Here is a 48,883-nt window from a genome sequence, read left to right on the forward strand (position 1 = left end):
CCGGGAGGGCTTCGCGGCCGGGCCGCCGCTGCGGCCGCCGGGCTCCGGCCGCGGACCCCGCCCCGGGGGGGGCCAACCCCCCCGGGGCGCGCGGCGTGGAACGACTGGTGCGGGATTTACGGGTGGTACTTCTCCGCGACGACATCCGCGGCGCCGAGCTTGCTGTCCATGGTGACGCGGACGGTCACGCTGTTGGTCTTGGCGGCCGTCTCCAGCTGCTCCACATCGCACTTGTAGGTGCCGAAGCCCTCCTTGTCGATGGAGACATTGCCCTCGGGGTCGCCGCAGATCGCGGCCGCACCGAGCACCCTCGTGGCGTTGGCGACCAGGAACGCCTGGTCCATGCCGCCGCTGTCGGGCTTGACGATCAGCTTGCCGGGCGCGAGGTAGGACAGCTTGCCGACGATCGTCCGCTCGCCCCCCTGAGCGGCGCCGCCGCCGGTGGACCCGCCGCTGTCGCCGCCGGTCGTGGTGTGCTCACCGGACCCGGCGCTCCGCGCCTGCCCGCCGGAGCCGTCCGCGGACTGCGACCGCGACGAGTCCTCCGACGCGGCCGAAGAGTTGACCTTGCCCGCCCCGGTGTCGCCCTGCCCGCAGGCGGTGACCCCCATCCCCAGCGCCGCGGCGGCGGCGACGGCAAGGGCGATACGGCGGCCGGCGCGGCCGCGGAAGCGGTGGGCGGTGGCGGTGATCATCATGTGCTCCCGATGCTGTGTTTCTGTCGTCTCGCTTCCGGACGATCACCACTCTGGGCCACCGGCCTGCCGTCCCGCTAACGGGTCACTAATACGAGGCGGTTGGCCGACGGGACAGGCCCTGGCGGGCGGCCGTGCTGCTCCTTCGGACGGCCGAGCCGCGGGCCGTCAGGCGACGGTTGACGCAGGCGATGATGGCGGGCGCGACCGCCTGGGCTCCTCACCCCTTGCCCCCTGGAGCGCGACGGTCGAGTCGAGCCACTTTCCCAGTTTCGCCCTCACAGGTGTGCCACGCGATGCCGCGGGAGAACGAACGAAAGCCCCGCCGCGCCCCCGGGGGATGGGTGGCGCGACGGGGCTTCCGTCGTGGTCTGCGGTCCGGCTCAGGCGCGGAACTCTCCGGCCTTGACGCCCGCGACGAAGGACGCGAACGCGGCGGCGGGGACGCTCAGGGCCGGGCCCTGCGGGTCCTTGGAGTCGCGGACGGGGACGATGCCGGTGGCCACCGCGCGCGCCGGTGCCCACTCGACGCAGGAGCCACCGCTGCCGCTGTAGGAGGACTTGAACCAGGTCAGGGGGAGGAGGTCGGTCGTCACGGGGTGCCCTTTCGCTGCTTGTCGGCGTGCTCGTGGTCCCGTCCGAGGGTAGGAGCCCGGTGGTGGCGCCGCGAGAGGGCGAACGAAAGCCCCGCCTGGCCTCCAACTCGGAGGGCCTGACGGGGCTTTTGCCGTATACGGCGTGACTCAGGCGCGGAACTCTCCGGTCTTGACGCCCGCCACGAAAGACGCGAAAGCAGCGGTGGGAACGGTCAGCGCAGGGCCGTGCGGGTCCTTGGAGTCGCGGACGGGGACGATGCCGCGCGAGGTGACGAGGTTGGCGGCAACCTCAATGCACTCACCGCCGTTGCCACTGTAGGAGGACTTGAACCAGGTCAGGGGGAGGGAGTCGGTCGTCACGGGGAGCCCTTTCGCAACTGCTCGATCATGGCCACGGATTCCGCTTGGGACAGCGATTCGGCCTGCAATTGATGGTAGGCCGACAGCGCCGACAGCACGAACGTTGCTTCGCGGTCCAAGTGCCCCTGTGCTTGGGACTCTGCGTACGCGATCACGGACCGGTCCGGCATCGTCAGCAGGTTGATCGGCAGGTTGAAGGGGCGCCGCTCACCTATGTCGTACGGGGCGACTTGGAGCATCGAGTTCGGCAACCTGGCGAACTCCACGAGATGCCGAAGCTGCTCGTCCATGACCTTGGCACCACCGACCGGACGACGTATGCAGCTCTCGTCCATCACCACAAGCATCGTGGGGGGCCTGGGGCGTGCCAGCGTCGCCTGCCGCTCCGCCAGAACCGAGACGCGCTCATCAGCCTGTTCGGGCGTGAGCGTGCCTCGCTTCACGTTGCCCTCTTCCATGGCTCTTGCGTACGCGGGCGTCTGAAGCAGACCGGGAATGACCCCGATGTGGAACATCCGGAGTTCGACCGCCCGCGCCTCGTGCGTGACGTATTCCGGAAATCCCTCCAACAGGCTGCCGTTTCGGATCTCCCCCCATCCGCGCTCGAACGACTCCGGGGTCCCCGTGAAGCCGAAGGTCGTATCAAGACTGCGCGAAAACCGCAGGGTTGGCGGCTTGCGGCCAGTTTCCACCGCCGAGATGTGCCTGCCGGAGTAGCCGACGAGTTCGGCGAGGTCGTCCTGCTTCCACCCGCGCGCTTCGCGGGCGCTGCGTACGCGCGCACCGTAAGCGGCCTGCGGGCTCGCCTCGGGGTTCAGTTCCTTGATGTTTACCAACGTGCCCTCCGTACATGGAACGTTGAAGACGGGTCCGACGCTAAGCCACGCTAACCCTCCCCGGTAGTGGAATGACTACGGAGAGGGACGGCCATGGCTGTCAGGATTGTCAGGATTCGCAGAGGTGGGCCCACGGAGTACGAGGCCCCCGCCAGGCCCCGCGCCACCCCACGCACCCGAGGTGACCTGCGATGACGGCCTACTTCGCCGAAGTCCGGTGCGAGGGGCGGCCGTTCGGTTCCGACCGCACCGCGTCACACGTCCTGGGCACCTTTCGAACGATCTCGCCCGTCCTCGCCGTCCGCTGGCTCCGGGGTCAGGCCCGGCACCTCGCGGAACGGCTCGACCCCGACCCGGAGCGCGCGCCCTGGGTCCGGCCCGTCGGCCCCGGGCGCACACGGGGATACCGGACTGCCCGACCGGCCTGCGGGCATGGGCGGCGGACCCCGCCGAGGAGCATGCGGCGCGAGATCACCTCAAGCGCGGCTGCCCGCTCTTCGTCACCGTCCAGGACACGGACGGCAGATACACCCTGTCCGTCTGGCCCGTCCGCTCACCCGCCGACGTACGCCCACCGCTCCGCCATCGCATCGGTGGACTCGCGCACCCGCTCTACGTACTCGCCGAAGACCCTTGGAGGTAGCCGTGCAGGAACCCCCCGCGGACCGGTCCGCCGCCCGCAGCTTCGCCCCCGATTCGGCTGCCGGGCAGCACCTCACCGACACCGCCCCGGCCCACCACGTCCGCCTCCTGCCATGGACCGCCGACGGCAAACTCTGCGTCCTCAGCGCCAGCGGCCCCGGCAGCTTCCTCTCCCGCCTCGCCGACGGCGTCGAGGACGCCCAACTCGACGTGGGATACGACGTGTTGCGGCGGGGCTGCGCGGTCCTGGCCGACCCCCTGTCCCCCTACGGGGAGGTGCGGTACGCGGGGGTGCGGCTCGCCGAGTGCCTGCGGGACGCACTGGGGATCGCGGAGTCGCGGGTGCAGCGGGTGCAGCGGGTGCCCGAGCCGGAGGGAAGCGAGGCGGAGAACCCTGGTACCCCGCTTGCGTGACCTGCGCGGAACAGCCGTCAGCCCACCCCGCGGCCACGTCTCAAGCGGCCAACTCGCTCCGTATCCGATCCAGGGACCGTGAGGCGGCGGCATGCTGGGCGGGCAGCCCGGTTCCGGCGATGCGCATGACGCGCTGGAGTTGGTGCGGCAGGCGCTGCGCGGCCGCTTCCAGGATCGCGCGGTCCAGCGATTGGGCGGCGCCGCCGCGGTCGTCGGCCAACAACTGGACGTGCGCGACGGTGACGAGCTCGATGACACGCCACTGCGGGGCTACGCCTATCCCGGCCGTCGGACCGTGCTCCACCAGCCGCATCGCCAGGTCCGTCCGTCCGGTGGAGACGAGGCCGCGCAGGTGGATCTCGCACAGGGAGAAGGGGTTGAACAGGCTGGTGTGGTCGACGCGGGTCAGCAGGGTTTTCGCCTCCCGCGTCACCCGGTCGAAGAGGGGGCCGTCGCCCAGGGCGCCGGCCGCCCGGGCGAGGAGCGGCAGGGCGGCGGCCCGGGCCGTTTCGTCGGGTGCGGTGGCGGCGGCGCGGCACAGCCGTGGGACGGCGGCGCCTCGCAGGTTGGCCTTGCGGAGCTCGTTGCCGTGCATGCGCAGCGCGTACGAGGTCAGGCCCGGGTCCCGGAAGTATTCGGCGATCTCCAGGCTCCGGGCCGTCCAGTGGGCGGCCGTGGCGAGACGCTCCTCGGGCAGCACATTGCCCAGGGCCACACCGAGGCCCGCCTGGGCACGGGCGAGCAGGTGCAGCACGTCCCGCTCGGCGCGTCCGTCGGCGAGGCGGGCTTCGAGCCGGGCAACGAGCGGCCACAGTTCGGCGACAGCCTCGGAGGCGTGGCCGGACTGCCGGGCGATCTCTGCGAGCCGGACGGTGGACTCGCCGAACTGCAGCATCGTCCGGTGATCCGTGTCGGTGGGATCGGTGACCCCGAGGACGTGCGGCGGAAGGTGCAGGGCGTCACAGACCCGGCGGCGGGAGCCGATGTCGTCGAGGACGCGCTTTCCCCGTTCGAGAGCGGAGATGTAGGTCTTGTCGTAGCCGAGAAGTGCGCCGAGCGCGGTTTGGTTGAGGCCGTGCACACGGCGGTGGAACCGCATGATGGCGGCCAGATCGCCAGTGGCGAGGAGGAGTTGGGCCTGCGGAGTCGCCCAGTGCCATTGGGCGTGTCGGGGAGCGGGCCGGAGCGCCGCAGGGGGTGGGCGCGTCCCCGTCTGCTGCGTGCTCTCACCCCCGGACACGCTCGGCTACCTCCGGTCGTGCGCGTCGGGCTCCGTGCGGCCGGTGTGCCTGCGGCCGTACCAGGCGGCGATGGCTTGCTTGTAGCCGCCGGGCATGCGCAGGGTGGGTACGTCGTCGGCGGTGAACACTCCGAGTTGTTTGTGCTCGTGGCTGATGACCGGCGGACGATCGGGGGTCAGCACGGTGCATCCATAGGTGACGATCAGCACCCTCCGCCCGGGGAGGGGTTGGTAGATCCACGTCCCGCCGTCGATGAGCGGACCGGCCGTGACCTCCCAGCCGGTCTCCTCCCGGATCTCCCGTTCCAGCGCGGCCTCGGGGCTCGTGTCCGCGGGCAGGGCGCCATCCGCGCTGCCGATCTCCAGACGTCCGCCGGGCAGTTCCCATTCGTCGCGTTCGTTCTTGAGCAGCAGTACGCGGTCCCGCGCGTCGAGTGCGACGCCCTTCACGGAGACGGGCCAGAGCGGCGGCGTGTACGTCATGTCGGTCCTCGCGTCCTGCGGTGTGCGGCCCGGGCTCCCGGAACGTAGCACGCAGCATCCGAACCACCGCCGTCGCGAACGGTGTGCCCGAGTCGACAATCCGTCGCTTTACCCCGGCAGCCCGGATCCCCACCCTGATCACATCCGCCGCGACCGAAGGAGAACGGCAATGCACGATGCCGCAACCCGCTCCGTGACGTTCTTCGCCGACCGCTACGTCAACGTCCGTGCGGAGCGGGCGGACAATGTGATTGCTGATCAGCTCCGTGAGTCCGGGATCGTCACCGTCGACGGACTGCGGAACCGTCACCAGGTCCTGGCATTCGCCACCCGGGCGATGGCTCTCACACCGCACCCGCACAGCGCACCGGACGGCCTCACGCTGATCCGCGATACGGGCAGCCATGCCCGCCGCGCGGGCTTCGCGGGGCTCGGCAGTGGCGAACTGCAAGCGCACACCGAACGATCCGGCACGCCCAGGCCGCCCCGCCTGATGCTCCTGGTGTGTCTGCGTCCCGCGGCCACCGGCGGTGACGTCCTCCTGTTCGACGGACGCGACATCCACGAGCGGCTCGTCGGCAGATGTCCCGAGGCAGGGGTGATGCTTGCGCAGCCCCGCACCGTGCGCTTCGGAGCCGGGGCCGGATTCGGCCCCGCACATGCCACCCAGGTCATCACCGCCCATGCCGGCGGACGGATCTCCGTACGGCTGCGCCAGGACGACCTGGCCCGGTGGAGTCCGGCTGTCCAGATGTACCTCCCTCACCTGCGCGGCGCCATTGCCGACAGCCGGTACCGCATCGTCCTTCAGGCCGGACAGGGGTATTTGCTTGACAACCATCGCTGGCTGCATGCCCGCACGCCCTTCTCCGGCGACCGGCAGTTTCTCCGCGCACTCGGCGAGCCGCATGCCCCGCTCCCAGAGGGATTCGCACCGTGCTTCCCGGCAACCGGAAACCCTGCCCGCCGAGATCACGCCCGCCGAGCGCGGCATCGCCGACCGTCAGCACCACCCGCCCCACACGAGAGGAGCGCGACATGAGCACCACGCAGTCCCCGGAAAGCGTCGAGCTGGCCAAATTCTTCGAGGTGAGTGCCCGGCAGTTCGAGGCCGGCCGCCCGACGCCCCAGATGTTCTGCCCCGTCATCGACGCCGCATGGCACCGCATGATGCACACCGCCGAGTACGCCGAATTCAGCATCCGGCACGCCGGGCAGCTGCTCGGACACGCGAGCAGCCACGGGAAGGGCCGGATCTCCTGGATCTCCGCGTACGAAGCGAGGTACGGCCCGCTGCCGGAGATCTGGTTCACCGGCAGTGACGGTCGGATCGACGAGACGCGACTCACCCACTACCGGCAAACCGGTGAAGTGGTCGCCGAATGGGACTGTTCCCCCGTCCCCGTCCCCGGCGAAGGCGACGACGTCACCCCGAGGCGGCGCAAGGTCACCGCATCGTGACGCCCCTGCGCGCCGACGGAGCGTTCCGGCCCACGGCTGGGGCGCTCCGCCTTGTCGAGGGACGTACGGCTGGACCGAAGAGCGTGAACGTCGCCGACTACGTGCCTGCGGTGTCGGAGCACTGTCCGTATCTGGCGCCGTCGATGGCGCGGGGGCTGACGGGATGGACGGTGTACGAGATCGTCGGCGATCCGGAGCCGACCGAGGCCGAGATATTTCACGTCGGCGTACAAGCAGCGGAATGGGCACGGCCGTTGACGACCCGGCCGCACGGGACGCTCGTATGCGAGAACATCGTTCTCCTCGTCGGCGACGGGGCTGACCACCGCTCCCTGATGACCTGGCCGCACTGGGCGTTGAAGAACCTGTACGGGCCCGTGGGGCTCATGTTCGGGAAATTCCGCACGGCGAACAGCGCACCCAGCGCGACGGCCGCAGTATCCCGGCGCCCCCGTGTTCGTTTCTCTCCGTGCGGGCGGCGGTCCGCCCGCGCGATCCCCGTTTTCTGCACCGGACACCGCAACTCGCCGCCGCCGTGGCCGGTGCGGCGGACGACGGACGCGATGTGTTCGGGCACCTCCCACAGGACTGGAAGACGGTACGGGCATGGGCGAAACAGCTGATGACGTGACGACGCCGCCGCGCGAGGCAATCGATCTGCTCACCGAGAGGTTCGGCACTCCTCTCACCGCCGAACTGCTCAGCGACCGGCGTGGCTCCCGGACGTGGAAGGTGACCGCCCCGGACGTACGTCTGGCGCTGAAGGCGAACGCGCCCGGTGGCCCCGACGCCTGGGGCAAGGCCACGGAAATGGACCAGGAGGACCGACATCTCCGCCTCCTGGCGAAGGCGGGCGCCATCGATGCCACCTACCGCGTCGATGCCGGACCGTGGGAGCGCGGGAGATGGCTCGCCGTGCGCTGGATCGACGGCGTTCCACTGTGGCGCGCCCTGGCCCCGGGCCGCGGCCCGGAAGGGAACCGCCCCTCCGTGCGCGCGTGGCTGCTGGAGATCGCCCGCACCTGGGCGCGGCGCCTGGACGCGTTGCACACCGCCGGATGGGCACACGCCGACGTACAGCCCACCAACACTCTTGTCGAGGGGGGAGGAGCGCACGTGATCGACTACGCGTTGGCCTGCGGTCCCGAAGAAGCCGAACGACTGCCGTACCGGGGCGCGCTCACCCACACCACTGCCCCCGAAGTCGCCGGCGCCCTCTTGTCCACCGGAGATGACGCACACATCCATGTCCGGCCACCGGCTGATGTCTGGAGCCTGGGTGCCTCGCTGTTCTGGTGCTGGACCGGGCGGCGGCCGGTGACGTACGCGGACGACGAAGACCGCACGGCCAAGCTCGGGGCCATCGCGGAAGGCAAGGTGTCCCCACTCGCGGATGCCCGTCCATGGCCCTTCCCCGCGTTCGAGAAGCTGATCACCGCATGCCTGGCGGCTGACCCCGACCGGCGCCCTGCTGCCGCCGAGGTGGCCACCCTGTGCACCGAGGCCGGACAGTGACCGAACTGCGAAGCCTCGCCCCGGGCGACGCACCGGCCGTGCAGCGGATCTACAGTGGCGCCTCGGTGGCCTTCACCCGTCACCGGGACATGTCCGCCGAGGAGGCGGCGGCCTACGTCGAGACCGCCATGGCCCAGGCCCGCGCAACTCCCCGTGAACGCTGGTGCTTCGCCATCATCCTCGGCGACGACGTCGTCGGCCTGGTGAAATTCCGCGAGCGGGAGCGGGGGCACGCGACCGTCAGCTACCTCCTGCGCGAGGACACCTGGGGCAACGGCTACGCAACGGAAGCCCTCCGGCAGACCGTGACCTACGCCTTCACCCGTACGAGGATCACCCGCCTCACCGCCTGCCATCACCCCGACAACCCCGCGTCCGGCCGCGTCCTGATCAAGGCGGGATTCCTCCGGACCGGAACCACACCCACCGGCCCCGCGTTCGGCCGACGCGGAGCCGCCTTCCCGGTATACGAGATCCGCCGCCGGCCGTCGGCCGCGCGGTGAGGGGCGCGGCCGCCTGCGCGGCTCCGTCCCCTCGCGCAGCTCAGGCAATCGCTGCGATGTCCCCGTCGTCGAAAGAGATGGCCTGGTGCAGGCGCCCACCCAGAGCCACCGCGAAGCGGGCGAGGATCTTCTGGCCGGAGAGGTGTCCCTGCTCGATCTGCGACACACGCCCCTTGGTGACGCCCATGCGGTCCGCCACCTCCTGCTGGGTCAGACCTCGGGTCCGCCGCAGCTCCGCCAAACGGCGGCCGGTCATCTCGGCAAGAAGCTCCTCCTTACCCGCCCGTACGGCCTCCTCGCCTCCGGCCCGGGCAACATGCTCGGCGCGGATGTCCTGCCATCGCGTGTAACCGCTCATGATCGGCCTCCTTCTTGCTGGGCTCGTTCCTTCACGTAGCTTTCGTAGCGCCCTTCGGCCAGCGGGATCGCTTCCCGGTACCACTCGTTCCCACGCCCCGCTCCACGCAGAATTCGTTGCCCTCGGGGTCGAGCAGGGTGGCTCATCCCGAACCGCCCGGTCGCCGGTGGCCCTCGTGCGCCCCGCGCCCCGAGGCGCCAGGCTCCCCCGCCCCCTTCGCGACGAATCGATAACGGCAGAGTCGTGGAGGTTTTGCGCCATGTCTACGCGCGTTAATCTCCCGCTAAGCCGGAGCCACAGGGGGCGCCGGGAGCGAAGGGAAGGCCCCGTGCGTCGGGTCACCAGGATTGCCGCCGCGGCCAGTGCCACCGTGGTTCTCGCGCTCACCGCCACCGCGTGCGGGCAGAGCTTCGCCGAGGCGAACCGTGCCAAGCACGCGGGCGTCGGGCTCGCCTTCGACATCGGTGGCCGCGACGATCACTCGTTCAACGAGGCGGCCGCGCGGGGCACGGAGAACGCCCGGAAGGATCTCGGCGTCAACGTCAAGATGCTCACGGCGAAGAACGGCGAGACCGAGGCCGACCGCGAGCAGCGGCTGACGTCGTTCGCGGAGGCCGGGTACAACCCCGTCATCGGCGTCGGCTTCGCGTACAGCCAGTCGGTGCAGAACGTCGCGGAGGACTTCCCGGAGACGACGTTCGGCGTGGTCGATGCCGTGCCGACCGGTAAGAACGTCGATGCGATGGTCTTCGCCGAGCACGAGGGTTCGTATCTGGCGGGTGTCGCCGCGGCGCTGAAGAGCAAGAGCCACAAGGTCGGTTTCATCGGCGGCGTCAACAACGCGCTGATCCAGAAGTTCCAGGCCGGGTTCGAGCAGGGGGTGCGCGCCACCGACCCGAAGGCCGAGGTCGTCTCGCAGTACCTCTACCCGAACAACGACAAGGGCTTCAACGACCCGGCGGCGGCGAAGGCCAAGGCCGCGGGCATGCTCGACAGCGGTATCGACGTGATCTACTCCGCGGCCGGGCAGTCCGGCGCCGGGTCCATCGAGGCGATCAGCAGGCGCAAGGGCGCCTGGGCGATCGGCGTCGACTCCGACCAGTACCAGCAGGCGGGCCTCGCGAAGTACCGGGACTGCATCCTCACGTCGGTGGTGAAGAACGTCGACGTGGCCGTGTACGACCTGATCAAGAGCGTCGAGGACGGCAAGCCGCTGACCGGGGTGCACGCCTACGACCTCAAGAAGAACGGCGTCAGGCTCGCCACGTCCGGCGGCTTCATCAAGGACATCCAGCCGCAGATCGACGCGGCCCGGAAGAAGATCGTCGAGGGCAAGGTGAAGGTCAAGGAGACGCCGTAGCCCGGGACGGCACCGCCCCGGCGGCCCGGTCAAGGCCCCGGGGGCTCAGCCGTGCCCCTTCGTGACCCACGCGTGTCACACCCGCCCCTTCCGCTCCTTCATCCCCGAGGGGAGTGCGCCATCAACGCAGCACCCACAAGCAGCGCCCCGGCCCGGCCGGACGCCCCTGCCGTAGAACTCCGCGGAATCACCAAACGGTTCCCGGGCGTCGTCGCCAACCACGACATCCACCTCACCGTCCGCCGCGGCACCGTCCACGCCCTCTGCGGCGAGAACGGCGCCGGGAAGTCCACCCTGATGAAGATCCTCTACGGCATGCAGAAGCCGGACGAGGGCACCATCGCGCTGGACGGCACCGAGACCGCGCTGAACACCCCGGGCGACGCCATCGCCCACGGCATCGGCATGGTCCACCAGCACTTCATGCTTGCCGACAACCTCACCGTCCTGGAGAACACCGTCCTGGGCGCCGAGAAACTGCACGGCATCGGCGGGCGCGCCCGCACGAAGATCATGGAGATTTCCGACGCGTACGGCCTCGGCATCCGGCCCGACGTCCTCGTCGAGGACCTCGGCGTCGCCGACCGGCAACGGGTGGAGATCCTGAAAGTTCTCTACCGCGGCGCCCGCACCCTCATCCTCGACGAGCCGACCGCCGTCCTCGTCCCGCAGGAGGTCGACGCGCTCTTCGCCAACCTGCGGGAGCTGAAGTCCGAGGGACTGACCGTCCTCTTCATCTCGCACAAGCTGGGCGAGGTGCTGTCGGTCGCCGACGACATCACCGTCATCCGCCGCGGGACGACCGTCGCCTCCGTCGTGCCGGAGGACACCACGCCCAAGCAGCTCGCCGAGCTGATGGTCGGTAGCGAACTGCCGTCGCCGGAGACCCGCGAGTCGACCGTCACCGACGCGCCGATGCTCCAGGTCGACGGGTTGCACCTGTCGGCCACCGACTCCGACGGCGTGGTCCGCACCGTCCTCGACGGCATCGGCCTCACCATCCACAAGGGCGAAGTCCTCGGCGTCGCCGGCGTCGAGGGCAACGGCCAGGCCGAACTGGTCGAGGCGATCATGGGGACCCGCACCCCCGACCGCGGCACCGTCACCCTCGACGGCGCCGACCTGTCGGGCACCTCCACCCGCCGCCGCCGCGAGGGCGGCATCGGCTACGTCCCCGAGGACCGCCACCGCCACGGCCTGCTGCTCGAAGCGCCGCTGTGGGAGAACCGTATCCTCGGCCATGTCACCGAACGCCCCAACAGCAGGGGCAAGCTCCTCGACCCGGCCGGTGCCCGTAAGGACACCGCGCGGATCGTCGAGGAGTACGACGTGCGTACCCCCGGCATCGAGGTCACCGCCGCCTCGCTCTCCGGCGGCAACCAGCAGAAGCTGATCGTCGGCCGCGAGATGAGCCACCACCCCAAGCTCCTGATCGCCGCGCACCCCACCCGAGGGGTCGACGTCGGCGCGCAGGCGCAGATCTGGGAGCAGATCCGCACGGCCCGCCGCGAGGGCCTGGCCGTGCTGCTGATCTCCGCCGACCTGGACGAGCTGATCGGCCTGTCCGACACCCTGCGGGTGATGTACCGGGGCCGGCTGGTCGCGGACGCGGATCCCGCCGTGATCACCCCGGAGGAGTTGGGCTCCGCCATGACCGGTGCCGCCAGCGGCCACCTCACCGCGGACGGGGACGCCGGCACCGGCCGTCCCGCGTCCGGCGACACCGAGCCGACGGGCGGTGACCAGGCATGACCGCCGCCAAACTGCCCGCGCAGGGCGGTGCGCGAAGCGCCGCCCGCGACAAGGTGGTCCTCGCCCTCGCCGCGCCGCTGCTCGCCGTCGTCGCCGCGATAGTCATCAGCTCGCTGGTCTTCCTGGCGTCCGGCGAGAACCCGTTCCGCGCGTACGGGATCATGGCCGATTACGGCCACTACAGCGACAGCCAGGTCTGGATCGTCAACAAGGCGGTCCCGTACTACCTGTCGGCGCTCGCGGTCGCCATCGGCTTCCGGATGAACCTCTTCAACATCGGCGTCGACGGCCAGTACCGCCTCGCGGCGTTCGCCGCCGCGGCGGTCGGCGGTTCGCTGGTGCTGCCCGGCGCCCTCCAGATCGTGCTGCTCATCGTCGTCGCGATGCTGGTCGGCGCGGTCTGGTCCGGTATCGCCGGACTGCTGAAGACCACCCGCGGGGTCAGCGAGGTGATCACCACGATCATGCTGAACTCCATCGCGGCGTCGGTCATCGGCTACTTCCTCCAGGACGGCCGCCTCGCGATCAAGGACGGCAACCTCCTGCACACGAAGTTCCTGCCGGAGTCCAGCCACTTCTTCTCCTTCCCGACGCACCCCAAGCCGGTCTACGGCTTCGTGGTGATCGCGGTGATCGCCGGTGCCCTGTACTGGTTCCTGCTCTCCCGCACCCGCTTCGGCTTCGACCTGCGGGCCGTCGGCGCCTCCGAACCGGCCGCCGAGGCCAGCGGCGTCAGCGTCAAGCGGATGGTCGTCATCTCGATGCTGCTGTCCGGCGCCGCCGCCGGTCTGGTCGGCATGCCCACCCTGCTCGGCGAGTCCTTCCAGTACGGCACCGACTTCCCGGCGGGCATCGGCTTCACCGGCATCGCCATCGCCCTGCTCGGCCGTAACCACCCGGTCGGCATGGCCTTCGGTGCGCTGCTCTGGGCGTTCCTCGACCGCACCGGCTCCCGCCTGGAGTTCGAGGGCTACGCCCAGGAGATCGTCGGCGTCATCCAGGGCGTCATCGTGCTCTGCGTCGTCATCGCGTACGAGCTGGTGCGCCGCTACGGCCTGCGGCTCCAGCAGCGCAAGGTCGGCGAGGAACTGGCGGCCGCGGCCCGCGCAGCGGGCAGCCGCGCCGACGACGCCGGTAACAACGACAAGTCGGAGGTGTCGGCGTGAGCGCGGACCTCAAGCCCGCGGCGCAGCCCGTCGCGGCCGCCGCGAAGGGCGGGCGGCGCAAGCTGACCTACCCCTGGATCCTGCTGATCCTCGCGGTCGCCCTGCTCGCCGTCTCCGGTCTGCGGGCCCTGACCGGCACCGCGGACCTCACCTCCACCGGCCAGTTCGGCGCCGCGCTCTCCGCCGCCGTACCGATCGGCCTGGCCGGTCTGGGCGGCCTCTGGTCGGAGCGGGCCGGGGTGGTCAACATCGGCCTCGAAGGCATGATGATGCTCGGTTCGTTCGCCGCCGGCTGGATCGGCTGGCAGCACGGGCCGTGGGCCGCGGCCGCCGCGGGCATCGTCGGCGGCGCGCTCGGCGGCCTCGTCCACGCGGTGGCGACGGTCACCTTCGGCGTCGACCACATCGTCTCCGGTGTCGCCATCAACATCCTCGCCCTGGGTGCCACGCAGTACCTCGCCACGCTCTGGTTCGGCGGCGAGGGCAGCGCGGCGCAGGCGGCGGGCGGCAACGACAAGCAGTCCCCGCCGATGCCGGACATGCCGACGTTCACCGTCCCCGGCCTGTCGGACTGGCTCAACTCCGTCGAGGCGCACCACTGGTTCTTCGTCTCCGACCTCGCCGGGATCCTCGGCGCGGCCGTCACCAACGTCTCCTGGCTCACCCTCGGCACCGTCGCCCTCTTCGTCGCCACCTTTTACCTGCTGTGGCGCTCGTCGTTCGGGCTGCGGCTGCGGTCGTGCGGTGAGGCGCCGCTGTCGGCGGAGTCGCTGGGCGTCAACGTCTACGCGTACAAGTACGCGGCGGTGCTGGTCTCCGGTGCGCTCGCCGGTCTGGGCGGCGCGTTCCTCTCCATCGGCGTGCACTTCTACCAGGACGGCCAGACCGGCGGCCGCGGCTACATCGGCCTCGCCACCATGATCTTCGGCAACTGGCGGCCGGGCGGCGTCGCGATGGGCGCCGGACTGTTCGGCTTCATGGACGCGATGCAGCTGCGCAGCGGCGGCCCCACCGTCCACGCCCTGCTGCTCGGCCTCGCCGCGCTGCTCGCCGTCCTCGCCCTGCTGCGGCTGCGCGCCGCCAAGCGCGTCCAGGCGGCGGTGGCCGCCGTCGTCGCCGTGGCGCTGGTGGTCTGGTACGCGGTCGCCGATACGGTGCCGCTGGAGCTGGTCGAGGCCAGCCCGTACATCGCCACCCTGCTGGTGCTCGCGCTCTTCTCACAGCGGCTGCGGCCGCCGAAGGCGGGGGGCCGGCCCTACCGTCGAGGACAAGGCGCATGACCTCACAGGAGCCGGTCGACTGGACCGCTCTGCGCGCGCGGGCCCGGGACGCGATGTCCCGGGCCTACGCCCCGTACTCCGGGTATCCCGTAGGGGCCGCGGCGCTCGTCGACGACGGGCGGACGGTCACCGGCTGCAACGTCGAGAACGCCTCGTACGGCCTCGCGCTGTGCGCCGAATGCGGTCTGGTCTCGGCGCTGTTCGCCACCGGCGGCGGCCGCCTCACGGCGTTCACCTGCGCCGATGCGGCGGGCGAGGTGCTGGTGCCGTGCGGGCGCTGCCGTCAGCTGCTGCACGAGCACGGCGGTCCCGAGATGCTGGTCGACACCGGCTCCGGAATCCGGCCGCTCGTCGAACTGCTCCCGGACCCGTTCGGGCCCGGACACCTGCGCGGCTGAGGGCGGTTGACGCGGCGGGCCGCCTCGGGGGTACGTGTCCGGGACGGCTCCGGGGTTTCTCCGGGTGAGATCGGGGGCGCCCCGGAGCGTGCGCGCCGGGCGCCTTCGCACCGGGCCCCGCGACGCCCCGGAGCGTGCGCGCCGGGCGTTTCCGGGCTGGGCCCCGCGGCGCCGCGCCTGTCCGCCGTGCCGCCGCGCTCGTCCGCCGTGCCGCTGTGTGCGGCCCGGGGTGGCGTTCCGCGCCATCCGGCCTCGCCCCTCCCGTTCTATGCGTGTAGAACAGGGGGCAACCGTTCGAAAGGGAGCCTCCATGGACGTCATCTCCGTCATCCGCACCAAGCGCGACCGCGGCGAGCTGACCGCCGATCAGATCGACTGGGTCATCGGCGCCTACACCCGTGGCGAGGTCGCCCATGAGCAGATGTCGGCCCTGGCCATGGCGATCTTCCTCAACGGCATGAACCGCACGGAGATCGCCCGCTGGACCGCCGCAATGATCAACTCCGGTGAGCGGATGGACTTCTCCTCGCTGCCCCGCCCCACCGCCGACAAGCACTCCACCGGTGGCGTCGGCGACAAGATCACCCTGCCGCTCGCCCCGCTGGTCGCCGCCTGCGGCGCCGCCGTCCCGCAGCTCTCCGGGCGCGGCCTCGGTCACACCGGCGGCACCCTCGACAAGCTGGAGGCCATCCCCGGCTGGCGCGCGCAGCTCACCAACCCCGAGATGCTGGACGTGCTGCGCGACGTCGGCTCCGTCATCTGCGCCGCCGGTGACGGGCTGGCCCCCGCCGACAAGAAGCTCTACGCGCTGCGCGATGTCACCGGCACCGTCGAGTCGATCCCGCTCATCGCCTCCTCGATCATGTCCAAGAAGATCGCCGAGGGCACCGGCTCCCTCGTCCTGGACGTCAAGGTCGGCTCCGGCGCGTTCATGAAGAACCTCGACGACGCCCGCGAACTCGCCGCCACCATGGTCGAGCTGGGCACCGACCACGGCGTACGCACCACGGCCCTGCTCACCGACATGGCCACCCCGCTCGGTCTCACCGCGGGCAACGCCCTGGAGGTCCGCGAATCCGTCGAGGTGCTGGCCGGGGGCGGCCCCCGCGACGTCGTCGACCTCACCCTCGCGCTCGCCCGCGAGATGCTGGACGCGGCCGGACTGCCCGACGCCGACCCGGCCAAGGCGCTCGCCGACGGCTCCGCCATGGACCACTGGCGCCGCATGATCCTCGCCCAGGGCGGCGACCCCGACGCGCCGCTGCCCGTCGCCCACGAGCAGCACACCGTCACCGCCTCCGCCACCGGCATCCTCACCGGCCTCGACGCGTACGCCGTCGGGCTCGCCGCCTGGCGGCTGGGCGCGGGCCGGGCCCGCAAGGAGGACCCGGTGCAGGCCGGTGCCGGGGTCGAATTCCACGCCAAGCCGGGCGACTTCGTCGCCGCCGGACAGCCGCTGCTCACCCTCCACACCGACACCCCCGAGAAGCTGCCCTACGCCCTCGAAGCCCTCGACGGCCAGGTCGTCGTCGGCCCGGCCGACACGACGTTCGCCGGTACGCCAGTGGTGCTGGAACGTATCGGCTGACCTGGGGTTTCCCGTATGGGTGACGGTGATTCGTGGACGGGGCGCCCGCCTGCCGGGCATGCTGGGACGGGTGACGTACCGATAGAGGAGACCGCCATGAGCGCACTCACCGTCGACCACACTCCGGACCCTGGCCGCGAGTGGGACGACCTCGTCCGCATCTGGGAGCAGACGGACGCACCGGAGGGCTGCAAGGTGGAGATCATCGAGGGGATCGTCACCGTGTCACCGCCGCCGGACAACATCCACAACTTCATCGCGGACAAGGTTCAACGCCGTCTTTACGCCGTGCTCCCCGAGGACTGGGGGATCTACCAGACTCTTGGGGCGGCGGTTCCGTCCCGCAAAGGGCTCTACATCCCCGATCTGGCAGTGGTTCCGGACGCAGTCGTCTGCGGTGAGCCGGGTCATTACGTCCCGGCGGCCGCCGCCGAGATGGTTGTCGAGATCACCTCGAAGTCCAACGCGAGCCACGACCGGATCGCGAAGGCCGCCGGTTATGCCCGTGCCGGTGTTCCGCTCTACCTCCTCGTCGACCGGTGGGCCCCCGGCGGGCCCACCATCACGCTCTACGGGGAGCCGGCGGGCGACGTCTACCGCGTACTCCAGGCGGTGAAGTTCGGCGATGGGCTGGTCATCCCGGCGCCCTTCGACCTTCCGCTGGATACGGGAATCTTCCCCGTCGGCTGACCGCCCCATGACGAAGGGCCCGCCCCACCAGGACAGGTGGTGGGGCGGGCCCTCCGGGTTCGGGGGCGGTTACGCGGCCTTCTGGAGCCGCAGCAGCCGCTGTTCGGTGAGCGCCTTGCGGGTGGCGTAGAGGGTGATCGAGGCGGCGGCGACCATCGCCAGCAGGCCGAGGACGACGGTGCCGTCCCAGCCCGCCGCGTGGAAGGCCACCGCGCCGAGCGCGCCGCCGACGCTGCTGCCCGCGTAGTACGCGCACTGGTACAGCGCCGACGCCTGTGCGCGGGCCGACGTGGCGGCGCGGCTGACCGAGGACGAGGCGACCGCGTGCCCGGCGAAGAACCCGGCGGTGATCAGGATCAGCCCGGCCAGCACCCCGGCGACCGCGTCGGAGAGGGTCAGCAGCAGCCCGGTCGTCGTCGTACCGACCGCGAGGTAGAGCGCGCCGCGGCGCCCCACCCGGCCGACCAGGTTGCCCGCCGCCGCGGACGACACCGTGCCGACGAGGTACACCAGGAAGATCGAACCGACGATGCCCTGCGGGAGGTTGAAGGGTTCGGACACCAGGCGGTAGCCGATCACCGTGTAGACCGCGCCGAAGACCGTCATGAACAGCGCGCCGATGCCGTACAGCCGCCGCAGCAGCGGGTCGGCGAGGTGGCCGCCGAGGGTACGGGCGAGGGCGCGCGGGCCGACCGCGCGGGGCGCGAAGTGCCGGGCGCGGGGCACCAGCACCCGGAAGACCACCGCGCACACCACGGCCATCAGCCCGACCGCGGCGAGCCCCGCCCGCCAGCCCCACGCCTGCGCGACCCAGCCGGTCACGATCCGGCCGGACATCCCGCCGATGCTGTTGCCCGCCACGAACAGGCCGATCGCGCCGACCAGCGCCCGGGGGCGGACCTCCTCCGCGAGGAACGCCATCGCCGACGCGGGCAGCCCCGCCAGCGCCACGCCCTGCGCGACGCGGAGCGCGATCAGCCAGCCCAGCGACGGCGCGAACGGCACGAGCAGGGCGAGCAGCGCGGCGACGGTGAGCGAGGCGGTCATCATCGTGCGGCGGCCGAAGCGCTCGGAGACCGCGCTGAGCGGGATCACCGCGAGCGCAAGACCGAAGGTGGCGCCGGAGACCGTCCAGCTCGCCTGGTCCGGCGAGACGTGCAGGGACGCGGAGATCGCGGGCAGCAGCGCCTGCGTCGAGTAGAGCAGCGCGAAGGTCGCGAGACCCGCGGCGAAGAGGGCGAAGCTCATCCGGCGGTAGCCGGGGCCACCCGGGTGCAGCTTGGGCGCGTCGGGGCCGACGGCGGCAGCCACGGAGGAGGAGTCGGGGGACGACAGGGGAGAGGCGACCGCACGGGTGGTGACGGACGCCCCGGTATCAGCGGGAGGCATGGCCCGAAGGTAGGCCGACCGTGTTTTATGCGTCCAATGCATGGAAACGCCATAATCGATGTGGTGACGTATGACAGCAGCTCACAGCGTGCTGTGTCACCGCTTCGCAACAGAAAAGACATACAGGACAGGCGAGAGGAAGGACGCCGGACGATGGCGAGGGAACGGACACGGGCGCCCGACGGCGTCGACGTCGGCGACGGGTCGTGGGCGCTCGCCCTCGCGCCCCGCCTCGCGCAGTTCACCGCGGTCGCCCGGTACGAGCACGTCACCCGCGCCGCGCAGGAACTCGGTATGCCGCAACCGACGCTCAGCCGGGCGCTGGTGCGGCTGGAGGACGATCTCGGCGTCGCCCTCTTCGCCCGGCACGGCCGGACCCTCTCGCTCACCCCGGCGGGCCGCGCCTTCCGTGCCCAGGCGGAGAAGGCGCTCGCCGACCTGGACCGCGCCACCGATGCCGTCCGCGCCGACGCCGACCCCGCTGCCGGGAAGGTCGCCTTCGGCTTCCTCCACACCCTCGGCTCCGAGACCGTCCCCGGACTGCTGCGCACCTTCCGCGCCGACCACCCCCGGGTCCGCTTCCAGCTCGTCCAGAACCACGGCGAGGCGATGATCGAGCGGCTGCGCGTCGGCGATCTCGACCTCTGTCTGACCTCGCCGGTGCCCGACTACCCGGACCTCGTCGCCCGCCGCCTCGACGAGCAGAAGCTGCGGCTCGTCGTCCCGGACGACCACCCGCTCGCCGCCCGCAAGCGCATCCGGCTGGCCGAGGCGGCGAACGAACTCTTCGTCACCCTCGAACCGGGCTACGGGCTGCGCCGGATCACCGACGCGCTCTGCGCCGAGGCGGGGTTCGCGCCCCGGATCGCGTTCGAGGGCGAGGAGGCGGAGACGCTGCGCGGACTGGTCGCCGCCGGACTCGGCGTGGCGCTGCTGCCGCCGCCCGCGGTGCCCCGGCCCGGCGTCGCCGAGCTGACCGTCACCGCGCCCCGGGCGGTCCGCGAGATCGGCGTCGCCTGGCTCGACGGCCACCAGGACACCCCGCCGGTCGCCGCCTTCAAGAAGTTCCTGCTGAGCCGCCGGGGGCTGCTGCTGCGGTGAGATCCACTCAACTCCCTTATGAACAAAGGGTGTTGTTATCGCCGCAGCGACTTCCCGAACCCGGCGGCCAGCGGCATCCGCAGGCCCAGCGGCGGCGGCGCGGCCATCGCGTCCTGCACCGGGCGGGCGAAGTCGTGGGCGAAGAGCGCGCCGAGCAGGAAGTCGACGGCCAGCGCATGGACCTCGGAGCGGTGCTGGAGCAGCGCGTGACCGTCGGAGTGCACCTCGAACCGGCAGGTGTCCCGGTTGATCTTCTTGGCGCGCTCGGCGTAGCGGTACGACAGCTCCGGGCCGGTGCGCCCGTCGTTCGTCCCGTGGACCAACAGCACATGGCGGCCGATGAGTTGCTTGACCGGATCGGCCGCCCGCCGGGCCGGGCCGTCACCGGGCGCCTCCGCGCCGTCCGGCCCGGCGTCGTCCACCGCCTCCGGGGAGCCGCCGTCCGTGCCCGGTTCCGGGAACCACGGTGCGAGCCCCAGTACCGCGCCGACGGCCGGATGGCCCGCCGCATGCAGCGCCGCCCGCGCGCCCATGCCCGCGCCGACCAGGCAGACCGGTACGTCGCCGTAGCGCCGTACGACCTCGGCCACCGCCCAGGCGGCGTCCCGCGCCGGATCGGCCGCGTCGCCGTTCCAGCCCCGGCGCCGGTAGCGCACCACATGGGCGGTGAGCCCCTCGGCGCGCCCCGCGCGGGCCAGCCGGCCGGCGAGCGGCCGGACCGCGAGCGCCGACAGCGGCGACGGGCGTCCCGTACCGTCCGGAGCGCCGTCCGGCAGTAACAGCGCCACCCCGCTCACCGAACGCCCGGACCGGCCCGCGCCGCTTCGCTGCAGCGTGGCGCGTACCCCCTCGTCGCCGGACGCTCCCAGCGGTTTTCCCAGCCGGGCGTCACGCACCGGCAGTGCTTGCTGAGCCATGCCCAGAACGATGGCAGATCGCGGGGGACGGGCCACCCCGTGGACGGGTCACCGTTACGTATCGTTCGGTGAGTTCTACGCGCGTAGGCGCTAGAGTGCCGCAATGACGAGCGAGACCAGCACCCTCCCGACCAGTGACCAGATCCGGCGCGCACCGAAGGTGCTGCTCCACGATCACCTCGACGGCGGACTGCGCCCCGGCACCATCGTCGACCTCGCCCGCGACCGCGGCTACGCCGGACTGCCCGAGACCGACCCGGAGAAGCTCGGGATCTGGTTCCGCGAGGCGGCCGACTCCGGTTCGCTGGAGCGCTATCTGGAGACCTTCGCGCACACCTGCGCCGTCATGCAGACCCGCGAGGCGCTGACCCGGGTCGCCGCCGAATGCGCCGAGGACCTCGCCGCCGACGGCGTCGTCTACGCCGAGGTCCGCTACGCCCCCGAGCAGCACCTGGAGGGCGGGCTGACCCTCGAAGAGGTCGTCGAGGCGGTCAACGACGGCTTCCGCGAGGGCGAGCGGCGGGCCCGCGCGGCCGGTCACCGCATCCGCATCGGCGCGCTGCTCACCGCGATGCGGCACGCCGCGCGCGCCCTGGAGATCGCCGAACTCGCCAACCGCTACCGCGACCTGGGCGTCGTCGGCTTCGACATCGCGGGCGCCGAGGCGGGCTACCCGCCCACCCGCCACCTCGACGCGTTCGAGTACCTCAAGCGCGAGAACAACCACTTCACCATCCACGCGGGCGAGGCGTTCGGGCTGCCGTCGATCTGGCAGGCGCTCCAGTGGTGCGGCGCCGACCGGCTCGGCCACGGCGTGCGGATCATCGACGACATCCAGGTCGGCGACGACGGCACCATCACCCTCGGCCGCCTCGCCTCGTACGTCCGCGACAAGCGCATCCCCCTGGAGATGTGCCCCAGCTCCAACCTCCAGACCGGCGCCGCCCCCTCGTACGCGGAGCACCCGATCGGGCTGCTGCGGCGGCTGCAGTTCCGGCTCACCGTCAACACCGACAACCGGTTGATGAGCGGCACGACGATGTCCCGGGAGTTCGCGCACCTGGTGCGGACGTTCCGGTACACCCTCGACGACATGCAGTGGTTCACGGTCAATGCGATGAAATCAGCATTCATTCCTTTCGATGAACGTCTCGCCATGATCAACGACGTCATCAAGCCGGGCTACGCGGAGCTGCGCGCGGAATGGCTCTTCCCGAAGGCGGCCCCAACTTCCGTGTGACAAACGGGTTCTGAGGCGGCGTGAGCCGCTCACCGGGGAGCGGACGGGACGGCCGGGGCGATGCGCACCGGCCGTTTTCCCGTGTCCGGGGACGTTTGCGGCGCTACCGGCGGCTCACTACGTTGCGTTGCCGGTCGACTCCCCATCATGAGGACGTAATTGCGATGAAGCAGGGAACCATCAAGACGCTCGGCACCGCCCTCCTCGGCGTGGCCTTCGCCGCCACCGCCGCGGGCTCCGCGTCCGCCGCCCCGGCGGTCGACGCCGGACAGCTCGGCGGCGTGCTCAAGAAGCTGCCCGTGAAGCAGACGGCCACCACCGTCTCCGGCGTCTCCAAGACCGCCCACTCGGCCACCGGCGACATCCAGGCCGTCCCCCACGCCAAGGGCAACCACCTCCTGGGCGGCCTGCCCACCCAGGCCCTCGGCAAGGCCCTCCCCCTCGGCGGCTGATCCCGGCACAGCCCGCCCGTGCCCCGGTCCGACACCCCCGTACGGACCGGGGCACGGGCGTGCCCGGGCCCGTACGCCGCCGGTCACCAGGCGCCGGCGGGGCTCTCCGACTCGGCGGGCAGCAGCAGCCACAGCGCCAGGTAGACGAGGAACTGCGGGCCGGGCAGCAGACAGGAGAGGACGAAGATCACGCGCATCGTCGTCGGCGTCGTACCGAAGCGACGGGCCAGGCCCGCGCAGACTCCGGCGATCATGCGGTTGTTGCGGGGGCGGACCAGTGCGGCGGCCATGAGGGCTACTCCTTCTCGACGGTGCGGAGCGGATTGCCCCGACACCTCAAAGGTAGGTACGCGACGCGGAGAGGACATCAGCCTTCGGAAGGGGGCCGACCCTGGTGATTTTCGGGGTCGGACCCCTGAGATCCTCAGCCCGCCGGCGGAGCCGCGCCCGGGCCCCGGGGACGACGGCGAGATGCGCCAGGGCCACCCCCAGGACGTTCAGCAGCAGCGTGTCGATGTCCGGCACCCGGCCCGGCACCGACCCCTGCAACGCCTCCAGAACCAGCGCCAGCAGCCCGCCCGCGCCCACCGTATGCAGCAGGGACAGCACCGGGGAAACGTTCAGGCGCCCGGCGGCCAGCGGCAGCAGCACGCCCAGCGGGGCCAGCATCAGCAGCGGGACGCCGAGGTCGCACACCGCCGCCCACGGGCCGCGGGCCAGCGCGGCGCCGATCGTCGCCAGCGGTTCGACATTCGCCTCCGGGACCCAGGGCACCGCCCGGGGCCACAGCATCAGAAGGCCGACGGTCAGCAGATGCACCACGAGGAGGATCCGTCCGGTGGCGCGCATACGGAAGGTGGCGAAAACGCCGGGGCCATGCTGCACACAGCCCAGGACGCCGGGAGCGGCGGCCGCGGTTCCGCCCGCATCCACCCGAGTGCGGGCAAGGCGGGTGGAATCCCGCCCCCGGTCCGGGGCTGCCCCCTACGGCACGATCGGCGTCTCCTCGACCGTGTCCCGCCCCGTGTCCGGGTGGGCGCGGACGTCGGCCGTGCAGGCGTAGCGGTGCGGCTCCGCATCGTCCGGGCCGCCGAGGATCGCCCGCCGGGGGTGACCGAGCGGCGCGGAGTCGCCGAAGGTGCAGGCGAGCTGGGCCAGCGCGAAGGACGGCAGGGCGTCCGGCGGGACGCTCAGCCGCAGGGTCCCCGACGGATCGCCCGGCCGCGCCCCGGCGATCGTCAGGTCCTCCGGCACCGCGGACGCGAAACCGGCCTCCTCCTCGCGCGGCGACGGCGGACGGCGCAGCTCGTCGAGGAGGGCCCGGGCCGCCCGCAGCCGCACGGTGTCCGCAGGCCGGTCCGCGGTGCGCGGCACGGTACGGGCGACGGGCACCAGCGCCCCGCCGCACACCAGATACACCCTGGCCGGTATCCGGTCGGGACCCTGCTCGTCCGCGCCTCGCTCCCGTACCTCGCAGCTGACCCGGGACGGCGCGCCCCCGGCGTCCACCGGGACGGTCGTGCCGCGCACCCCGCAGCCGGCCAGCGTCAGGGCCGCGACAGCGGTCAGCGCACCGGCCGCCGGACGCCGCAGCCGCCCGTCCCGGCTCACCGCCCGTCCTCCGTACCGCACCGGGCACCGCCGCCGTCGGCGCCCGGTGCCCGGGGCGCACCGCCGCCGTCGGCACGGTCGTCCCCGGCCAGCCGGGAGGCGTCCATCGGCAGCCGCAGCGTGAAGACCGCGCCGCCCTCGGGAAGGTTGTCCGCGGTGATCTCGCCGCCGTGGATGTGCGCGTTCTCCAGGGCGATCGACAGGCCCAGACCGCTGCCGTCGGAGCGGGGCCGGGACGCGCTCGCCTTGTAGAAGCGGTCGAAGACGTGCGGCAGGACCTCCTCGGGGATGCCCGGACCGTGGTCGCGCACCCGGATCAGCAGGACGCCGCCGGGCGCCGGGCCGTCGTCCGGCTCCCCGCCGGACGCCGCCGCGCCGCTGTCCGCGCCGACCGCGCCGACCGCCCACCGGTGCTCCGCCCCCGCCGCGTCCTCCGTACGGACCGACACCCGCACCGGCGAGCCGCCGTGCTTGAGGGCGTTGCCGATGAGGTTGGCGAGGATCACGTCGAGGCGGCGCGGGTCGAGGCGGGCGACGATGCCGCGGTCGGCGTCCAGCTCGACGGCGTCCAGCCACGCCCGCGCGTCGATGCACGCCGTCACCTGGTCCGCGACGTCGACGTCGTCCAGCACCAGCCGGGCGGTGCCCGCGTCGAAGCGGGTCACCTCCATCAGGTTCTCCACCAGGTCGTTCAGCCGCCGGGTCTCGCTCACCACCAGCCGCACCGCGGGCTCGATCATCGGGTCGAGGGAGTCGGCCTCCTCCTCCAGGACCTCCGAGACCGCGGTGATCGCCGTCAGCGGCGTCCGCAGCTCGTGCGACATGTCCGCGACGAACCGCCGCGACGCCGCCTCCCGCGCGCTCAGCTCCTCCACCCGCTGCTCGACCTGCTCCGCCGTACGGTTGAACGTCCGCGACAGATCGGCCAGTTCATCGGTGCCGGTCACCCGCAGCCGGGTCTCCAGGCGCCCCTCGCCCAGCTGGCGCGCCGCGTACCCGAGCCGCTGCACCGGGCGCAGCACCATCGTCGCGGCCGCCTGCGCCAGCAGCGCCGAGCCGACCAGCGCCAGCGCCGTCGCGATCCCCAGCGACCAGGCCAGTGAATTGAGGTCCTGCCGCTCCGTCGCCAGCGACTTCATCAGATAACCGGTCGGCCCGCCGCCGGTCACCTTCGCCCCGGCGATCAGATACGGCACGCCCCCGACTTCCTTGCGCTGCCAGTACAGGTGGTGCGAGAAGCGGTTGGCGTCGTCCACCGGACGCGCGGTGCCGACCGCCGTGCGCAGCGACTCCGGGACGCTCCCCGGCGTCAGCAGCTTCCGGTCCGTCGCGGCCACGCACTCCTTGCCCTCGGAGTCCGTACCGGTCAGCAGCACCGCGTAGTTCTGCGGCCCGGCTGCCATCTGCCGCGCCGCGTCCTGGAGCTCCCCGCACCGCGGCTGCACCGGCAGCGCACCGGCCCGCTCGCCCAGCGCCGTGCGGAAGTCCTTGAGCACCGCGTTCTGGGTACGGTCGAGCACGGTGTTGCGGTTGAGCCAGTACGCGATCCCGGACGCGGAGACCGCCGCCGTCAGCGCGACCAGCGCGAAGACGAACACCAGCCGCATCCGCAGGCTCGTCCAGCGCAGCAGCCCCGCCGCCCGGCGCCGGAACCGCGGCAGCCGCCGGGCGCGGTCCGCCGCCCCGGGGGAGCCGTCCGTCACTGCGGGGTGTCCAGCCGGTAGCCGACCCCGCGGACCGTACGGATCAGCGTCGGCGACGACGGGACGTCCTCGACCTTGGCCCGCAGCCGCTGCACACAGGCGTCCACCAGCCGCGAATCGCCCAGGTAGTCGTGTTCCCACACCAGCCGCAGCAGCTGCTGGCGGGAGAGCGCCTGACCGGGGCGGCGGCTCAGCTCCAGCAGCAGCCGCAGCTCCGTCGGGGTCAGCTGGAGGTCCTCGCCGTTCTTGGTGACCGTCATCGCCGAGCGGTCGATCATCAGCGAACCGAACGTCGCCGAATCGCTGGACTCCCGCTCCCCGCGGCGCAGCACGGCCCGGATCCGGGCGTCCAGCACCCGGCCCTGGACGGGCTTGACCACATAGTCGTCCGCTCCGGACTCCAGGCCCACCACGACGTCGATGTCGTCGTTGCGCGCGGTCAGGAGAATGATGGGCAGTTGGTCCGTACGCCTGATCCGCCGGCACACCTCGAAACCGTCGATGCCCGGCAGCATCACATCCAGCACGATCAGATCCGGCCGCTGCTCACGCAGCAGCTGGAGGCCGTCCTCGCCCGACGCCGCGGTCACCACATGGTGACCTTGGCGCGACAGCGAGAGTTCGAGAGCCGTGCGGATGGCGTCGTCGTCCTCGATCAGCAACAGGAAAGGCACGTCCGCCATTCTGGCCCATGGCCCCCCGCCGCATCGACCGGCCGGTGCCGCGGAACGCCGACCTGTCTCCCGGACGCCGCCGGCCGCTCCACGAAGAGCGCAAAAGACCCCCCGAGGCACATCTCCCACCGCTGTGACGTGCACATCGAGCATGTCGCGGCCCCCTGTGACACGGCTGTGACAGTCGACGGACACCGCGATGAAACTGCCTTGGCAGGGTTCTTGGCACCGGGAGGGACACCGACCGGAACAGACAGACGAACCAGGCTCTACCGACGGGGGGCGCGAGATGAACACCAAGCACGCCACGAGCACCGGCGCGGTGGTCACGCGTCTCCACGACGTTGCACGGGCCGCCGAGAAGTCCGGTGCTGCGGGAGGGCGGGGGTGCTTCCGCGGCACCGGACGTCAGCGGCAGCCGTACCGGATCGCCGTCGACGCCACGGTGAACGGCCCGGCGCCCGCCGGACCGCCGGAGGCCCCGGCGCCCACCGCGTCCGCCGCCGCGTCCGACGCCGCCTTCACCGCGTACGTACAGGAGCGCCGCGCCGCGCTCTACGCCACCGCCTACCACCTGACCGGCGACCGCTACGAGGCCGAGGACCTGCTGCAGAGCGCGCTGTTCTCGACCTACCGGGCCTGGGACCGGATCAGCGACAAGGCGGCGCTCGGCGGCTACCTGCGGCGCACCATGACGAACCTGCACATCAGCGCGTGGCGCCGCCGCAAGCTGAACGAATACCCCACCGAGGAACTGCCGGAGACGGCAGGCGACGCGGACGCGATGCGCGGCACCGAACTGCGCGCGGTGCTCTGGCAGGCGCTGGCCCGCCTTCCCGAGCCGCAGCGCACGATGCTGGTCCTGCGCTACTACGAGGGCCGCACCGATCCGGAGATCGCGGACATCCTCAACATCAGTGTCGGCACGGTCAAGTCCAGCATCTGGCGCTCGCTGCGCCGGCTGCGCGAGGACGAGGTCCTCAGCTTCGGCCGTGACGAGGAGGAGTCCTTCGGCGAGCTGGTGGCCTGAAGGATGGGGAGAAGCCCGAGGGGTTGAAGGGCTGCGGACACGTCCCGGACACGGGGGATACGGGGGAACCGGCCCGAGCGGAGCACTCCGCGACGGCCGGACGTACCCGGGACGCGTCCGCGAACAAGGGGAAAACGGGGGAGCACAAGGGGGAGCACGGGGGAAGACGAAGCGGGTTCGGACTGCCGGGGGGGCTGTCCGAACCCGCTTCGTCGTGTGTACGGAGGGGGCGGCCGACCGAGGGGCCCACCGAGGGGCCGGGCCGCTCCGCAGCGACGCCCCCTGGGCGAAGTCCCCTGTCACAGGGCCTCCTACCGCAAGACCTCCTACCGCAGGGCCTCTTCCTGCACCTCGACCGTCGGCTCGAACCGGACCGGGAACGCCACGGAGTTGGCGATGAAGCACGTGCGGTGCGCCTCGTCGTGGAGTGCGAGCGCCCGCTCGCGCATGGTCTCCGACACCACCCGCACCCTCGGGTGCAGTACCGCTTCCGTGAACGCGCCGCCCCCGGAGCCGTCCTCCGCCATCGTGGCCCCGGAGATGTCCTCGTAGCCGTTGACCGTCACGCCGTTCACGGAGCACAGCGCGAGGTAGGTCAGCATGTGGCACTGGGACAGCGAGGCGAGCAGCAGCTGTTCCGGGTTCCAGGCGTTGGTGGAGCCCAGGAACGCCGGGTCGGCGGTGCCGAAGAGTGGCGGCGGGCCCACGGAACTCACCTCGTGCCCGCGGTCGTAGTCGCGGTAGCCGCTGGTGCCCGTGCCCTGGTCGCCGGTCCAGACGACGCGGGTGCGGTAGGTGTGTTCCCTGGCCTTCGGCATGAACGTCCTCCTGAGACGCCGTTCGCGTTGCGGCACCGGATCCGGCCGCCGGGCTCAGGAGCCTACGTGTGTCACTTCCGGCCCGCCGACGTACGGGAGATCCCCGCCCCTTCGGGGGGTTCCGTCTCCCCGGGGCGCCCGTCCGGGCCCGCCGCCTGCGCCGCCGCTATCCGGGCCAGCGCCTCGGGCCGGGCGCACGGATGGGCGCCGAGCGCCGACTGCCGCGCCACCACGGAGCGTTCGGTCCGCAGCAGCCGCAGCCCGCGGCGTATCAGGTACGGCACCGGCTTACGGCTCTCGCGGACGTCCCGCAGCAGCCGTCGGCGGAACGTCGTGGTGGGCCGTCCGCGCAGGCAGAGCGCGTCGGCGAGCAGCCCGGCGGCCCGGCAGCGGTCGATCACCTCGGCGGCGAAGATGCCCTCCGCGACGAAGAGCGCGGCGCCGTCCAGCGTGACGTCCGCGACGCCGGTGCGGGCGCTCGCCCCGATGTCGTACACCGGGACCGCCGCGCGGCCCTCGTGGCAGAGCGCGGTGACGGCGGCGAGCGCGGCGTCCGCGTCCCAGGACAGCGGCGAATCCCAGTCCGCGCCGCCGCCGTCGGGCAACTGCGGCAGCGTCGGGTCGGTGCCCTCCTTGTAGAAGTCGTCGAGCCGGAGCACCGGCAGGCCCGTACGGGCGGCGAGGGAGGACTTGCCCGATCCGGAGGGACCGGTCAGCAGCAGAACGCGGGCGGGGCGCCGGGCGGCGGACGGAAAGCTCACGGGACCCCATTGTCCGGCATGAGGCCCGCCGGGCCACCCCCCGTCGCGGAGTGGATCGACCGGTACCCCATCAACTACGCTGTGCGGTCACGCGATTACCCAACGTTCCCTACGTTCCCTCTCTCGTGGAAGGTTCCCCACCGGGCCCCTTCCGCCCCACAGGCAGGTGGCAGCGCATGGCCTCACACGCACGTCCCAAGCCCAACCGGCTCCCCCGTACGCTCCTGCGGGCCTCGCTCGCGGTCTCCGCGGCCGGAGCCGCGCTCGTGGCGGGCGGCGGCGCGGCGAGCGCGGCACCGGTGAAATCCACCGACACCGGCGCCACCGCGTCCGCGCTCTCCGGCGCGCTGCTCAACTCCGTGGCCGGGGCCACCGGCCCGGTCAAGAACCTCCAGCTCGACCCGCTGGCCAACACCTCCGTCGACCCGCTCGCCAACGCCGTCGGCACCCAGATCGCCGACTTCAAGCCCGTCGGCACCCAACTGGCGACCGACCCGGTCACCAAGGGGGGCGCGCTCAAGGACCTGCCGCTGATCGGCGCGGTCACCCGCCTCCTGCCGTAGCCCGGCCCGGACAGCGGAACGGGCCCCGACCCATGGAGGGTCGGGGCCCGTATCGCCGCGCCGGGGTGTCAGACGCCCATCGGGTGCCACACCGTCTTCGTCTCCAGGAAGGAGAGGAGACGGCCGGTGCCGGGATCGGCGGACCAGTCCACCGGGGCCGGGCGGCGCACCCGCTTGAGGTTGTCCGCCGCAGCGGCCTCCAGCTGCGCCGCCAGCTCCGCGTCCGCGCCCGCCAGGTCGAGGGCGTTCACGTCCTGATGGGCGGCGAGCGGCGCGCCCAGCTCCGCCGTACGGCCGGAGAGCAGGTTGACCACACCGCCCGGCAGGTCGGACGTGGCCAGCACCTCGGCCAGCGACAGCGCGGGCAGCGGGGCGCGCTCCGACGCCACCGCGACCACGGTGTTGCCGGTGACGATCGCGGGCGCCAGCACCGACACCAGCCCCAGGAACGACGACTCCTGCGGCGCCAGCACCGCGACCACGCCGGTCGGCTCGGGCGACGAAAGGTTGAAGTACGGGCCCGCGACCGGGTTCGCGGAACCGGCGATCTGGGCGACCTTGTCGGACCAGCCCGCGTACCAGACCCACCGGTCCACGGCCGCGTCCACCTGCGCGGCGGCCTGCGCCTCCGGCAGCCCCTCGGCCGCCGCGACCTCCGCCGTGAACTGCTCCCGGCGGCCCTCCAGCATCTCCGCGACGCGGTAGAGGATCTGCCCGCGGTTGTACGCGGTCGCGCCCGACCAGCCGCCGAACGCCTTGCGGGCCGCGACGACCGCGTCCCGCGCGTCCTTGCGGGATGCCAGCGGCGCGTTCGCCAGCCAGTTGCCCTCGGAGTCGGCCACCTCGTACACCCGCCCGCTCTCGGAACGGGGGAACTTCCCCCCGACGTACAGCTTGTAGGTCTTGAAGACGGAGAGTCGGTCAGCCATGGTGCTCGCCCTTCGGGGTCGACGGGGTCAGGTACGCCGCCAGACCATGGCGGCCGCCCTCGCGGCCGTGGCCCGACTCCTTGTAGCCGCCGAACGGCGACGTCGGGTCGAACTTGTTGAAGGTGTTGGACCAGACGACCCCGGCGCGCAGCTTGTTCGCCATCCACAACATCCGCGAACCCTTCTCCGTCCAGATCCCGGCGGAGAGTCCGTAGGGCGTGTTGTTGGCCTTGGCGACGGCCTCCTCCGGCGTACGGAACGTCAGTACCGACAGGACCGGGCCGAAGATCTCCTCGCGGGCGATGCGGTGCGCCTGGGTGACGCCGGTGAAGAGCGTCGGCGCGAACCAGTAGCCGGACGTGGGGAGCGCGCACTCCGGGGACCAGCGCTCGGCGCCCTCGGCCTCGCCCGCGTCGGCGAGCGCGGTGATCCGGGCCAGCTGCTCGGCGGAGTTGATCGCGCCGACGTCGGTGTTCTTGTCGAGCGGGTCGCCCACGCGCAGCGTCCGCATCCGGCGCTTGAGCGCGGCCAGCAGCTCGTCCGCGACGGACTCCTGGACCAGCAGCCGCGAACCGGCGCAGCAGACATGGCCCTGGTTGAAGAAGATGCCGTTGACGACGCCCTCGACGGCCTGGTCGAGCGGGGCGTCGTCGAAGACGATGTTCGCCGCCTTGCCGCCCAGCTCCAGCGTCACCTTCTTGTCGGTCCCGGCGACCGTCCGCGCGATGGCCTTGCCGACCTCGGTGGAGCCGGTGAAGGCGACCTTGTTCACGTCCGGGTGCGCGACCAGCGCGGCGCCCGTGGAGCCGTCGCCCGTCAGGATGTTGACGACGCCCTTCGGCAACCCCGCCTGACGGCAGATGTCCGCGAAGAACAGCGCCGACAGCGGCGTCGTCTCGGCGGGCTTCAGCACGACGGTGTTGCCGGTGGCCAGCGCCGGGGCGACCTTCCACGCCAGCATCAGCAGCGGGAAGTTCCAGGGGATGACCTGACCGGCGACGCCCAGCGGGCGCGGGTCCGGGCCGTAGCCCGCGTGCTCCAGCTTGTCGGCCCATCCGGCGTAGTAGAAGAAATGGGCGGCGACCTGCGGCAGGTCCGCGTCGCGGGACTCGCGGATCGGCTTGCCGTTGTCCAGCGTCTCCAGGACGGCCAGCTCCCGCGAGCGCTCCTGGATGATCCGGGCGATCCGGAAGAGGTACTTGGCCCGCTCGGCGCCGGGCAGCGCGGACCACGTCACGAACGCCATACCGGCGGCGGCGACGGCGCGGTCGACGTCGGCGGCCTCGGCCTGGGCGACCTCGGAGAGCACCTCCTCGGTCGCGGGGGAGACGGTCTTGAAGACCTTGCCGCCCGCCGCCGGGGCGAACTCGCCGTCGATGAAGAGTCCGTACGACGGCGCGATGTCGACCACCGAACGGGACTCGGGCGCCGGGGCGTAGGTGAAGGGCGTGGATGCGTCGAAAGTCATGGGTGCCTCAGTCCACCGTGACGTAGTCGGGGCCGGAGTAGCGGCCGGTGCTGAGCTTCTGGCGCTGCATCAGCAGGTCGTTGAGCAGGCTGGAGGCGCCGAACCGGAACCAGTCGGGGGTCAGCCAGGGGCCGCCCAGCGTTTCGTTGACCATGACGAGGTACTTCAGCGCGTCCTTGGTCGTCCGGATGCCACCGGCCGGCTTCACGCCGACCTGGACGCCGGTGGCCGCGTGGAAGTCGCGGACCGCCTCCAGCATCAGGAGGGTGACCGGCGGCGTAGCGTTGACGGCGACCTTGCCGGTTGACGTCTTGATGAAGTCGGCGCCCGCGAGCATCGCGAGCCAGGAGACCCGGCGGACGTTGTCGTACGTCTGGAGCTCACCGGTCTCGAAGATCACCTTGAGGTGGGCGGCGTCCCCGTCGGGCCGGGCGCACGCCTCCTTGACGGCCTTGATCTCCTCGAAGACCGAACGGTACCGGCCGGCGAGGAACGCACCCCGGTCGATGACCATGTCGATCTCGTCGGCACCAGCGGCGACCGCGTCCCGGACGTCGGCGAGCTTGACCGGCAGCGCGGCGCGGCCCGCCGGGAAGGCGGTCGCGACGGACGCGACATGGATGCCGGAGCCGGTCAGCGCCTCCTTGGCGGTGGCGACCATGTCCGGGTAGACGCAGATCGCGGCGACCTTGGGGGCGGTGCGGTCGGTGGGGTCCGGGTGGATGCCCTTGGCGCACAGCGCCCGCACCTTGCCGGGGGTGTCGGCTCCTTCGAGCGTCGTCAGGTCGATCATCGAGACGGCGAGGTCGATGGCGTACGCCTTCGCCGTCGTCTTGACCGAACGGGTACCGAGGGTGGCGGCACGGGCTTCGAGGCCGACCTTGTCGACGCCGGGGAGGCCGTGCAGGAAGCGGCGCAGCGCGCCGTCGTCGGCGGTCACGTCCGCCATCGACGCCAGCCGCCCCGCGGCTTCCTTGCCGTATGCGGGAACTGTGGTGGGCATGGTCACGAGGGGAGCATATCTACGCGCGTAGCGGCCTGTCATCCCCTGGGGAGGGGTTGGCGTGGGTGAGGGAGTGCGGGGGCGGGGCGCGCGCCGGGGGCGGGCGGTCCGGGCGTACGGGCCGGACGCGCACACCCGGCCGGACCGGGTACGGCATTCCGCCCGACTGATGCCGTAACGCAATGTCCGACATCCGGACGGTCAGGCAGAATCGGCAGCATGACGCGCCAGGAATCCGCCAGCACGGCCCCGCAGAAGTACGCCGAGCGCAGCTACCGCTCGCCCATGGGCCTGGTCGGCGGCGTGCTGCTGATCGCGCTCGGCCTCTGGCTCGGCGGCGACGCGGTGCTGCGCGGCACCGGGGAGACCAAGCTGACGGCGCTCTTCGCGCTGCTGCTCGGCGTGCCGCTGGTGGCCGCTTTCACGCTGCGCCCGGTGGTGAAGGCGGGCGAGGACCGGCTGCTGGTGCACAACCCGTTCCGGACCCTGACGCTCCCCTGGGGCGCGGTGGAGGACCTGCGGGCGTCCTTCTCCTGCGAGGTGTTCACCACCGGGGGCCGCAAGTACCAGCTGTGGGCGGTCCCCGTCTCACTCCGCCAACGCAAGAAGGCCGGCCGCCAGGCCGCCCGCGGCCCGGCCCCCCGCCGCTTCGGCCTCGGCGGCGACACCGGCCCGGCACCGCGCGCCATGGCCGACCAGACCGTGGACGAACTGCGCGAGATGAAGGCGCAGGCCGCCCACCGGGAAGGCGCGATCGGCGAGCCGGTGGTGCGCTGGGCGTACGGGGTCATTGCCCCGTGCGTGGTGGGGGCCGTGGGGTTGCTGGTGCTGTTGGCGGTGTAGGGGGCCTGGGGCGCGCTTCGTTCCCCGGGCCTTCGGGCGGGCCCACGCCGAGACGCGCGCCCGCCCGAAGGTGCCGTCCCGGACCACCCCCGCCCCCTCAGATCCCCGCAGCCCCCGCCAGATCCCCCTTCAACGCCGCAAGAACGACCGCCGCCCGCTCGCGAGCCTCCGGCAGGCCCTCGGCCGACGCGACCGGCAGGACGACTTCCAGGTAGCACTTGATCTTCGGTTCGGTGCCGCTCGGGCGGACCACGACGCGGCCGGCCGTCACGCCGTGCCCGGGGGCGCCGGAGAGGGTGTAGCGCAGGCCGTCCGTCGGCGGGAGGGACGCGGTGCCGCGGGCCAGGTCCTCGGCCGCGGACACCGGGAGCCCGGCGAGCGTGGCCGGGGGCGCCTCGCGCAGTCGGCGCATGGCGTCGGTGATCAGTGACAGGTCCTCGACCCGGACCGACAGCTGGTCGGTGGCGTGCAGCCCGTACTCGACGGCGAGGTCGTCCAGCAGATCGGCGAGCGTCCGCCCGGACTGCTTCAGCTCCGCGGCCAGCTCGGTGATCAGCAGAGCGGCGGTGATGCCGTCCTTGTCGCGTACGCCCTCGGGGTCGACGCAGTAGCCCAGCGCCTCCTCGAACGCGTACCGCAGGCCGTCCACCCGGGCCAGCCACTTGAAGCCGGTCAGGGTCTCCTCGTACGGCAGCGCGGAGGCGGCCGCGATCCGGGAGAGCAGGGACGACGAGACGATGGTGGTGGCGAACGTGCCGGATGCCTGCTTGCTGACCAGGTGCGCGGCGAGCAGCGCGCCGACCTCGTCGCCGCGCAGCATCCGCCAGCCCGCGTCGGTGCCGGGCGCGGGCACGGCCACCGCGCAGCGGTCCGCGTCCGGGTCGTTGGCGATGACGAGGCCGACGCCGGGGCCCGCGGCGCGGGCGGTGGCGAACGCCAGGTCCATCGCGCCGGGTTCCTCCGGGTTGGGGAACGCCACGGTCGGGAAGTCCGGGTCCGGCTCGGCCTGTTCCGCGACGACCAGCGGCGCCGGGAATCCGGCGCGGGCGAACGCGGCGAGCAGCGTGTCCCGGCCGACGCCGTGCATCGGGGTGTAGACCACGCGGGCGTCGCGCGGCGAGCCCGGGGTGAGGACCGCGTCGGTGCGCTCCAGGTAGGCGGCGAGGACGTCGTCACCGAGGGTCTGCCAGCCCGACTCCGGGCGCGCCACGTCGTGCAGCGAGCCGACCGCGGCGATCTCCGCGGCGATCTCGCCGTCGGCGGGCGGCACGATCTGGGAGCCGTCGCCGAGGTAGACCTTGTAGCCGTTGTCGCGCGGCGGGTTGTGGCTGGCGGTGACCTCGACGCCCGCGACCGCGCCCAGATGCCGGATGGCGAACGCCAGGACCGGTGTGGGCAGCGGGCGCGGCAGCACCGCGGCGCGCAGGCCCGCGCCCACCATCACGGCCGCCGTGTCGCGCGCGAAGTCGGCGCTCTTGTGGCGGGCGTCATAGCCGATGACGACGAGGCCGTCGCCGTCGCCGCGGCCCTTCAGGTACGCGGCGAGCCCGGCGGCCGCACGGATGACCACCGCGCGGTTCATCCGCATCGGGCCCGCGCCCAGCTCCCCGCGCAGCCCCGCGGTGCCGAACTGGAGGGTCCCGGCGAACCGGTCGGCCAGCTCGGCCGTGTCTCCCAGGCTCCCGGCGTCGATCAGCCGGGACAGCTCGTCGCGGGTCTGCGGGTCGGGGTCCTCGGCCAGCCAGGTCTGGGCGAGACGGATCAGCTCCGCGGGGTCGGTGGCCACGTGATGCTCCTGACGATGGTGGGTGGGGCGGGGGATGGGCGAGGCGGGACCGGGACGTCGTCCGGACGGCCGGGCGCCGGGCGGCTGCCGGACAGCTGGGCGCCCGGCGGCGTACGGGGCCGGGCCGACCGGACGGCGTGCGGGGCCGGGCCGACCGGACGGCGTACGGGGCCGGGGCGTACGGGCCGGGTACGGCGCCCCGCCCGCCCCGGCCGCCGGGCTCAGAGCTTGCCGAGCACCTGCGCCAGCAGGCTGCCCATCCGCGTCGCGGAGTCGCGGCCGGCCTGGAGGACCTCTTCGTGGTTGAGCGGCTCGCCGGTCATGCCCGCGGCGAGGTTGGTCACCAGGGACAGGCCCAGTACCTCGGCGCCCGCCTCACGGGCGGCGATGGCCTCCAGCACCGTCGACATGCCGACCAGGTCGGCGCCGAGCGTACGGATCATCCGGATCTCGGCGGGCGTCTCGTAGTGCGGCCCGGGGAACTGCGCGTAGACGCCCTCCTCCAGGGTCGGGTCGACCTCCTTGCACAGCGCACGCAGCCGCGGCGAGTACAGGTCCGTCAGGTCGACGAAGTGCGCGCCGGCGATCGGGGAGGTGGCGGTGAGGTTCAGGTGGTCGCTGATGAGCACCGGCTGCCCCGGACGCATCCCGTCGCGCAGGCCGCCGCACCCGTTGGTGAGCACGATCGTCCTGCACCCGGCGGCGACGGCGGTCCGCACGCCGTGTGCGACGGCGGCCACGCCGCGGCCCTCGTAGTAGTGCGTCCGGCCGAGGAAGACGAGCGCGCGCTTGTCACCGATGTGGTACGAGCGGATCGTGCCGCCGTGGCCCTCGACGGCGGGCGGCGGGAAACCGGGCAGCTCGGTGACGGGGAACTCGTGCTCGGGCGCGCCCAGCGCCTCCGCGGCCGGGGCCCAGCCGGAGCCCATGACCAGGGCGACGTCATGGCTTTCGGCGCCGGTGAGTTCGCGCAGGCGGGCGGCGGCGTCCCCGGCGGCGGCCTGCGGGGCGCGGGCGGGGTCCGTGGTAACAGATGCGTTCACGCGGACGAGGGTAGCGGGAAATCTCCTACGCGCGTAGATGCTGCTGCGTACAGGACCGGAAGGCGAGGGGTAAGGGGAGATGCAGGGCCCGGGTGGACGGGAGCTGAGGAGCTGGGTGGACGGGAGCTGAGGCGCCGGGTGGGCGGAAGCTGAGGCGCCGGACGGGCGGAAGCCAAGGGGCCGGGCGGGCGGCGCCGAAGGGGCCCGGAACGGCTGGCCGGGGACGCCCCTCCCGGGAGCGCCCCCGAAGGGCGGGCCGGACGCGCCGCCCGGCCGTCCCTCAGCAGGGCCGCTTGCGCAGCTCCATGACGTAGTCGTGCGGGGCGCCCGCCGATTCGGCGGCGTCGGCGATCTCGCCGAGGTAGCGGGCGGAGGGCAGACCGCCCTCGTAGCCGTTGAGGACGTAGATCCAGGCGGGCTCCTCGCCTTCGAGGGTGTGCACCCGCACCCGCATCCGGCGGTAGATGTCGAGGCCGACGCCCTCCCAGCGGTCCATGGAGTCCTCGTCCATGGGCGCGATGTCGTAGAGCGCGACGAAGACCTGCGAGCGCGGCGCCTCCACGATCGTGGCGAGGGCACCCTCCCAGCCCAGCTGCTCGCCGCCGAAGGTGAGCCGCCAGCCGTTGAGCCAGCCGGTGCCGCGCAGCGGGGAGTGCGGTGCGCGGCGGGACATCAGCCGCGCGTCGAGGTTGCCGGCGTACGCGGCGTAGAGCGACATGGTTCGAGGGTACGGGAGGCGGGCCCGCGCGCTCCTGGGGAACGGAGGATCCGGAGCCGGGAAATCCGCCGCCCGCCGCACCCCGCCGGGAAGCACCGCGCGGCGTGCGGGACAATGGAGGACGTGACTCGGATCGTGATCATCGGTGGCGGACCCGGCGGATACGAAGCGGCCCTGGTGGGCGCCTCGCTCGGCGCGGAGGTGACCGTCGTCGACTGCGACGGTCTGGGCGGGGCGTCGGTGCTGACCGACTGCGTCCCGTCGAAGACTCTCATCGCGACGGCCGAGGTGATGACGACCTTCGACTCCTCGTACCAGGAGCTGGGCATCATCGTCGAGGACGGCACGCCCGACCCGGAGCGGCCCGCCCGCGTCGTCGGCGTCGACCTCGGCAAGGTCAACCGCCGCGTCAAGCGCCTCGCGCTGGCGCAGTCGCACGACATCACCGCCTCCGTGACCCGCGCCGGGGCCCGCGTGCTGCGCGGCCGCGGGCGGCTGGAGCCGGGGCAGGCCACGGACGGCTCCCGCAAGGTCATGGTCACCGCCGCCGACGGCACCGAACAGACCCTCGTCGCCGACGCGGTGCTGATCGCCACCGGCGCGCACCCCCGAGAGATCCCCGACGCGCTCCCCGACGGCGAGCGCATCCTGAACTGGACGCAGCTCTACGACCTCGACGAGCTGCCCGAGGAGCTGATCGTGGTCGGCTCCGGCGTCACCGGCGCCGAGTTCGCCGGTGCGTACCAGGCGCTCGGCTCCCGCGTCACGCTCGTCTCCTCCCGTGACCGGGTGCTCCCCGGCGAGGACCCGGACGCCGCCGCCGTCCTGGAGGACGTCTTCCGGCGCCGCGGCATGAACGTCATGGCCCGCTCCCGCGCCGCCGCCGTCAAGCGCGCCGGTGACTGCGTCGAGGTGACGCTCGCCGACGGCCGGACGATCTCCGGCAGCCACTGCCTGGTCGCGGTCGGCTCCATCCCGAACACCGCCGGGATCGGCCTGGAGGAGGCCGGGGTCCAGCTGAAGGACTCCGGGCACATCCGCACCGACCGGGTCTCGCGCACCTCCGCGCCCGGCGTCTACGCGGCGGGTGACTGCTCCGGCGTCTTCGCGCTGGCGTCGGTCGCCGCGATGCAGGGCCGGATCGCGATGTACCACTTCCTCGGCGACGCGGTCACGCCGCTGAACCTCCGTACGGTCTCCGCGAACGTCTTCACCGACCCGGAGATCGCCACCGTCGGCTACTCCCAGGCGGACATCGACGCGGGCAAGATCGACGCCCGGGCCGTCAAGCTCCCGCTGCTGCGCAACCCGCGCGCCAAGATGCAGGGCATCCGCGACGGCTTCGTGAAGCTGTTCTGCCGCCCGGGCACCGGCATCGTCGTCGGCGGCGTCGTCGTCTCGCCGCGCGCCAGCGAGCTGATCCACCCGATCTCGCTCGCGGTCGACAACAACCTCACCGTCGAGCAGATCGCCAGCGCCTTCACGGTCTACCCGTCGCTGTCCGGCTCGCTCGCCGAGGTCGCCCGGCAGCTGCACACCCGTAAGGCGGCGAACGAGTAACCGTCCGTGGGGCGCGGCGGGTGGCACGTTTGTGCCCCGGGTGCGTACGGCGGGTGAGGGGCGCAGGGTACCGTTCCCGGGTGTCCGGCGCTGACCTGCGGTCATGTCGCCGTTACTGGGCGGGAGTTCGGGGTGGGAGCCCTCTATACCACTCGGTCACCCATGGTGTGAACAATTTCTGTTAATTGGTGCAACCTGCTGAAAACAGACGGTCGTTGGCGTTACTGTCAGTTTCGTGTTCGCTGCAGAACGTCGCCAACTGATCCTTGAAATGGTGCGGGCCAACGGAGCGGTGTCGCTCCGGGAGCTCGCCCGTGTCGTCCAGACCTCCGAAGTGACCGTACGCCGGGACGTACGCGCGCTGGAAGCGGAAGGGCTCCTCGACCGCCGGCACGGCGGAGCGGTCCTCCCGGGCGGACTCGCCCGGGAATCCGGTCTGCCCCAGAAATCCCACCTCTCGACCGCGGAGAAGACGGCCATCGCCGACCTCGCCGCCGGTTTCGTGGAGGAGGGGGAGGCCATCGTCGTCGGAGCCGGAACCACCACCCAGGAGCTGGCCCGCCGGCTCGCCCGGGTGCCCGGTCTGACCGTCGTCACCAACTCCCTCCTGGTCGCCCAGGCGTTGGCCCACGCCAACCGCGTCGAGGTCGTCATGACCGGCGGGACGCTACGGGGCTCCAACTACGCGCTGGTCGGCAGCGGTGCCGAGCAGTCGCTCCAGGGGCTCCGGGTGTCGCGCGCCTTCCTGTCGGGCAGCGGGCTGACCGCCGAGCGCGGTCTGTCCACGTCCAACATGCTCTCCGCCAGCGTCGACCGGGCCCTCGTGCAGGCCGCGGGCGAGGTGGTGGTCCTCGCCGACCACACCAAGCTCGGCGCCGACACGATGTTTCAGACCGTGCCGACGGACCTCGTCACCCGCCTGGTCACCGACGAGCCCCCGGCCCACGACGACCGCGCCGCGACGGAGTTGCAGGCCCTCGCCGACCAGGGCGTGCAGATCGCCGTCACCGGCACCGCCAACGGCGCGGCCCCCGCCACGGCAAACGGCACCGCCGACCGGCGCGGCCCCCGCCGGGAGGTGCCGCTGCCGGGCCAGCGCCGCAACCACCCGCCGGGGGGCGCGGCCTCGTCCCTGCGCTCCGCCTCCCTGGGCGACCCGCCCCGCGTCGCCGATCTCGCGCCGCGGCGCCGCTAGGGGGTGTCTTCCCGACGGAGCGCCCGCGGGGTCCCCGAGGACCCCGGCGGGCGCCCGCGGCGCGGTCGGCAGGCGCGCCCGGCCGGCGCCGCGGCGGCCGGTTTTCAGGGGCGCGTGAGGATCACCAGCTGCCGGGTCGCCCGGGTCATCGCGACGTAGCGGTCGACGGCGCCCGCGATGCCCGTACCGAACGACTCCGGTTCGACGAGTACGACCAGGTCGAATTCGAGCCCCTTCGACAGCTCCGGCGTCAGCGACCGGACGCGGGGCCTCGCCCGGACCGCCTCCGCCCCGGCGTCCCCGACCCCGATGACACAGGCCGTCCCGCCGTCGTGCGCGGCGAGCCAGGCGTCGAGGACCGCCTCCCGTTCCGCGACGGACCCGTGGGTGACGGGGATGCCGCTGCGGCGGATGGACGTCGGCACGTTCGCGTCCGGCAGCGCCGCCCGGATGGCCGGCTCCGCCTCGTCCATGACCTCCTCCGGCGTGCGGTAGTTGATGCTCAGGGACGCCACCGTGACCCGGTCGAGCCCGACCCGCGCCAGCCGCTCCTGCCACGGTTCGGTGAACCCGTGCCGGGCCTGGGCGCGGTCGCCGACGACGGTGAAGCTGCGGGACGGGCAGCGCTGGATCAGCATCTGCCACTCGGCGTCCGTCAGTTCCTGCGCCTCGTCCACGATGACGTGGGCGAACGGGCCGGCGAGCAGGTCCGGTTCGGCGGCCGGCAGCCCGTCCCCGTCGATCAGGGTGTCCTGGAGGTCCTGTCCGTGCAGCATCGTCACGGCGCCCTCGCCGTCGTCGTCGGCCCGGAGGATGCCTTCGATGACGTGGGCCCGGCGGGCGCGTTCGGCGGCGACGGCGGCCGTGTGGCGGCGTTTGCGTCGGGACGCCTCCGGGTCGCCGAGCCGCTGCCGCGCCGCGTCGAGGAGCGGCAGGTCGGACACCGTCCAGGCGTGGGCGTCCGCGCGCTGGAGGCGGCGCACCTCGTCGCGGTCGAGCCAGGGGGCGCATCTGCGCAGATAGGCGGGGACCGACCAGAGGTCCCCGATGAGGTCGGTCGGCTCCAGCGTCGGCCAGGCGCGGTGGAGGGCGGTGATCAGCTCCCGGTTCCGCAGCAGCGATCTGCGCAGCAGTGCGGGGGAGATCTCGTCGCCGTCCGTGCCGTGCTTGTCCATCAGCAGCGTGATCAGCTCCTCCTGGATCTGGTCGCGCGCCTCGTTGTGCGGCGTGCCCGGTTCGACGGCCGCGAACGCGACGGCCCAGTCGGTGGGGCTCAGCCACACGTCGGACCAGTGGGTCGTGACCGTCATCCCCTCGGTGGGCGGCTCCTCGTAGAGGGCGACGGCCGGTTCGACGGCCTTCACCATGTCCGCGGACGCCTTCAGCCGGGCCACCTCCGGGTCGGCCTCGGCCGCCGCCCCCGCCCCCTCGGCGACGAGGTCGCGCACGGTGCAGGTCTGTACGCCCTCCTCGCCGAGGCTGGGCAGGACGTCGGCGACGTACGCGAGGTAGGGCCGGCTCGGGCCGACGAAGAGCACGCCGCCGCGGCGGTGGCCCAGGCGGGGGTCGGAGTAGAGGAGGTGGGCGGCACGGTGCAGGGCCACGACGGTCTTGCCCGTGCCGGGGCCACCGTCGACGACGAGGGCGCCGCGCGAACCGGCCCGGATGACGGCGTCCTGGTCGGCCTGGAGGGTGGTCAGGACATCGCGCATCCGGTCCGAGCGGTTGGCACCCAGGCTCGCGATGAAGGCGGACTGGTCGTCGAGCGCGGCGTGCCCCTCGCGGCCGTCCGCGGTGAACACCTCGTCCCAGTAGTCGCCGATCCGGCCGCGGGCCCAGCGGTAGCGGCGGCGGCGCGCCAGGCCCATCGGGTCGGCGTGGGTCGCGGCGAAGAAGGGTTCGGCGGCGGGGGAGCGCCAGTCGACCAGGAGCCGGCGGCCGGTGCCGTCGGTGAGGCCGAGGCGGCCGATGTACACGGGCTCGGGGTCGTCCGCGTGCACGACGTGGCCCAGGCAGAGATCCAGGCCGAAGCGGCGCAGGGTGCGCAGGCGGCCGGCCAGCCGGTGGACCTCGGTGTCCCGGTCCATCGCCTCCCGGCCGAGGCCGCCGGGGGCCCGCCGTGCGGCGTCGAGCCGCTCGGAGAGTTCGGCGATCGTCTCCTCCAGCGTCGCGGCGACGGCCGCGAAGTGCCGTTCGTCGCCGTCGATCAGCGCCGGGTCGGCCTTGGCGGCGAGGCGTTCGGGCAGCGCGAACGCACCGGTGGTCAGGGAGGTCATCTCAGCAGCTCCGATCCGGGGCCGCGCACGCCGGCGCCGCAGGCACGCACCCCCGCCGTACGGCCACGGGCCCCTGCGGGCGCGGCCCGGGCCCCCTCAGCGGCGTGACGCCACCGCACGACCCATGAACCGACAACAACACACGCACTTCGTGAATCTCCCATTTCCGCAGGATCCGGCATCAGCCTGAGATTCTGCGGCACAAGGGGGGCCTTGCCGCAAGGCCCCCTGTGCGCTGTACGTTGTCCATGGCGGGGCGGGGACGGACCCGCTGACCCACGCACCTGATCACCTTCACCGGTCAGCCGCCCGGACGGACAGGCCCGCAGCGCCGCCTCCCCCCTCAACTCCCTTTCGGCACAGCCCTTTCGGCACAGCCCTTTCGGGCACGCCGCCGGTCTCGCGCGTCGGCCGCGGGCGTCGGCCGCGGGCGTTCTAGTCCGCCGTGGGGTGGTCCGCCTTCAGCCCGGTCAGGGTGAGGGTCAGCAGACGGTCGGCGAGGAGCGGGTCGTCCGGTGACTCCTCGGCGGCCAGGGCGATGCCGTTCGTCAGCTGCATCAGGTCCCCGATGGTGACGTCGGGGCGTACCGCACCGGCGCGCTGCGCGCGGGCCAGCAGGGTCCCGCCCGCCTCCCGCATCGGCACGCTGCACCGGGCCATCCCCGAGCTCTCGTCGGCCGTCGCCGTCATCAGCGCCCGCGACAGGCCACGGTACGTGCCGGCGTGGGTGATGATCGCGCGCAGCCACTCGACCAGCGCCCGGCACGGCTGCGGCGCGTCCGCCAGCTCCCGCGCCTGCGCCAGCAGCGTGTCCACCTCGCTCTGGAAGACCGCGCCCATCAGCGACGTACGGTGCGGGAAGTGCCGGTAGAGGGTGCCGATGCCGACCCCGGCGCGGCGCGCGATCTCCTCCAGCGAGGTGTCCGTGCCGTGCTCGGTGAAGGCGATACGGGCCGCGGTCAGCAGCCGTTCGTAGTTGCGCCGGGCATCGGCCCGCATCGGGCGCGGGCCGTCCGCCGCGCCGCCCGCCGCCTCGCTCCGCTGCGCGGCCGGCCGCCGCCCTGCCGTCTCGGTCGCCATCGCCGTCCTTCCTCACCCCGGCCGGTCCCGGCCCGGTGGCTCCAGGATGCCACTGACCGGGGCCGCGGCGGGCCGCCCGCCGGGGGCGCACGGGGCCGCCGCGCGCGCCCCTGACGGGCGCCCCCGGTCCCGGACGGTGGACGGGCAGGGGCCCGCGTCCCAATGCCCGGTGGCCGTCCGGCGACACCTCGCCGAACACCGTGGCGGGCCGCAACGCCGCGCCCCCGAACACCATCAAACCTGGCGCAACAAGGTGTTCCGGGCCGGTGCGTGCCCCGGGCCGCCGGTACACCGAGGGGTCGGCGCGGGCGTGCGCCCCGCGGGCCTCCCAAGACCTGGGGAAGACGCCATGGGGCTGACCAGCCGCCCACTGTTGTACGCCGCCGTCCTGGCCGTCCTGGCCGCGGTCGCGCTGACCTGCCGCCTGTGGCCGCGCTTCGCCGGGCGCGGCCCGCGGGCCCTGCTCGGCCGTCTCGGCTCCCTCCTCGCCACCCAGCTCGCCCTCGTCGCGGCGCTCGCCCTCGCCGTCAACGTCAACTTCCAGTTCTACGGCTCCTGGCACGAACTCCTCGGCCTCTACGACGACGCCCCCGGCGCGGTCGCCAAATGGGGCGGGGCCACGGGCGTCGGCCCCGCCGGGGACCCGGCGCAGGGACTCGTCCAGCCGTCCGGCCCGGAAGGGCTCGACAAGGTGCACGGCCTGCCCAAGGGGCCGCCCGCGACGGCCGGGAAGGTGGAGACCGTACGGATCGTCGGCAGGCGGACCCGGCTGGTGGACCCGGCGTACGTCTATCTGCCGCCGCAGTACTTCCAGGACGCCTACGCCCGCCAGAGATTCCCCGTCGTCGTGGCGCTCAGCGGCTACCCGGGCGGCATCTACCTGCTGGGACAGCATCTGAGGCTGCCGCAGACCGCGGCGGCGCTCCAGCGCACCGGCGCCGTGCAGCCCACCGTCATCGTGATGCTGCGGCCCACCGTCGCCCCGCCCCGGGACACCCAGTGCGTCGACGTGCCCGGGGGCCCGCAGGCCGAGACGTTCTTCGCGCGGGACGTGCCGGACGCCCTGCGGTCCCACTACCGGGTCGGCCACGACCCCGGCGGCTGGGGCGTCCTCGGCTACTCCTCCGGCGGCAGCTGCGCGCTCCAGCTCGCCATGCGCCACCCCGAGACGTACACCGCGGCGGCGGCGCTCTCCCCGGACTACAAGGTCACCCCCGACCCGACCACCGGCGATCTCTTCGGTGGCGGCCGCGACCGGGTGCGCCGCCGTGAGGAGCACGATCTGATGTGGCGGCTGCGCCATCTGCCGCCGCCGCGGGTGTCGGTGCTGATCGGGACCAGCCGCCACGGCGAGAAGAACTACCCGGCGGCCCGGGAGTTCCTGGCCGCCGTCCGGCCGCCGATGCGGGCGGACACCGTCCTCCTCGACCAGGGCAGCCACAACTTCGCCACCTGGCGCCGCGAACTGCCTGCCGCGCTGCGGTGGATGAGCAAGGAGCTGACCTTCCCGGAGGACGTGGTGGGTGCGTCGTGACGGGCGGACCGCCCGGGGCGCGCGGACCTCACGTGCGCGCCCCGTCGGCCGGGCCCGCGCCCCGGGCGGCCCCGGGCACGCGGAAGCCCCGGCACAGGCGTGCCGGGGCTTCCGTTGCGTATGTCCGGACGTCAGTCCTTGATTTCGCAGATGAGGGCGCCGGAGGTGAGGGCGGCGCCGACTTCGGCGGTGAGGCCCTTGACGGTGCCGGCGCGGTGGGCGTTGATGGGCTGTTCCATCTTCATCGCTTCGAGGACGACGACGAGTTCGCCTTCGGCGACGGTCTGGCCTTCTTCGACGGCGACCTTGACGATGGTGCCTTGCATGGGGGAGGCGAGGGTGTCGCCGGAGGCGGCGGAGCCGGACTTCTTGGCTGCCTTGCGCTTGGGCTTGGCACCCCCGGCGACGGCGGCACGGGCCAGCGGCATCCCCAGCGACGAGGGCAGGGACACCTCCAGGCGCTTGCCGCCGACCTCCACCACGACCGTCTCGCGGGCGTCGGCTTCCGCCTCGTCGCTGCCGGTGGCGGCAAACGGCGGGATGGTGTTGACGAACTCCGTCTCGATCCACCGCGTGTGGACCGTGAACGGACCGGTCGAGCCGGTCAGTTCGGGCGCGAACGCCGGGTCCGTCACGACCGTGCGGTGGAAGGGAATGGCGGTGGCCATACCCTCCACGGTGAATTCGTTGAGGGCGCGGGCGGCGCGTTGGAGGGCCTGGTGGCGGGTGGCGCCGGTGACGATGAGTTTGGCGAGCAGGGAGTCCCAGGCCGGGCCGATGACGCTGCCGGATTCGACGCCTGCGTCCAGGCGGACGCCCGGGCCGGTGGGTGCGTCGAAGGTGGTGACGGTGCCGGGGGCGGGGAGGAAGCCGCGGCCGGGGTCTTCGCCGTTGATGCGGAATTCGAAGGAGTGGCCGCGCAGCGGCGGGTCGTCGTAGCCGAGTGCTTCGCCGTCGGCGATGCGGAACATCTCGCGGACCAGGTCGAGGCCGCTGACTTCTTCGGTGACCGGGTGTTCGACCTGGAGGCGGGTGTTGACCTCCAGGAAGGAGATGGTGCCGTCCTGGCCGACGAGGAATTCGCAGGTGCCGGCGCCTTCGTAGCCGGCTTCCTTGAGGATGGCTTTGGAGGCGCGGTAGAGCTCGGTGTTCTGCTCGTCGCTCAGGAACGGTGCCGGAGCTTCTTCGACGAGTTTTTGGTGGCGGCGCTGGAGGGAGCAGTCGCGGGTGGAGACGACGACGACGTTGCCGTGCTTGTCGGCCAGGCACTGGGTTTCGACGTGGCGGGGGCGGTCGAGGTAGCGCTCGACGAAGCATTCGCCGCGGCCGAAGGCGGCGACGGCTTCGCGGACCGCGGAGTCGTACAGTTCCGGGACTTCTTCGAGGGTGCGGGCGACCTTGAGGCCGCGGCCGCCGCCGCCGAAGGCTGCCTTGATGGCGATCGGCAGGCCGTTTTCCTTGGCGAAGGCGACGACCTCGTCCGCGCCGGAGACGGGGTCGGGGGTGCCGGCGACCAGGGGGGCGCCGGCGCGCTGGGCGATGTGGCGGGCGGCGACCTTGTCGCCGAGGTCGCGGATGGCGTGCGGGGGCGGGCCGATCCAGGTCAGGCCGGCGTCGAGGACGGCTTGGGCGAACTCGGCGTTTTCGGAGAGGAAGCCGTAGCCGGGGTGGATGGCGTCCGCGCCGGAGTCCTTGGCAGCCTGGAGGACCTTGGCGATGTCGAGGTAGCTGGTGGCCGGGGTGTCACCGCCCAGGGCGTATGCCTCGTCGGCCGCGCGGACGTGCAGGGCGTCCCGGTCGGGGTCGGCGTAGACCGCCACACTCCCGATTCCGGCGTCCCGGCATGCACGGGCTACGCGGACAGCGATTTCGCCACGGTTGGCGATGAGCACCTTGCGCACGATGGGTCCTTCCTTGGCGCTACGCCGCAACACAACACACTGAACGCAGCGAGTTTAGGGACTGGCGACACCGTGTGCCGACCCGTTCCCCGGGGTGACCTTGCCCACACGGAGCGTGGCACGTGCGCCAGTGAGGGGTGCGAAGCCCCCTGACAGCCCAGGGTAGGCCCGGTTCCGCGGCGGCGGACGGGCGGCTTGATGTGGTCTAGGTCTCTGCCCGCGCGCGGGCGGCGGACCGTCAATTCTTTGTGGAGTCCCTACGAATGGGCGAAGGAAAGTTTGCGCCCGGCGCGGCGCCCGGGACCCCTCGGGGGGCGCGCCGGGTGCCGTGATCCGGAGCGTGCAGAACTCTTGCCCCGGCCGTTACCCGTTAGTAGCGTGCGCGCTGTCTTCTGTACTCGCGGTAACACGGCACGGCCCGCTCCACGCGGGCGCACGGCGGCGGGGCGTACGGCCCGCCGGTAAGGGCGGATCGGTACGGACGGAAGCAGGTGGGGGCGGTGGCAACGCGGAGACCGGTGGCGGTTGTGGGGGCCGTGGTGCTGATCCTGGAGGCGGGCGGCGTCGTCCTGCTGAACTGGATCCTGAGCATCGTCGTCGACCGGCAGCAGATGTCCCTGGCGGGGCTGCGGCCCGGCGCGATGACCACGGGCGCGCTGGCCGCCGGTGCGGTCGCCGCGCTCTACCTCCTCGGCTGCGCCGCCCTGCTGCTGCGCACCGCGCTCCGCGACCGTCCGCCCGGCACCCTCGCCCGGGCCGCGCTGATCTGCTGCGCCGTGGTGCACGCGGTGCTCGGCGCCTTCGCCGTCGGCATGGTCGGCTGGCTCGCCTTCGCTGCGCTGATGGCCGTCCTCGCCCTGCTGGTGCTGACGCTGGTGGCGTACGGCGAACGGCCCGCCGTCCCGGACGCCGGGGCCGGCGCGGAGCCGGACGGCCCGGCCCCGGCTGCACCCACCTCGGCGTGAGCCCGGTGGCTTACGCCCACAAATCCGTGAGGCGGATGTTCAGCTCGGCCAGGAGGCGGCGGAGCAGGGGGAGGGAGAGGCCGATGACGTTGCCCGGGTCGCCGTCGATGCCGTCGATGAACGGTGCCGAGCGGCCGTCGAGGGTGAAGGCACCGGCGACGTGGAGCGGTTCGCCGCTGGCGACGTAGGCGGCGATCTCGGCGTCGTCCGGCTCGCCGAAGCGGACCGTGGTCGAGGCGGTGGCGGAGGTGCGGCGGCCGTGGGCGGTGTCGATGACGCAGTGGCCGGTGCGCAGCACGCCGGAGCGGCCGCGCATCGCCTTCCAGCGGGCGGTGGCGTCCTCGGCGTCGGCGGGCTTGCCCAGTGCCCGGCCGTCCAGCTCCAGGACCGAGTCGCAACCTATGACCAGCGCCCCGGCGGCCTCCGGGCGGGCGGCGACCGTGGTGGCCTTGGCCTCGGCCAGGACGCGGGCCAGCTCGCCGGGGGTGGGCGCGGTGAGTGCGTCCTCGTCGACCCCGCTGACGATCACCTCGGGGGCCAGCCCGGCCTGCCGGAGCAGGCCCAGGCGCGCGGGCGACTGGGAGGCGAGGACGAGACGGCGGGGGCGGGGCTCTTCGGTCATGCCCGCCATCGTACGGAGCGCCGGAGCGGCGCGGCGGGACCTGTGGACAACCGCCCGGACCGGGAGGTGGAACCAGCCGCGGTCCGGTGCGCGTCCTCGGTGGTGGAGCAGTCCCGAGCCGGGCGGCGGGAACGATGACACGTCAACGCCCGGCCAGCAACACCATGGTGAGCATCGAGGCCACCGCCATCACGACACCCATCCGGCGGAGCCGCTTCTGCGCATGCCGCAGCTCCTCGGGAGGCTCGTCGGGCGGATCGGACCACAGCATGGTTCCGATCCTGCGCCCGTCACGCCGCGGGGGGGCGCGGAGTCTGGTCTCACGCTGCCGAGGCCACGGGAAGGCGCGCTCGCGGGGGTCGCG

At 72.7% G+C, this 48,883-nt stretch carries 50 protein-coding genes; 23 read left to right on the forward strand and 27 right to left on the reverse strand.

Translation table 11 applies throughout. The features are described from left to right. Positions 1-116: 116 nt before the first annotated feature. From ACFWWQ_RS06370 to ACFWWQ_RS06385, 4 genes are all read right to left on the reverse strand, one after another. Entirely contained in the window at positions 117-698 is a 582-nt protein-coding gene (locus tag ACFWWQ_RS06370) for a hypothetical protein (RefSeq protein WP_384591026.1), read from the reverse strand. A gap of 380 nt (positions 699-1,078) precedes the next feature. After that, positions 1,079-1,291, reverse strand: a complete 213-nt coding sequence (locus ACFWWQ_RS06375) for a DUF397 domain-containing protein (RefSeq protein WP_384591029.1) — start codon at positions 1,289-1,291, stop codon at positions 1,079-1,081. A 147-nt stretch (positions 1,292-1,438) separates the two neighbouring features. After that, positions 1,439-1,651 carry a DUF397 domain-containing protein gene (locus ACFWWQ_RS06380; RefSeq protein ID WP_384591032.1) on the reverse strand — a complete coding sequence of 71 codons (213 nt, stop codon included), beginning with the start codon at positions 1,649-1,651 and terminating at the stop codon, positions 1,439-1,441. After that, positions 1,648-2,487, reverse strand: a complete 840-nt coding sequence (locus ACFWWQ_RS06385; protein ID WP_384591035.1) for a Scr1 family TA system antitoxin-like transcriptional regulator — start codon at positions 2,485-2,487, stop codon at positions 1,648-1,650. The genes ACFWWQ_RS06380 and ACFWWQ_RS06385 overlap by 4 nt, the downstream gene beginning before the upstream one ends. A gap of 645 nt (positions 2,488-3,132) precedes the next feature. Between ACFWWQ_RS06385 and ACFWWQ_RS06390 the strand changes: the two genes are divergently transcribed. Then, a complete protein-coding gene (locus ACFWWQ_RS06390; RefSeq protein WP_384591038.1) occupies positions 3,133-3,543 on the forward strand; it encodes a hypothetical protein in 411 nt (136 codons plus the stop codon). A 40-nt stretch (positions 3,544-3,583) separates the two neighbouring features. On the opposite strand, the gene ACFWWQ_RS06395 is transcribed toward ACFWWQ_RS06390, so the two are convergent. Next, positions 3,584-4,783 carry a helix-turn-helix domain-containing protein gene (locus ACFWWQ_RS06395; protein ID WP_384591040.1) on the reverse strand — a complete coding sequence of 400 codons (1,200 nt, stop codon included), beginning with the start codon at positions 4,781-4,783 and terminating at the stop codon, positions 3,584-3,586. A gap of 6 nt (positions 4,784-4,789) precedes the next feature. After that, complete coding sequence (locus tag ACFWWQ_RS06400) at positions 4,790-5,266, reverse strand: NUDIX domain-containing protein (protein WP_384591043.1); 477 nt, start codon at positions 5,264-5,266, stop codon at positions 4,790-4,792. 169 nt (positions 5,267-5,435) lie between these two features. On the opposite strand from ACFWWQ_RS06400, the gene ACFWWQ_RS06405 reads away from it, so the two are divergent. The 5 genes from ACFWWQ_RS06405 (at position 5,436) to ACFWWQ_RS06425 (ending at position 8,745) form a co-directional block, all read left to right on the forward strand. Further along, positions 5,436-6,308: a TauD/TfdA family dioxygenase gene (locus ACFWWQ_RS06405; RefSeq protein ID WP_384591046.1), complete on the forward strand. Its 873-nt coding sequence runs from the start codon at positions 5,436-5,438 to the stop codon at positions 6,306-6,308. Beyond that, on the forward strand, positions 6,305-6,727 hold the full coding sequence (locus ACFWWQ_RS06410; protein WP_384591049.1) for a hypothetical protein: 423 nt from the start codon (positions 6,305-6,307) through the stop codon (positions 6,725-6,727). Before ACFWWQ_RS06405 ends, ACFWWQ_RS06410 begins: the two co-directional genes overlap by 4 nt. Positions 6,728-6,810: 83 nt before the next feature. Then, positions 6,811-7,350, forward strand: a complete 540-nt coding sequence (locus ACFWWQ_RS06415; protein WP_384591052.1) for a hypothetical protein — start codon at positions 6,811-6,813, stop codon at positions 7,348-7,350. Further along, positions 7,334-8,242: a hypothetical protein gene (locus ACFWWQ_RS06420; protein WP_384591055.1), complete on the forward strand. Its 909-nt coding sequence runs from the start codon at positions 7,334-7,336 to the stop codon at positions 8,240-8,242. The genes ACFWWQ_RS06415 and ACFWWQ_RS06420 overlap by 17 nt, the downstream gene beginning before the upstream one ends. Next, positions 8,239-8,745: a GNAT family N-acetyltransferase gene (locus ACFWWQ_RS06425; RefSeq protein WP_384591058.1), complete on the forward strand. Its 507-nt coding sequence runs from the start codon at positions 8,239-8,241 to the stop codon at positions 8,743-8,745. Before ACFWWQ_RS06420 ends, ACFWWQ_RS06425 begins: the two co-directional genes overlap by 4 nt. Before the next feature lie 40 nt (positions 8,746-8,785). On the opposite strand, the gene ACFWWQ_RS06430 is transcribed toward ACFWWQ_RS06425, so the two are convergent. After that, positions 8,786-9,103, reverse strand: coding sequence for a helix-turn-helix domain-containing protein (locus ACFWWQ_RS06430; protein WP_384591061.1), 318 nt, complete (start codon positions 9,101-9,103; stop codon positions 8,786-8,788). Positions 9,104-9,431: 328 nt separating this feature from the next. On the opposite strand from ACFWWQ_RS06430, the gene ACFWWQ_RS06435 reads away from it, so the two are divergent. From ACFWWQ_RS06435 to ACFWWQ_RS06465, 7 genes are all read left to right on the forward strand, one after another. Beyond that, entirely contained in the window at positions 9,432-10,463 is a 1,032-nt protein-coding gene (locus ACFWWQ_RS06435; RefSeq protein ID WP_384591064.1) for a BMP family protein, read from the forward strand. 120 nt (positions 10,464-10,583) lie between these two features. Further along, positions 10,584-12,215: an ABC transporter ATP-binding protein gene (locus ACFWWQ_RS06440; RefSeq protein WP_384591624.1), complete on the forward strand. Its 1,632-nt coding sequence runs from the start codon at positions 10,584-10,586 to the stop codon at positions 12,213-12,215. Further along, positions 12,212-13,381: an ABC transporter permease gene (locus ACFWWQ_RS06445; RefSeq protein ID WP_384591067.1), complete on the forward strand. Its 1,170-nt coding sequence runs from the start codon at positions 12,212-12,214 to the stop codon at positions 13,379-13,381. The genes ACFWWQ_RS06440 and ACFWWQ_RS06445 overlap by 4 nt, the downstream gene beginning before the upstream one ends. Further along, positions 13,378-14,661 (forward strand): ABC transporter permease, encoded by a 1,284-nt coding sequence (locus ACFWWQ_RS06450; RefSeq protein ID WP_384591070.1) that lies wholly within the window; start codon positions 13,378-13,380, stop codon positions 14,659-14,661. The genes ACFWWQ_RS06445 and ACFWWQ_RS06450 overlap by 4 nt, the downstream gene beginning before the upstream one ends. After that, positions 14,658-15,059, forward strand: a complete 402-nt coding sequence (locus tag ACFWWQ_RS06455; RefSeq protein ID WP_384591073.1) for a cytidine deaminase — start codon at positions 14,658-14,660, stop codon at positions 15,057-15,059. Before ACFWWQ_RS06450 ends, ACFWWQ_RS06455 begins: the two co-directional genes overlap by 4 nt. Positions 15,060-15,369: 310 nt before the next feature. Continuing rightward, complete coding sequence (locus ACFWWQ_RS06460; RefSeq protein ID WP_384591076.1) at positions 15,370-16,647, forward strand: thymidine phosphorylase; 1,278 nt, start codon at positions 15,370-15,372, stop codon at positions 16,645-16,647. A 96-nt stretch (positions 16,648-16,743) separates the two neighbouring features. Continuing rightward, the gene (locus tag ACFWWQ_RS06465; protein WP_384591078.1) at positions 16,744-17,337 is read left to right on the forward strand and encodes a Uma2 family endonuclease; all 594 of its coding nucleotides are present in this window, start codon (positions 16,744-16,746) and stop codon (positions 17,335-17,337) included. A gap of 69 nt (positions 17,338-17,406) precedes the next feature. Here ACFWWQ_RS06465 and ACFWWQ_RS06470 read toward each other — a convergent pair whose 3' ends face one another. Next, positions 17,407-18,726, reverse strand: coding sequence for an MFS transporter (locus ACFWWQ_RS06470; RefSeq protein WP_384591082.1), 1,320 nt, complete (start codon positions 18,724-18,726; stop codon positions 17,407-17,409). A 153-nt stretch (positions 18,727-18,879) separates the two neighbouring features. Between ACFWWQ_RS06470 and ACFWWQ_RS06475 the strand changes: the two genes are divergently transcribed. Further along, positions 18,880-19,827 carry a LysR substrate-binding domain-containing protein gene (locus ACFWWQ_RS06475; protein WP_384591085.1) on the forward strand — a complete coding sequence of 316 codons (948 nt, stop codon included), beginning with the start codon at positions 18,880-18,882 and terminating at the stop codon, positions 19,825-19,827. Positions 19,828-19,862: 35 nt separating this feature from the next. Here the strand turns inward: ACFWWQ_RS06475 and ACFWWQ_RS06480 are convergent, their stop codons facing one another. Beyond that, positions 19,863-20,744 carry an alpha/beta hydrolase family protein gene (locus tag ACFWWQ_RS06480; RefSeq protein WP_384591088.1) on the reverse strand — a complete coding sequence of 294 codons (882 nt, stop codon included), beginning with the start codon at positions 20,742-20,744 and terminating at the stop codon, positions 19,863-19,865. A 103-nt stretch (positions 20,745-20,847) separates the two neighbouring features. On the opposite strand from ACFWWQ_RS06480, the gene ACFWWQ_RS06485 reads away from it, so the two are divergent. Further along, positions 20,848-21,984, forward strand: a complete 1,137-nt coding sequence (locus tag ACFWWQ_RS06485) for an adenosine deaminase (protein ID WP_384591091.1) — start codon at positions 20,848-20,850, stop codon at positions 21,982-21,984. A 164-nt stretch (positions 21,985-22,148) separates the two neighbouring features. Next, positions 22,149-22,436, forward strand: coding sequence for a hypothetical protein (locus tag ACFWWQ_RS06490; RefSeq protein WP_384591094.1), 288 nt, complete (start codon positions 22,149-22,151; stop codon positions 22,434-22,436). Between the two features lie 83 nt (positions 22,437-22,519). Here the strand turns inward: ACFWWQ_RS06490 and ACFWWQ_RS06495 are convergent, their stop codons facing one another. From ACFWWQ_RS06495 to afsQ1, 5 genes are all read right to left on the reverse strand, one after another. Further along, the gene (locus ACFWWQ_RS06495) at positions 22,520-22,726 is read right to left on the reverse strand and encodes a PspC domain-containing protein (protein WP_384591097.1); all 207 of its coding nucleotides are present in this window, start codon (positions 22,724-22,726) and stop codon (positions 22,520-22,522) included. A 46-nt stretch (positions 22,727-22,772) separates the two neighbouring features. Next, the gene (locus ACFWWQ_RS06500; protein WP_384591627.1) at positions 22,773-23,285 is read right to left on the reverse strand and encodes a VanZ family protein; all 513 of its coding nucleotides are present in this window, start codon (positions 23,283-23,285) and stop codon (positions 22,773-22,775) included. Between the two features lie 135 nt (positions 23,286-23,420). Beyond that, complete coding sequence (locus tag ACFWWQ_RS06505) at positions 23,421-24,047, reverse strand: hypothetical protein (RefSeq protein ID WP_384591100.1); 627 nt, start codon at positions 24,045-24,047, stop codon at positions 23,421-23,423. After that, a complete protein-coding gene (locus ACFWWQ_RS06510) occupies positions 24,044-25,654 on the reverse strand; it encodes an ATP-binding protein (RefSeq protein ID WP_384591630.1) in 1,611 nt (536 codons plus the stop codon). The genes ACFWWQ_RS06505 and ACFWWQ_RS06510 overlap by 4 nt, the downstream gene beginning before the upstream one ends. 92 nt (positions 25,655-25,746) lie before the next feature. Next, a complete protein-coding gene (gene afsQ1, locus ACFWWQ_RS06515; protein ID WP_384591104.1) occupies positions 25,747-26,424 on the reverse strand; it encodes a two-component system response regulator AfsQ1 in 678 nt (225 codons plus the stop codon). Between the two features lie 289 nt (positions 26,425-26,713). Here afsQ1 and ACFWWQ_RS06520 point away from each other — a divergent pair, with 289 nt between their 5' ends. Beyond that, positions 26,714-27,454, forward strand: coding sequence for a SigE family RNA polymerase sigma factor (locus ACFWWQ_RS06520; RefSeq protein WP_384591107.1), 741 nt, complete (start codon positions 26,714-26,716; stop codon positions 27,452-27,454). A gap of 326 nt (positions 27,455-27,780) precedes the next feature. On the opposite strand, the gene ACFWWQ_RS06525 is transcribed toward ACFWWQ_RS06520, so the two are convergent. Together ACFWWQ_RS06525 and ACFWWQ_RS06530 are read right to left on the reverse strand one after the other, a co-directional pair. Next, entirely contained in the window at positions 27,781-28,272 is a 492-nt protein-coding gene (locus ACFWWQ_RS06525; RefSeq protein ID WP_384591110.1) for an OsmC family protein, read from the reverse strand. 71 nt (positions 28,273-28,343) lie between these two features. After that, a complete protein-coding gene (locus ACFWWQ_RS06530; RefSeq protein WP_384591113.1) occupies positions 28,344-29,033 on the reverse strand; it encodes an ATP-binding protein in 690 nt (229 codons plus the stop codon). Between the two features lie 176 nt (positions 29,034-29,209). Here ACFWWQ_RS06530 and ACFWWQ_RS06535 point away from each other — a divergent pair, with 176 nt between their 5' ends. Further along, positions 29,210-29,596, forward strand: coding sequence for a hypothetical protein (locus ACFWWQ_RS06535; RefSeq protein ID WP_384591116.1), 387 nt, complete (start codon positions 29,210-29,212; stop codon positions 29,594-29,596). Positions 29,597-29,664: 68 nt separating this feature from the next. Here ACFWWQ_RS06535 and ACFWWQ_RS06540 read toward each other — a convergent pair whose 3' ends face one another. Genes ACFWWQ_RS06540 through deoC form a run of 3 tightly spaced genes read right to left on the reverse strand, consistent with a single transcriptional unit; the run spans position 29,665 to position 32,996 of the window. Continuing rightward, entirely contained in the window at positions 29,665-30,525 is an 861-nt protein-coding gene (locus ACFWWQ_RS06540) for an aldehyde dehydrogenase family protein (protein ID WP_384591118.1), read from the reverse strand. After that, a complete protein-coding gene (locus ACFWWQ_RS06545) occupies positions 30,518-31,993 on the reverse strand; it encodes an aldehyde dehydrogenase family protein (RefSeq protein ID WP_384591121.1) in 1,476 nt (491 codons plus the stop codon). Before ACFWWQ_RS06545 ends, ACFWWQ_RS06540 begins: the two co-directional genes overlap by 8 nt. Positions 31,994-32,000: 7 nt before the next feature. Next, on the reverse strand, positions 32,001-32,996 hold the full coding sequence (gene deoC / locus ACFWWQ_RS06550; RefSeq protein ID WP_384591633.1) for a deoxyribose-phosphate aldolase: 996 nt from the start codon (positions 32,994-32,996) through the stop codon (positions 32,001-32,003). 219 nt (positions 32,997-33,215) lie between these two features. Here deoC and ACFWWQ_RS06555 point away from each other — a divergent pair, with 219 nt between their 5' ends. Then, positions 33,216-33,839 carry a PH domain-containing protein gene (locus ACFWWQ_RS06555; RefSeq protein ID WP_384591124.1) on the forward strand — a complete coding sequence of 208 codons (624 nt, stop codon included), beginning with the start codon at positions 33,216-33,218 and terminating at the stop codon, positions 33,837-33,839. Between the two features lie 97 nt (positions 33,840-33,936). Here the strand turns inward: ACFWWQ_RS06555 and ACFWWQ_RS06560 are convergent, their stop codons facing one another. The 3 genes from ACFWWQ_RS06560 to ACFWWQ_RS06570 form a co-directional block, all read right to left on the reverse strand. Continuing rightward, positions 33,937-35,625 (reverse strand): phospho-sugar mutase, encoded by a 1,689-nt coding sequence (locus ACFWWQ_RS06560; RefSeq protein WP_384591127.1) that lies wholly within the window; start codon positions 35,623-35,625, stop codon positions 33,937-33,939. Between the two features lie 221 nt (positions 35,626-35,846). Next, the gene (locus tag ACFWWQ_RS06565) at positions 35,847-36,668 is read right to left on the reverse strand and encodes a purine-nucleoside phosphorylase (protein ID WP_384591130.1); all 822 of its coding nucleotides are present in this window, start codon (positions 36,666-36,668) and stop codon (positions 35,847-35,849) included. 280 nt (positions 36,669-36,948) lie between these two features. Next, on the reverse strand, positions 36,949-37,386 hold the full coding sequence (locus ACFWWQ_RS06570) for a gamma-glutamylcyclotransferase (RefSeq protein WP_384591133.1): 438 nt from the start codon (positions 37,384-37,386) through the stop codon (positions 36,949-36,951). Between the two features lie 114 nt (positions 37,387-37,500). Between ACFWWQ_RS06570 and ACFWWQ_RS06575 the strand changes: the two genes are divergently transcribed. Then, the gene (locus ACFWWQ_RS06575; RefSeq protein WP_384591136.1) at positions 37,501-38,946 is read left to right on the forward strand and encodes an NAD(P)H-quinone dehydrogenase; all 1,446 of its coding nucleotides are present in this window, start codon (positions 37,501-37,503) and stop codon (positions 38,944-38,946) included. 235 nt (positions 38,947-39,181) lie between these two features. Beyond that, positions 39,182-40,141, forward strand: a complete 960-nt coding sequence (locus ACFWWQ_RS06580) for a DeoR/GlpR family DNA-binding transcription regulator (RefSeq protein ID WP_384591139.1) — start codon at positions 39,182-39,184, stop codon at positions 40,139-40,141. Between the two features lie 104 nt (positions 40,142-40,245). Here the strand turns inward: ACFWWQ_RS06580 and helR are convergent, their stop codons facing one another. After that, entirely contained in the window at positions 40,246-42,417 is a 2,172-nt protein-coding gene (helR, locus tag ACFWWQ_RS06585; RefSeq protein ID WP_384591142.1) for an RNA polymerase recycling motor ATPase HelR, read from the reverse strand. Between the two features lie 435 nt (positions 42,418-42,852). Further along, positions 42,853-43,416 carry a TetR/AcrR family transcriptional regulator gene (locus ACFWWQ_RS06590; RefSeq protein WP_384591636.1) on the reverse strand — a complete coding sequence of 188 codons (564 nt, stop codon included), beginning with the start codon at positions 43,414-43,416 and terminating at the stop codon, positions 42,853-42,855. A 430-nt stretch (positions 43,417-43,846) separates the two neighbouring features. Here ACFWWQ_RS06590 and ACFWWQ_RS06595 point away from each other — a divergent pair, with 430 nt between their 5' ends. Next, a complete protein-coding gene (locus ACFWWQ_RS06595; protein WP_384591145.1) occupies positions 43,847-45,031 on the forward strand; it encodes an alpha/beta hydrolase in 1,185 nt (394 codons plus the stop codon). A 131-nt stretch (positions 45,032-45,162) separates the two neighbouring features. On the opposite strand, the gene ACFWWQ_RS06600 is transcribed toward ACFWWQ_RS06595, so the two are convergent. Next, on the reverse strand, positions 45,163-46,932 hold the full coding sequence (locus ACFWWQ_RS06600) for an acetyl/propionyl/methylcrotonyl-CoA carboxylase subunit alpha (RefSeq protein WP_384591148.1): 1,770 nt from the start codon (positions 46,930-46,932) through the stop codon (positions 45,163-45,165). A 518-nt stretch (positions 46,933-47,450) separates the two neighbouring features. Between ACFWWQ_RS06600 and ACFWWQ_RS06605 the strand changes: the two genes are divergently transcribed. Beyond that, complete coding sequence (locus ACFWWQ_RS06605; RefSeq protein ID WP_384591151.1) at positions 47,451-47,897, forward strand: hypothetical protein; 447 nt, start codon at positions 47,451-47,453, stop codon at positions 47,895-47,897. 10 nt (positions 47,898-47,907) lie between these two features. On the opposite strand, the gene ACFWWQ_RS06610 is transcribed toward ACFWWQ_RS06605, so the two are convergent. Further along, a complete protein-coding gene (locus ACFWWQ_RS06610; protein ID WP_384591154.1) occupies positions 47,908-48,519 on the reverse strand; it encodes a Maf family protein in 612 nt (203 codons plus the stop codon). A 142-nt stretch (positions 48,520-48,661) separates the two neighbouring features. Then, positions 48,662-48,790: a morphogenic membrane protein MmpB gene (mmpB, locus tag ACFWWQ_RS06615; protein WP_384591157.1), complete on the reverse strand. Its 129-nt coding sequence runs from the start codon at positions 48,788-48,790 to the stop codon at positions 48,662-48,664. Positions 48,791-48,883 lie beyond the last annotated feature (93 nt).

The sequence above is a fragment of the Streptomyces sp. NPDC059080 genome (genome assembly GCF_042739975.1).
GTDB classification, from domain to species: domain Bacteria; phylum Actinomycetota; class Actinomycetes; order Streptomycetales; family Streptomycetaceae; genus Streptomyces; species Streptomyces benahoarensis.

Bases quoted from the DNA above. Each gene is read 5' to 3' on its own strand.
- ACFWWQ_RS06410 (WP_384591049.1), top strand. From the start codon at position 6,305: ATGAGCACCACGCAGTCCCCGGAAAGCGTCGAGCTGGCCAAATTCTTC.
- ACFWWQ_RS06480 (WP_384591088.1), bottom strand. From the start codon at position 20,744: ATGGCTCAGCAAGCACTGCCGGTGCGTGACGCCCGGCTGGGAAAACCG.
- ACFWWQ_RS06485 (WP_384591091.1), top strand. From the start codon at position 20,848: ATGACGAGCGAGACCAGCACCCTCCCGACCAGTGACCAGATCCGGCGC.
- ACFWWQ_RS06430 (WP_384591061.1), bottom strand. From the start codon at position 9,103: ATGAGCGGTTACACGCGATGGCAGGACATCCGCGCCGAGCATGTTGCC.
- ACFWWQ_RS06525 (WP_384591110.1), bottom strand. From the start codon at position 28,272: ATGCCGAAGGCCAGGGAACACACCTACCGCACCCGCGTCGTCTGGACC.
- ACFWWQ_RS06465 (WP_384591078.1), top strand. From the start codon at position 16,744: ATGAGCGCACTCACCGTCGACCACACTCCGGACCCTGGCCGCGAGTGG.
- ACFWWQ_RS06540 (WP_384591118.1), bottom strand. From the start codon at position 30,525: ATGGCTGACCGACTCTCCGTCTTCAAGACCTACAAGCTGTACGTCGGG.
- ACFWWQ_RS06495 (WP_384591097.1), bottom strand. From the start codon at position 22,726: ATGGCCGCCGCACTGGTCCGCCCCCGCAACAACCGCATGATCGCCGGA.
- mmpB (WP_384591157.1), bottom strand. From the start codon at position 48,790: ATGCTGTGGTCCGATCCGCCCGACGAGCCTCCCGAGGAGCTGCGGCAT.
- ACFWWQ_RS06420 (WP_384591055.1), top strand. From the start codon at position 7,334: ATGGGCGAAACAGCTGATGACGTGACGACGCCGCCGCGCGAGGCAATC.
- ACFWWQ_RS06545 (WP_384591121.1), bottom strand. From the start codon at position 31,993: ATGACTTTCGACGCATCCACGCCCTTCACCTACGCCCCGGCGCCCGAG.
- ACFWWQ_RS06475 (WP_384591085.1), top strand. From the start codon at position 18,880: ATGGCGAGGGAACGGACACGGGCGCCCGACGGCGTCGACGTCGGCGAC.
- ACFWWQ_RS06575 (WP_384591136.1), top strand. From the start codon at position 37,501: ATGGAGGACGTGACTCGGATCGTGATCATCGGTGGCGGACCCGGCGGA.
- ACFWWQ_RS06470 (WP_384591082.1), bottom strand. From the start codon at position 18,726: ATGCCTCCCGCTGATACCGGGGCGTCCGTCACCACCCGTGCGGTCGCC.
- deoC (WP_384591633.1), bottom strand. From the start codon at position 32,996: ATGCCCACCACAGTTCCCGCATACGGCAAGGAAGCCGCGGGGCGGCTG.
- ACFWWQ_RS06510 (WP_384591630.1), bottom strand. From the start codon at position 25,654: ATGCGGCTGGTGTTCGTCTTCGCGCTGGTCGCGCTGACGGCGGCGGTC.
- ACFWWQ_RS06610 (WP_384591154.1), bottom strand. From the start codon at position 48,519: ATGACCGAAGAGCCCCGCCCCCGCCGTCTCGTCCTCGCCTCCCAGTCG.
- ACFWWQ_RS06490 (WP_384591094.1), top strand. From the start codon at position 22,149: ATGAAGCAGGGAACCATCAAGACGCTCGGCACCGCCCTCCTCGGCGTG.
- ACFWWQ_RS06400 (WP_384591043.1), bottom strand. From the start codon at position 5,266: ATGACGTACACGCCGCCGCTCTGGCCCGTCTCCGTGAAGGGCGTCGCA.
- ACFWWQ_RS06405 (WP_384591046.1), top strand. From the start codon at position 5,436: ATGCACGATGCCGCAACCCGCTCCGTGACGTTCTTCGCCGACCGCTAC.
- ACFWWQ_RS06500 (WP_384591627.1), bottom strand. From the start codon at position 23,285: ATGCGCGCCACCGGACGGATCCTCCTCGTGGTGCATCTGCTGACCGTC.
- ACFWWQ_RS06445 (WP_384591067.1), top strand. From the start codon at position 12,212: ATGACCGCCGCCAAACTGCCCGCGCAGGGCGGTGCGCGAAGCGCCGCC.
- ACFWWQ_RS06595 (WP_384591145.1), top strand. From the start codon at position 43,847: ATGGGGCTGACCAGCCGCCCACTGTTGTACGCCGCCGTCCTGGCCGTC.
- helR (WP_384591142.1), bottom strand. From the start codon at position 42,417: ATGACCTCCCTGACCACCGGTGCGTTCGCGCTGCCCGAACGCCTCGCC.
- ACFWWQ_RS06455 (WP_384591073.1), top strand. From the start codon at position 14,658: ATGACCTCACAGGAGCCGGTCGACTGGACCGCTCTGCGCGCGCGGGCC.
- ACFWWQ_RS06535 (WP_384591116.1), top strand. From the start codon at position 29,210: ATGGCCTCACACGCACGTCCCAAGCCCAACCGGCTCCCCCGTACGCTC.
- ACFWWQ_RS06570 (WP_384591133.1), bottom strand. From the start codon at position 37,386: ATGTCGCTCTACGCCGCGTACGCCGGCAACCTCGACGCGCGGCTGATG.
- ACFWWQ_RS06370 (WP_384591026.1), bottom strand. From the start codon at position 698: ATGATGATCACCGCCACCGCCCACCGCTTCCGCGGCCGCGCCGGCCGC.
- ACFWWQ_RS06590 (WP_384591636.1), bottom strand. From the start codon at position 43,416: ATGCGGGCCGATGCCCGGCGCAACTACGAACGGCTGCTGACCGCGGCC.
- ACFWWQ_RS06555 (WP_384591124.1), top strand. From the start codon at position 33,216: ATGACGCGCCAGGAATCCGCCAGCACGGCCCCGCAGAAGTACGCCGAG.
- ACFWWQ_RS06520 (WP_384591107.1), top strand. From the start codon at position 26,714: ATGAACACCAAGCACGCCACGAGCACCGGCGCGGTGGTCACGCGTCTC.
- ACFWWQ_RS06460 (WP_384591076.1), top strand. From the start codon at position 15,370: ATGGACGTCATCTCCGTCATCCGCACCAAGCGCGACCGCGGCGAGCTG.